Below are 57671 nucleotides of genomic sequence, written 5' to 3'. Positions count from 1 at the left end.
TATCGCGCCGTAAATGTCGTAGCGGCCGTTGAGATCGGGGATGCTGGCAAGCGAGAATTCATGGCTCATGGTGGTTTTCCTCTCGTTGGCCGGCGCCTCTTCCTGTGCGCCGGGCTGATGACCGGGAGATAACCGAGGCCTTTGCGAGGTGCTTCCTAAAACCATCCTAAGCAATTGGAACGATTGCTAAGAATATCCTAACTAATTATCATCGCCTGATCTCGGGGAGAAAAAGCATTGCTGGGGCCGGAACTCGTGGACTTCATAGAAAGTCCCGTCATGACACTGTTTGCGACGCGCGACGAAGCCGGCCGGCCGATGATTGGCCGCGGCTCCGGCGTGCGCGTCGACCGGCAGAGCGGGCATCTGCACTTTCTCGCCTCCCGTTGCCAATGGCCGAAGGCCGTGGGCGAGGCGCTGCCCGGCCGGCCGATTGCCACGACCTACGTGCGGGCCTCCGACTATAAAGCCTGCCAGATCAAGGGCCGGGTCTTGGCGGTGGGGCCGGCGGATGCCGCCGGCCGGGCGCTGGGTCAGGCCTATGTCGCAGAACAGTTGGCGCGGATGCTGGCGCTCGGGGTCACCCGCATGCAGCTCTCCGGCACGCTGTCGGACGAGGACCTCATCTGCCTGACGATCGAGCCGCAAGCGATCTTCGAGCAGACGCCGGGGCCGGGCGCCGGACGCAGGCTGACGCCGGAAGTCGCCGCATGATCCCGCTCGAAAGCCTGCGGGACAGCTTCGAGGGCGTCATTCCTTCCGTCATCGCCACCACCGATGCGGACGGAATGCCCAATATTTCCTATCTCTCGCACGTGCATTACGTCGACGAGACGCATGTGGCGCTCTCCAACCAGTTTTTCTCCAAGACCGCCACCAATGTGGCGCGCAACGGGCTTGCGACCGTGATGGTGGTCGACGGCTATAGCGGCCAGCAACACGTGCTCGACCTGGCGTTCGAGCGCTCCGAAACGGAGGGCGAGACATTCGAGCGGGTGGCGATCCATCTGGCGATCCTGGAAAGCCGGATGAGCGGGATCATGAAGTTGCGCGCCGTCGACATCTACCGGGTGGAGGACTGTCGGGCCGTGCCAGCCGCCAATCCGCTGGTCGAGCCCGAGCCGCTCTTTCTGCCCGACCTGATGGGCAAGGTGGCGCGGCTGACGGCACGGATGTCGGATTGCAGCGATCCGGAAACACTGCTCGACGTGACGCTCGAGGGCCTCGGCGAGCTCTTCGGCTACCACCATTCCATGGTGCTGGTGCCGGACGGCGAGCGCGGCGGGCTGACGACGATCGCCAGCCGCGGCTACGACCAGTTCGGCTTCGGTGCCGAGGTTCCGGCCGGACGCGGTATTATCGGGCTTGCGGCCGAGCGACGGCGTAATGTGCGGATCACGGACCTCAGTCGCGGCCAGCGCTACATCCAGGCGGTGCGGGCCATGGCAGGCGTCGAGGATGCGACGCCGATCGCGCTTCCGGCGCTCGACAAGCCGCTCAGCCAGATCGCGCTGCCGCTTGTCGCGCGGGGCAGGCTCGTTGGCGTGCTGTTTTCGGAATCGACCGAGCGGTTTACCTTCCGCCATCGCGACGAAGAGGTGCTGATCGTGATCGCAGCGCATCTGGCAACCGCGCTCTTCTTCCTTTCCGAGGAACGCGAGCGGGCGGAGCCGAACGGGCGCGAGAAGGCGGAGGCCCCGGCCGACCAGACCGGTAGCGTGCCCGCCGGCCGGCGCATCGCCGTGCGCTTCTATCCGCGCGACGGCTCGCTGTTCGTCGACGACGACTATCTCATCCGCGGCGTGCCGGGGCGGCTGCTCCTCCACTTCCTCGAAGACTATGCGCGCACCGGCAAGCGGGACTTTCTGAACCGTGAGATACGCCGCGACCGGCGCCTGCAACTGCCTGACTTCAAGGACAATCTGGAGACCCGGCTGATCTTGCTGCGCCGGCGACTGGAGGAAAAGGCGGGCCCGATCATGCTCGAGCGCGCCGACCGCGGCCGCTTGCGGCTCACCCTTGCCGGCCGTCCCGAGATTGAGTTGGTGGAAGACTGACCGCGGCGGGTTTCCCTTCCTGACTACAGGGCCGACGGAGAATCACATAATTCCTGATTATGAAGCCAGGCTCCAAATAAAATTTCACCACGGCGCCCTAGGTTGCGACAAGCTCACTGCGCCCTGCGTCTTCGACGGTCCCATCCGCATGACCACGACGACCCGACGTTTACCGTTCTGGTTCTTCGCAAGGCGCCTGTCCCGGCGATTTTTGGAATAGTTCGCAGGCTTTATGTAGCCTCCGAAATACCTGCCATCGACTTCCACGGCCCCCGAGGCCTCCCTGTCGACGGCGTCGAGTCCGATCGCCTCCCGGATTTTGTGGCAGAGCACGAAGGCGGTCTTGTACTGGCGGTCGAGGTCTCGAGACATCTGTAGTGCCGAGTAGCCCTTGGCACCGTTTACCCACAACGCGACGGCAATCAGATACATCCGGATCGGCAGCTTATGGCTGCGAGGATGGTCTTGCTTGTCACGCTGAACTGCTTCAGACACGCCTTGCGGGAGAAGATGCGGCCGGTTTTGTACTTGTAGACCGCGCGCCGCACTGGCAATGGGGACAGACGGGGTCACCCCCCGTCTCGCTCCATCTGATCGACTGGAACTGGTCGTGGGCCTCGTCGCCGCTCAGCCTGGCGACCTTGAGAACTGAAAGTGTTCTTGCCTCAGCGGATAGTAGAAAGTGCTGCCCGTGCGTATTGCCCATTGATGCGCCCCTGTTTTGGAGCGCTGAGACTCTGGGCTGCGAAATTTGGCAGGCACTTTCCCAACGACATCCGGAGGCGCTCAGCCGGAAAGCTCGGCGACAAATGGTACGTCGATGAGGTCGTCATCACCGTTCAAGGAAAGAAACACTGGCTTTGGCGGGCCGTGGATCAGGAGGGCTTTGTTCTCGACGTTCTGGTGCAAAGCCGCCGCAATGCCAAGGCCGCACAAGGGCCTCAACACTCGGGCGGAGAATTCCCATCAGCCGGTCCGACGACGCGAGAAGATCATGACGCGCTTCAAGTCAGCGCGGCACCTCCAGCGTTTCGTGTCCATCCACGAACCGGTCGCCAACTTGTTCCACATTCCCCGACACGACATTTCATCTGTCCATCATCGCGAACTGCGAGCAATTGCCATGCAAATGTGGAGTGCAATCGCGCGCATCGAAGCCGCCTGAGCCAATGCCATCCTCCATGATTCTGGCCGGGTAACTTTACAGTGCCGCGACTAGTGCCGCGGAACATCTTGTACAACGTGGCGACAGAACAGCACGACACAGATTCCCGGACGCGGCGATCGGCCCGCCGGCACCGTCAGCGCCAACCGAGCGCGGGTGCCACATGCTTCAGGATCGCCTCGATCACATGGACGTTATAATCGACGCCGAGCTGGTTGGGGACGGTGAGCAACAGCGTATCGGCTTCGGCAATGGCTTCGTCCTCGGCCAGTTGCTTGATCAATGCATTGGGCTCGGCCGCGTAGGAACGGCCGAAGATCGCTTTCGTACTGGCGTCGATGTAGCCGATCGTGTCCTCCTCCTTGCCACCCCGGCCAAAATAGGCACGGTCGCGATCGTCCACGAGGGCAAAGATACTGCGGCTGACTGACACGCGTGGTGTGCGGCTGTGGCCGGCGTCCTTCCAGGCGTTCCGGTACGCGCGGATCTGCGCCGCCTGTTGCACATGGAACGGCTCGCCTGTCTCGTCGTTCTTCAATGTCGAGCTCTGCAGATTCATGCCGAGCTTGGCCGCCCAAATGGCGGTTGCGTTCGAGCCTGCGCCCCACCAAATGCGCTCGCGCAACCCTTCTGAGTAGGGCTCAAGCCGGAGCAAACCAGGAGGATTGGGAAACATCGGGTGCGGGTTTGGCTGGGCGAAGCCGTCACCTTTTAGCATTTCCAAGAATACCTCGGCATGGCGGCGGCCCATGTCGGCATCAGTCGTGCCCTCCTCAGGCTGGTAGCCGAAATAGCGCCAACCGTCGATGACCTGTTCGGGAGAGCCACGGCTAATGCCGAGTTGCAGGCGGCCGCCGGCGAGGAGATCGGCGGCGCCGGCATCTTCTGCCATGTAGAGAGGATTCTCGTAACGCATGTCGATAACCGCCGTACCGATCTCCATCTTCTTGGTCTTCGCGCCGACAGCGGCCAGCAGGGGGAAGGGGGAAGCAAGCTGCCGCGCAAAGTGGTGGACGCGGAAATAGGCCCCATCGGCGCCGAGTTCCTCGGCCGCGACGGCGAGATCAATAGATTGGAGCAACGCATCGCCCGCGGCGCGCGTTTGCGACTGGGGTGAGGGAGTCCAATGGCCGAAGGACAGGAAGCCAATTTTCTTCATAGTTTTGCGCCTTGAGCCGTTCTCGTTTGTTGCTTTGATTGCATAAGATGACGTGCGACAATAGTCATCAAAGGCCGTTGAACGTATTTTCTGATAAACCAATTGCAGCAAACCGACAAACGCGTCCAATTCAGCGATCACTATCGGTGCTTGGCGGGAAGAGCGGAAGTAATGTCGTGCCGCTTCAGTTGGTGCATCGGTTATCACTCAAATGCATTATGATCTGGCGAATTTGCCCATAGCCAGCCTGCTGCGGCCATTGAGGACTCGGCAAAGCGCGCGCTCGCTTGGGCGGATCCACGGTCACCGAAGGCATAGATCGAACAATCCCACTTCTCCGCCCAACAGCGCCTCTCTGTTGGGCGTGAGGCGCCAAGGACTGATATCTGACAACGCGTGCTGCTATGCACTGAGATTGCAACGGGGATAACAGCCGCTGGAGGACAAACTCAGGGTTGAGAGATCCTTCTCTTCCGGGCGGCCCGGCGAATCAAACATTTACGGGAGTCGACTGCCACGATGAAAGAACCCATCCCTTCCGTCATTCTTGTCCAAGTCATGATGAAGAGATTGTCGAGAACACGTCGCTGACCATATTGAACGATTTCCATCACGGCGCTTCCGCTGAGCAGCGTGGCGTCGCGGCCGAGCCGCCATACTCTGAAGACTTCCATATCGATCATATTTGATAGCCTGCGAGCCTACAATAATCACGTGATTGCTGCATGCCAGAATCGGGCTGACCCCGTTTCTCGTGAGGTCCGCACGGAGCAATTTCGGCGATTTCACTCTGCCAACCCATGGTCGGCCGTTTTTACAGCTCCCGGCTTTGTTTTGCGGGCGATCGGATAATGCAACATTGCTACAACAGCGATATGATTGTTCTAATGAAAGTGATTGTGTTATGGAGTATTCAATAGAAAATCGTTTGACATTGTTATAGATAGAAATATTGTCATTTCAGCTTGCCTCGTGTTGAGATGTATTAGCGTCGAAATATTACTTGGCGTGATGAAAAATGTTAAGAACATGGCTTATAACCGAAAATTACTTCAGTAGAGAGCTGAAGAAGGTACGTGAAATTCCAGTAGAGGAACGCATTGGAGCGCTCCGGCGAATTGCCAACCGCAACATCGACTTTCCAAGCGTTGTAAAGCTTGATGGGTTAATTCAACGAACGATTGAGCATATCCCTGAACCCAGGGGCCTCACCTCCGCGCGGCTGGCCATTTTAAGCACGTCGACGACCGTCCACTTGCCGCCTGCCATCCGCGTCGCCTGCTTGGGTAGGGGACTGCTTGTCCAGGTTTACGAGCCAGCCTATGGACAGTTCCTGCAGGAACTGAGCGACCCGCAATCTGGCCTTCGCGCATTTGCACCCTCGGCTGTGATATTTGCTCACGATCCTTATACTTTGTTCGGCAATGACGGAGCAGGGCTTTCAGTGGAGGCACGTGTCGAGCGCAAGCTCGATGACATCGTATCGCAATGGCGTCAGGTGCGCGAAACATCGGACGCTATCATTCTGCAACAGGTTCCGTTCAATCCTCTGCCGCGTTTGGTTGGAGAGAACGAACGCCGATTTGGCGAATCGTTATCCGCATTGATCCGGCATTTTCAAGAGCGCATCATCGCCGCTGCCGCTGCCGCCGGTGTGGATGTCATAGATCTCGACCATTGGTCGGCCAAGAACGGTCTGACTACGTGGCACTCCCCTGCACTGTGGCACCGGAGCAAGCACGAGGTGCATCCTGTTGTCACGCCGCTCTACGGCGACATCGTCGCGCGCGTGCTTGCCGCCCGGTTCGGGAAGTCGGCGAAATGCTTGGTTCTCGATCTCGACAATACGCTCTGGTCGGGCGTCATCGGCGATGACGGGCTGGAAGGCATCGTTATAGGTCAAGGATCAGCTCTGGGCGAGGCGCATCTGAGCCTGCAGCGTTACGCGAAGCAACTTGCGATGCGGGGTGTCATTCTGGCGGTCTGCTCAAAGAATGACGATGCCGTAGCGCGTTTGCCATTCGAGCGGCATCCGGACATGCTCTTGAAGCTCGATGATATCTCCGTATTCTGCGCGAACTGGTCTAATAAGGCCGACAATATTCGCCAGATAGCGGCAGAGCTGAATATTGGAACCGACGCTGTTGTCTTTGTCGACGATAATCCATTTGAGCGTGAACTGGTGCGCCGCGAATTGCCCGAAGTCAGCGTTCCTGAACTGCCGGAAGACGCGGCTGACTACGCAAGCACCATCTCGGATGGCGGGTATTTCGAAGCCGTGGCCATCACGGCAGAGGACGTAGCAAAAACCGAACAGTATCGTTCAAATGCACAGCGTAAGGAGCTAGAAAGCTCCACAACCGATCTCGGCGCCTATTTGTCAGCTCTGGACATGACGCTCAAAGCGGCTTCTTTCGACGAAATTGGGCTGGCCCGCATCGTTCAGTTGATCAACAAAACCAATCAATTCAACTTGACCACTCGCCGTTACACGGATGAGGAAGTGCGCAAGCTGATTGGCCGGCCGGACGTCGTGACGCGGCAGCTGCGGTTGATCGACCGATTTGGAGATAACGGGGTCATCGGCATCGTCATCGGGCGGCTGCTGGATGACGGCGCATCCCTCAACATTGAAACATGGCTGATGAGTTGCCGGGTCCTTGGTCGCCAGGTGGAGCAGGCGACGCTCGATATTGTCGTTCAAGCAGCGGCGGAGCTACAGGCCACTTCGATCATTGGCACATTTATCCCCAGCGGGCGGAACAACATCGTCCGCGATCATTTTGCAAATCTCGGTTTCTCGCGAGTGTCAGAGAGCGGCGATCATTCGCGGTGGTCACTGGATCTTTCGCACTACATCGCCAAGCCCACGCACATAACCACAGAGATCCATGTATGACGAACGATCAAATTCTGGCATCCCTCACGGAGATATTCCGCGATATTCTCGACGACGAAGATCTGCAGCTCACGCTGCAGTCTACGGCTGCCGACATACAGGATTGGGATTCGGCCAATCATATTAACATCATCGTTTCGGCGGAGATGCGTTTCAAGATCAAGTTTAACAGTGCGGAGATCGAACGACTGAAGAATGTCGGCGATCTTGTTGAACTCACGCAAAAAAAATTGGTGAGCAAGGCGTGATCAACGAACGGGGACGCATGTTTTCCAGAGCGCTCAGCCCGAAGACATTTTCATCAATCGTCATTCTGGTAGGCGTGACGATTTTCGCCGCCCCCCTCATCGACATTCCACAGCTGCGGCTGATTGCTCTAGCACGCACGGCGTCGGCGAGGATTGTGATCGTGGGTCCGTCAACGATCGACACCGTTTCCAAATGCGATAACGATTCGCGCACGATTGCCGAAATGTTGCAGGATGTTACCCACGAGCCTGTGGTCGATCTTTCCGTCGGCGGGCAAACACTGAGCCAGTCCATCAATTTGGCCGCTATAAGCAGCAAGAATCCCGCGGTCACGGACGTCGTTCTTCCGATAACCCATCAGGCGACCGAAGATTGGACGACCCCATCCTATCGGGAGTTTCTCGCCTTCAAGCTCGTAATGCCGGGGTTCCGAACCTTCGCAGCGGCGGATCTTTCAGATTTCTGGAACGGCATCGCCAATAAGCAGCGCCGCGTCGAGAAGGCTTATTCCTTCGAAGGTAACCAATTTCCCGACTACCACACGATCTCGACGACAGTGTTTTCCAAAGAAAAGAGATTGAGCGGCTGCCCGGAAGTTCTCACGCATGATTCTACCTTCACCAGGAGCTATTTTTGGTGGACGAACGTGCAAACACAAGAAAACGAAAGTCTCTACGATCTTGTGGTCGATCTCCAGAAGGTTGTGACGCAAAATGGAAAGCGGTTCCACGTCGTTGCACTTCCGACAAATCTCGAACTTCTCACCAAGCTGGACAGCAGCTGGCGAGACGTCGTGCAGGCGCAGCAGGTCCGCTTTGTGACCACTCTGAGAGGGCGCGGGGTCGATGTCATAGACCTGTCGGACCGATTTCGCGGTGCTGAATTCATAACGCAATGGTGTGCCTGCATCCACCTTACCGATGCTGGACGGATGCATGTCGTGCGGGCCATCGTTGAGAAAATGCCTGTCCACGTCAGCACGGCGAGCGATCCGACACATGAGCCGCCGACAAGGTAACAAGACATGGTGTTTAGTTCTCTCACGTTCGTTTTCGGCTTTCTGCCCGTTACGCTGATCGGCTTTTTGATCTGCTCAAAGATTAATCTCGGACTCGCAAAGCTCTTCTTGTGTATCGCCTCCATAGCATTTTACGGATGGTGGGAGCCACGCTGGGTCCCGGTCCTCTTGATTTCCATTATTTTCAACTACGCCATGGCTGTCGCGATTATCGATTGCTCAAAGAGGGGGCGCTCGCCAGCTGTCTTGTTATGGGCGGCAATCGGACTGAACCTGCTCGCACTGGTTTACTACAAGTACCTAGCCGCAATGTTGGGTTTCTTCTCGATCGACAGCGGTTGGGCATCGACCGGGCTGCCCCTGGGGATTTCGTTCTTCACCTTTACCCAAATCGCCTTCCTGGTCGATGTCAGCCAGCGGTTTAATGGGCGGCGTTACAGCCCGACGAATTATTTTCTCTTCGTGACCTTCTTTCCGCATCTGATCGCGGGCCCGATCGTTCATCACCGCGATTTGATGCCGCAGTTCGAAGAAAAACGGAACTATCTATTCCAGCCACGCGAATTCGCGATCGGCCTTGCGCTTTTCAGCATCGGGCTGGCAAAGAAAACGCTTCTCGCCGACAGCCTCGCGTCGCTTTCCGCAAAGATGCTCGCGCATGATCATGTCCATGCCCAAGCCGCGTGGGTGGGCGTCATTGCCTATTCGCTGCAACTTTATTTCGATTTTTCCGGCTATTCCGACATGGCAATCGGCCTTGCGCGGATGTTCGGCATCAAGTTTCCGATCAACTTCGATTCGCCTTATAAAGCGACCAGCATCATAGATTTCTGGCAACGCTGGCATATCACGCTAACGCGCTTCCTGACTGCCTATATTTATAATCCGATCGCGCTCGTGCTTGTCAGGCGCAGGGCGTCGGCCGGATTGTCGACCTCGAAAAAAGCCTCGAAGACGGTCGGGGGCTTTCTTGAGATGATTGCGATGCCGACCTTCATCACCATGCTTCTGGCAGGCGTCTGGCATGGAGCAGGGCTGCACTTCGTGGTCTTCGGAGCGCTTCACGGATTCTATATTTCCGTCAACCACGCTTGGCGGACATTTGCGCCTAGAAGTGACGCGCTTACCGGGCGTGCAGCTGGATCCTTGCGGAAAATGGCATACTGGGCACTGGTCTATCTTTGTGTTTTAGTCGCTCAGCTGTTTTTTCGGGCCACTTCGGTTGGCGAGGCGCTGAGGGTCCTTCACGATATGCTCGGTCTTTACAAGGGGGCGACATTTCTCGAACTGCCGGCGCGGCGTGAAATTGCGATCTTCGTCGGTGCTGCGCTGCTTGCTCTCTTTGCGCCTAACACACAGCAAATCATGGCCAGCTTCGAGCCCGCTTTGCCATCCGGACAGGTATTTCGGCAGTCGTTCCTGCAGGCCCGCCTGGACTTGAAATGGGCGGTTAGCCTCGGAGTCATCCTGTCTTTAGGACTGTTCAGCATCAGAGATGGGCAACCCTTTATCTATTTTCAGTTCTAGCACCTGTTAGATTGAGGCCAGAAGATGAGGGTTGTCTGATAGACCTCCGATGTTGAAGCGCTGCCGGATCAGTGTTCTCCTGACCAATCCGGGGGTCGCGTGCCTGCCATTACGTTAAAGTAAAACTCATTCTGGCAATTGTCTTTCGCAAGCCAGTGACAAGCTCCGCCGTAAAACGTGGGCGTACGAGGAGCAATCTGCGCGAAGCCGCTGATGGCCAAGGGTTTCCGCGGCGACAACGACACGATAAGGGTAGCCTCGAAGGCTGACCGTGAAGGAGCCGGAATGCTGTAGCCGTTGCGCTCCAGATGGACGAGGCAGGTCGAGGTGACCCGGCTGATAATGGGCGTAACGCCGGCATGAGAGCCGACGCCTTCTCGGCCAGATATCGGCCATGGTGCCACGCATTATGCGGCGAGAGGCATTGAAGCGTCGCACGGCCTCCGAGACCTGGCTTAGGATACGAGCTGCAAGTGCCGCCTTGTCCTGCGGCAGGAAGCGACCGTAGTGCTGTTGGAACATGTCAGGCGTATCTTGGATCGCGTGGCTCGCCGTTCATACGAACCGCTCTGCTTCAGAACATGGCAACGATTCGCCGAGATTTAGTGGCGGCCGGTGGCGCATGCGCTCACATTGAGAGGTTCTGTTGCAAAGTTTGAGGTAGCCGCGATATGAAATTGATTTAGCGGTGCTCAAGAAAGGGCAACCAGGGTTTCAAATTGTCCGGCGATTGACAGGCTGGAGGTGTGGGCGTCCTGCAACTGACGCTTGCGCAGCATGTGGATCATCTCGATGCCGGACAGGGTCGCCGCTGCTGTCGATGGCACGGTAGAGTTACATCCACCGGCCGCGCACCTTGATATAGGTCTCGTCTGCGTGCCATTTGCCGGTGACGGCGCGCTTGCGCTGATTGAAGCGATCCGCCGGCAGCAGTGCAACGTGGACGACCCAGCGGTGGATTGTCGAGCGATCGACGCGGATACCGCGTTCGGCCATCATTTCCTTCAGATCGCGCAGGCTCAGGCCATAGCTCAGATACCAGCGCACGCACAGCAAGATCACCGATTACTCGAAATGCCGGCCTTTGAACATTGCCAATCTCCGCGACTATCGGAGAGCAATGCCATGTCACCAGTAACCAGAAAGTTTGCAACAGAACCTCGGCGCGGGCAAGTGCCATGTGCAAGTTGGCACTGACGAAGCCTGCGGGCGAGCCGCAATCGAAGGTGCGGCCGTGGAACTCGAACGGCCTGATCATCTGCTTGCCCATAAGAGCGATCATGGCGTCGGTAAGCTGAATCTCGCGGCTGGCGCCGGGGACTGGTTCTCCAGCAGATCGAAGATCTCGGCCTGAAGGATGTAACGTCCGGAAATGAACAGCTTGCTCGGCGTGGTGTCCGGCGCCGGCTTTTCCACGAGACCCGTCACCAGCGGACTGCCATCACCCGTCGGCGTCAGGGACACGATGCTGAATTTGTGGGCCTCCTCGGGGGGCGCGTCTCTCCACGGCGATAATGTTGCCTCCGTGACGGGCATAGAGGTCCATCATCGACTTGAGGCACGGTTCCTCGTCGATCATCAGCATGTCTGGGAGCAAGACGGCAAAGGGCTCGTCACCGACAACCTGGCGCGCCGTCACACCGCGTGGCCAGGCCACGCGCCTGTTGCTGGCGCACGAAGGAAATGCTTCCGGCACCCGGCGCGTGCTGCGCCATCCAGTCGGCCAGGCTATGCTTGCCAGCGTTGCGCAAGCAGGCTTCGATCTCGAAGGCGTGGTCGAAATAGCCTTCGATCGCACCCTTCATCCGCCCGGTGACGATGACGACATGCTCTATCCAGCCTGGAAGGCCTCGGCACCGATGTAGTCAAGGATGGGCCGATCGACGATGGGCAGCAATTCTCTGGGAACGCTCTTGGTTGCCGGCATCATCCCTGTTCCAGAACCGGCGGCGGGGATGATCGTCTTGCGGACTTTCGTTCGCATGTAAGTAGGCTCCAGTCAATGTGACCTTAGATGTTTTCTCAAGGGCATCGGTCGTCTCTTGGTCGAAGCAGTTTTTCAGGGTTGCTCAAGACGAGCGCCGTCAAAGCGCGTGCGGGAGAAGCACAGGGTTCTCGGCCACGGCGGCATCGAGTTTCCGCCGTAGCAGCGCGCCGTAGAGCTTGACGTGGTCGCGCGCGCAACTGAGGTGGTCGGCGGGTTGTCGCATGGAAGTGCGTAGCCGATCCCAGGTTTGGTTATCACCCAATACCTCGACGATGCGGTCCGCGAGATCCTGGCTGCTTCCTGCACGGAAGTGCAGGCCGTCCTGTCCGTCACGCACCTTCTCGGCCATCCCGCCGATATCGGAGCAGATCATCGGCCTGCCATGGAGCAGGGCCTCCTGGATCACGACGGGCGAATTTTCCCACCAGACAGACGGCAGAACCACCCAGTCGACCGAACGCATCAGGCGTGGCACGTCCACGTTCTGGTAAGCGCCATAGAATCGTACGCGCTGGCCGGCGTCTGCGATAAGCGTCTTCATCCGTTCCTGGAATTCGATCGGCTGTCGCTCGAGGTTGCCGCCGAAGATCATCAAGCAGGAGTCTTCGCCCCATATCTCCTTCGGGATGCGCAAAACAGCGTCAATCAGGACGTCGACCCCCTTGAAGGGGGTCATCTGACCGAAATAGGCAAAGCGGTTGCGACGTGGCTTGAGACCTTGCATCGCGCGCGCGGGCACAGCCGCTTCCACGGCGATCCCGTTTTCGATCACACGGAGCTTGTCCTCTTCGATGCCCCATTTGACATAGCGCTCCGCCAGAAACCGGCTGGGCGAGACGAAGGCGTCGGCAAGGCCAAGCATCCCGCGCGCAAACAACTCCCGCTTCAAGAAGTGCGAGACGGGGATGTCGGGAAAGCAACCGTGGCAGGCGATGGGCGAGGCCGCTTCGCAGAGCTGGCCGGACGGCCGTTTCACCATCTGCCCGTGATTGTGGCAGATCGACAGGTATTCGTGGAACGTGACCAGTATGGCCGCGTGGGGAAATGCTTCTCTAAGGGCGTAGAGCGCTTCGAGACCGATGCCGAGGACATGGTGGAAATGCACGACATGGGGCCTAAGATCGCGCGCCAAGCGCAACAGGTCCCGGCTGATCGCCTGCGTATCGCCATTGGACAACAAGAAGTGGTCGTAGTCGTCCGTGTGAAACAGCAACTCATCTTCCGCAAGGCGAAAGCTCATTAGCGCGGACGCGGCATGCCGGGGTACCGGATGGCCGACCCGGGCCAGGTAAACCGATTTCACGTCCGGCAATGCGTTTAGGCCACGATGCAGGTTGTGCGATGCGATTTCTGCCCCGCCGAGCGAGACTGTCGGGTGCGCATGCGAGACCACAAGGACACGAAGCTGCTCGTTCATGCGGGCCTCCTTTCCGGGTGCTTTTCAACTGCGAGGATAGGCCACCATTGGCTCTTGAAGATCTTTCGATCGATCTCTTCCACCAGAGCCGGCATTGCCGGACTGTCCCCGTCGCGTGCGTCGTCGCAGCCCCACATCTGCACCGATGGCAGCAAATAGGAGTCGATGCCGGACCGGCTGAGACGGAGGCCGAGATCCAGGCCTTTTTCTTGCGCGCCCAGATAGCCGCCGGAAAAGCCGCCCGCGCGCGGCAAGGCGTCGCGGGGCATGACGCAGCACTCGAGCGAGGCCGCCGCGATGCGAGTCAGCTTCATTTCGGTAACTGCTTTGAGCGGATATCCGGCATAGCGACCCACAAGTGGCTGGTAGCCGTCGTCGTCCTCGATCCAGTTTCCCGCCCAGCGAACGGAATGGTCCTCGTAAGCCAGGACGGGCGAGACGATACTTCCTTTCAGGGTCGCGGTCGTGGCCAAGAGCTTGCCGTACCAGCCTGTCCCGCGCGGGACCAGTGAGGCGGAGAGCGACACGACCGTTTCACAGGAGAGTGCCTGCGTGCCTGCTTCAAGCATGTCGTAGAAGTCGCCTGCTCCCTTCACCGATACCAACCTGGCCGAAAGGCGATAGAACCGTACGAGTTCTTTGAGGCGGGCGGCCAGCCTGCGAAAGCGCTCGGCAGGCATGGCGATCACGATCGGCGCGCGTCGGGTCTCCGGATCGAGCGCGAGCAGGGCCAGCAGGGGGGAAATGTTCTCCTCTCCCTCCCCAACGCCGATGACGATCGGGGGGCTCCTTTCCTGATCGAAGGATCCATCGTCTAGGATTGCGTCGGTGAACGGTGTCGACCGTCCGCAGTCTCTGAGAAACGGCACAATTTGTGTGTCGACGATCGCCGGCAACGCACAGTTCGCTGGATCGATGGAACCGATCTGGCGCAATGCCGCCAAGCGCGCCGAAACCCGGGTTGGTTTGACTGGCAAAAACGCACGGCGCGAATCGCGAAGCGTCAGTTCGAAGTAGAGAGGCGCACCGGGATCTTCACTCGGCAATTGGGCGTGGGCGATGAACCCATGGGCACGCTGTTCACCTCGAATGCTCTGCGCGAAGTGCTGCAGGTCATTGAAACTGTCCGTGACATCGGGGCGATCGAGGCGCGTCCAGCATTCGTCGAGGCGAGCCGCGCTGTCGCATCTACGAAGTCTTACCGCCGCGACGTGAGCGTCGGGATCATAAAGCCAGCCGGAGGCGAGGAGTTTTCCTTCATCGGCTTCAAATATATTGTCTATTCCCATCCGGACGGGATACGGCAGGTTGGAGACGGTTTCTTTGCCATCAAAGCTGTTAGCAGCCGCTCTCAGGGATAGGAGCACGTCCGGCGCGCCATGTGCGCGCGGCAGGATCGACCGGACGTGTTCGGGCGTTTCCAGCGGGCCGGCGATGCGCTTTCGGGGGTGGACCGCGGCATACCTCCAACCGGCGCGCCCCCGAAAGACCAAGCCTTCGATGTCGCGCGCGCCGGCAGCCTGGTTGGCCTCGAGAAGACCAACAAAACCCGGGGCGCCATCGGGCGCGTCCGGGCGGGAAAAGACGGCGATGCCGCACTCCGAGGCCACCGGTGTCGCGTTGCCGACCACGGACACCCGGCAAGGCCCGGGCACTATGCCGCGGCTCCAGCCCTGCAGGAACGTCGCGCCCTCATGGCTTTCACCAATCAACTCGATGAAACCATCGCTTGCGTGAGCTGTCTGCAAAAGGGCGGTGATGGTCAGAAGTCTACGGCGGTTAAGGTTGCCGGCCATCAGAACCTCCACGAGCCGGTCAATGACGGCGGCTGACTGAGATCCCGCGGATTCGGCCACAATCGAGGCCGCTTCCTCCGCGGAGGCAAGTCGGGGCGCAAAGATGTAGCGTGCGCCCGTTTCCTCCTCGCCGAACAGTATCGTGGCCATGGCGCGGTCCGTGCCCTCTGTCGGCAGGAGCGCTGCGAAGCCGTGCTTAGCCCTTGATGAGGGAGCGGCCAGTCGCCATTCCGAGACAAACGCGCTTCGCGTGCCCGCTTGATCCCCGTCGATGCCGACCGTCACGTCGCCGGCCATCACTTCGCCTGCCATGAGACGACCGAGGCCGATGGTCAGCAAGGTTGTGTCGTCTACGCGGCAGCCGATAACCCTTCCAGGGTGTATTGCCCTGCTCGCCCCATGCTTAACCGCCGTGGGGTTCGTAACCGCGGGGGACTGTTCTGTAACTAGCACTCCTTAACCCCCCACGTCAGATCCTGACAATCAGCGCAAGGCCAGCGCCCGCGGCAAATCCCACCAGAGCGAACAGCAGCAACAGCAGGGGTTTTAACTCGCCGTTCTTACGCTTCTGCAACGCATTCAGGTTCTTCTCCATTCCCGACACCACCCCATCCAGCCGCATCAGATGGACATCGAGATCATTCAGCCGTTGGCCGATATCGACCCTGAGACTTTCGACGGCGTTGCTGAGATCGCTCAGGCCGACTGTCTCGCTCTTGTCGGCATCGATTTCCGTTGTGCGCTGCAGCGAGCGCTGTGAGACCTGCAGTTGCCGCTGCGATGCCATCAGTACGTCGAGCTTGTCGAGCACTTTCGCCAGCGGCGCGGCGATCAGAGCTTCGGCCGCCTGCTCGTCTGGCTGGGGAACGCGCAAGGTCTGCTCCGAACCGCTTCCATTTCGCGCCACGACGACGAGATCGTTCGCGCGCGACTGCACGGGATCGGGCAGTGCGATTTCAAATGCGTGCTTGCCGTCGCCGATACCGTTGCGCCGCAGGTCGGGACGATTGCGATCGGCAACCGTTTCGGCAATCACCTTGCCGTCGAGCAGGACACGGATGGTCAGTCGTTGGTCTGGTGCCATCGGGTCGAATGCCCAGCCGAATACCCGACCCATGTCGATGGCATCCACCCGGCCGTTCATCGGCTTGGCGTTGTCCTGTTCGGATGCGGCGTCCGGTCGTTCAGCGGGATTGGCCATGAGTTCTCCTATGCCTGAAGCTGTGCCGGCTCGAACCGCTCGAGGTAGCGGCGGGCGGTCGTATCGATGTCGTCGGGCTTGCGAGCGTTTTCGGCGAACTGGCGCAGCAGGTCAGGCTCTTCCAATATGTTACGCATCGCGGCGGCGAGCGCTCGCGCATCGTTGGGTGGCACAGTCAGGCCGTTGACGCCGTGCTCGATCATTTCAGCCATGCCCCCGATGTTGCTGGCGATGACCGGGCGGCCCTGAGCCTGGGCCTCCTGAATGACCAACGGCGCGTTCTCCCACCAGACGGAAGGAACAATGGTGCAATCGACCGCAGCCACCAGATCGCCAATATCTTCGCGTCGATAAGGCCCCCGGGGCTGTACGCATTCCGCCGTTTCGGCGAAGCGGCGATCGACCTCGTCGACGAAGGTCTTGCTCTGGAAGGGCGCGCCGCCATGGACGCGAAGCTCGAATTCGAGGCAATCGGCCTGAAGCTGGCGCGCGGCGTCGAGCAATACGGTCACCCCTTTCCAGGGATTGAGATTTCCGAAATAGCCGAAGACCGGCCGCCCGCCTTCGAGTAACTCTCGTCGGGTCCCGGCGTTTCGGATGGGGATGCCATTGGGAATGACGCTAATCGCATCTTCGCCCAACCCCCACTGCACGAAGCGATCCCTTAAAAAAGCGCTTGGCGAGACGAACTGGTCAACCGTGCTCAGCAGGGCCTTCAGGTGCCGTTCGCGCAGGACAAAGCGATCGAGTGGAATGTCCTTGAAGCAGCCATGACAGCGGTCCGGGCTGGCTTGATAGCAAAGCTCCTTGCTGCCGGTGCGCACCATCAGGCCGTCATGATGGCAAATGGGGTAATAGTCATGGAGCGTCATGACGATCTGGCAGTGGGGCAAAGTGCGGCGGACGATGTGAGGGAACTCAGCGCCAAGCAGCAACAGGTGGTGGATGTGGACCACATCCGGCCGGAACTCGCGCAACAACTCCGTTATATCCGGCACCACGCCATAGAGGTCGATCTGGCTCATGAAGAAGCTGTCGAAGTGTCCGGACCACAGCAGGACTTCGTCTCCCGCCGGGCCGATGCCCTGAAAGCTCGTGCCCGGCCTCGCCTCGCGATGGATTTGGTTCGTGGCACCGAGAAACAGCGCCTCGTGCCCCGCGCGCTGGTAGGCGCGAAACAAGTCGTGGGCGAATATCTCCGTTCCACCCGGATGGAGGGACGGGTGGTTGTGGGCGGCCACCAGAATGCGCTTGTTCATCGAGTACTTCCCCGGCGCTTCGCCACGATGAAGTCCTGGTGGTGGCCAGCGTTCGTGCCGCGCCAATGGCCAAGCGATTTCAGCGCGACGGAGAGGCCGGCCCGTTTGAGCGCCTTGTCCAGAAAGCCTTCTTCAAAGCCGATTGCGGCAAGCGGTGGCTGGTTGGGTACGAACCAGAATGGGCTTTGGCCATAGCGACGGAAAGCGAGACGCGGATCGCGCCGCCCGTTTTCATTTGCCGCGGCGATGCCGTCGACCACGAACGCGGTCATGAACATGCGGCCGCTGGGTGACAGGACTCTGCGGATCTCGGAGAGGTAGACAAGCACCTCCGCGGGCGGCAAATGAGTGACCACGGACGTCATGATGACGAAGTCGAAATGATGATCCGGAAAGGGCAAGGCCAAGGCCTTTCCGCTGATCTTGCCGCTCGGGTTGTAGAGCTCGTGCGCGATATCCAATCGCTGAAAGGCGAAATTGGGGTAGGCGGGCGTGATCGTACGCTGGCACCAGCCGATGCCGCCCTCGACCGGGTCGATACCATCGTAGCGGCTCGTTTGCGGATCGAGATACTGGGTGAGCGGCACGGCCATCCGGCCTATACCGCAACCAATGTCGAGCACACGGCTGTCTTCGCGCAGGCCGCCGATGCGAATAAAGTAACCGAGAAACTCCGCCCCTATCGCGCGAAAATCACCGTCTCCCACGAAGACGTTGGTCGAATACGGTCGCGGCAGAAAACGATTGCATCGAACGGATTCGATGAGCCAGCGAACACGGTCTTCATCGATTAGCCGGGCCGGCGCGGGGGGATGCATGAGTGCCGCGTGCGTCACGCCGCGTTCCTTTCCCGGATTCTCCCACCCGCGGCGGCGGGTCGATCCGGGTCTTTACCGAATTGATTCGCCATCAGTTCGGTGATGTCGTCCTCCCAGCGCTGCGTGTGCAGCCATGAGTTGTATTGACTTGCAACGCCGCGCATGTAGTCCTGGCTGCGGCGGATCGAGCGACGCTCGAAATGATACAGGCACGCTGCCGGTTCATAGACTATCTGGAGCCCAAGGCGACGGATCTTGAGGCAGAGGTCGCTGTCCTCGTAGTCGCCGATCACGTAGTCCTCGGTGTAGCCGCCAACGCTCTCGTAAGTGTCCCTGCGGGTCACGAGGCAAGCGCCGGTGACGCCGGGAACCTCGCGGGCATGTTGCGCCGGCGCGTAGTCGCCCGGCATGCCCTTGTGGAAATGGTGGTTCAGCCAGATCCCGCGCTGGTCGCGGCCGAAGTAAAGCCCTGCATGCTGCAGCGATCCGTCTTCGAAAGTCAGCTTCGGGCCGATGGCGCCCAGTTTTGGCCTTTCCAGCAGCGGACGCGACAACACTTGGAGCCAGCCTGGCGCACAAGGCACGACATCCGAATTGAGCATCACCAGGATGGCGCCGCGTGCAAAACGTGCGCCGGCATTGCAAGCGCGCGCGTAGCCTCCGTTGCGATTCATCACCACGAACTTCATCGCCAGCCCGTGCAGAAGGTGCAGGCCGCCCAGCAGGTGCTCCGTCTCGTCCTGAATTTCCGGGGAATCGAGGACATAGATGATCTCCGCGTTGTCGGCGAGCCATGGATCCGTCGCCATCCCGGACAACTGGAAACGCAGGAAGTCGAGAACCCGGTAAAGTGGGACTACGATGGAAACGAGGGGCGCACCTTTGGGAAGGCCGTAGTCCTTGGTGCGGTTGACCTCTATGGTCCTCCCCAATCGTCGCTCGACGTCCTGCAAGGCGGGGGCGAGAATTGTACGGAAGGCGCGGTCGACCGCATGCTGCGGGGGCACGGCGCGAAGGACATGGTTTCGTTGCATTGCGGCCTCGAAAGCCTGTGGCTCCGGGACAAGAGGCATTACCACTCCAGAGGCGAGGCGCATCTGAAATCGTGGCTGCAGGAGCGGTCCGGGGGATTCCGCCAGAGGGACCCAGGCAACGAAACCGGTCACATCGGTTTTACTCTTCTCATCCTTCCCTTGCGCCCATGCCGGAAATTCGTAGCTGTTCCCGTCGAGCGGTACGCCCGTGCCGTCCTCTTTGACGTAGTCGATGCCGGCGAACACGGTTGACGGCGCATGAAACCAGCCGCCGGCCAGCAGACCGCCGTCGAGCGCCAGAGCGAGATCGACCTCTCCGGACGGATGCATCGACGACTTGGCGATCCGGCTTGCCGCCAGTGGCGCGCGAACTTGCAGGTCGATCGCCGTCGCGGCGCCGCTTTCCGGCAATGCGGCGAGCCGACGGACAATCATTTCGCGCAGGTCCACCGCCTGGCGATTTTTATCCCACCAACTCTGAAGGCTGGAATAGCGAGGCTTGCCGTCGGCGAGCTGGCGGATGGCGACGCCATTCTTGCTCAGAAGGACGATGAGAAACGGAGGGGAGGGGGAAGGCGCCTCCGTGATGAAATGGCACGACCGCAAGCCGTGTTTCGCGTTGCGTCCGAGGACAATCCTTACGGCCATGCGTGTGATCGACGCCGCGCCGACCGCGTAGATCGCGGTGATGTCGCCCAGATCCGGATTAATAGTCGTCTCAATCAGATGGCGCCCTTGCGCAACCTGGCACACTATGCTGGCGGCCTGCGGTTCGGGTACGAGCGCGTGAAGGGCGTCTTCAAGCACCATGCTGAACAGATCATCGCTGGCAATGCGGAAGGCGCTTCGCCACACAGTCAGAAGGTTGTTGACGAACTTGATGCGAGCATCTGGCGCGAGACCGGCGAACAGGGCCTCAACATCGAGAGGAGCGAGCGTGCGCGCGGGCTCCATCACGATGGTATCAACGGTGGCGCCGTCTTCAGTGCAGATGTCCACACTCTCCGGCTGCTTTCCTGGCCTCATCGCCCAGAACATGCGTTGCCGTCCGTTGCCAAGCGGGAGCGTCATGCTGACGAGCGGTACTGGCGACTGGTCCATGGACAACAGACACCTTGTGGCGGCGGGAAGGGCTGGGGGGAGATCCAAGATAAGGACGGCCAACTCGGCGCCGAGCCGAAAAATCTCTGCATTCCTGAAATCGCCCGTGGCGTCTATCGATCTGTCGAACGTCACACGCTATCCTCTGAATTGGAATAGCGCGCCCCACGGGAGGAAGCAGGGCGCGCGGGGCTCACGCTCAGTGAACCGTGAAGTAGTGATCGGGATTGGCCTGGATGTCGTCGGCATCGACATTGACCAGGGTGAGCGTATCACCATGTCCGAGATCCACGACGACATTGCCGCCGACCTGGGTGACGCGCGAGGCCAGGTCTTCGGGCGAAGACACGTCGAGGCCATTGATCCCCTTCGAGATCTGCAGCAGATCCTCGCCCGCAGCAAAGTCGAGAATGACGTCATTGCCGCCGCCGCCGTCGAAGACGAAGACGTCATGGCCAGCACCGCCTGTCAACACGTCATTGCCGGCGCCGCCGTCGAGGAAATCGGCACCATCGCCGCCATAGAGGATGTCGTTGCCTTTACCGCCGGACAGAAGGTCGCTTCCGTGTCCGCCGAACAGGGTGTCGTTCCCCTTGTCGCCGTACAGAAGGTCATCACCCCAGCCGCCGACGAGGGTGTCGTGACCGTCTTCACCGTTCAGCAAGTCGCTGCCCTCGCCGCCGAACAGGGTATCGTTTCCCTTTCCGCCGAACAGAAGGTCGTCACCGTCATCACCGAACACGAGGTCGTGCCCGTTGCCGCCGCTCACGAAATCATCGCCCCCATGGGCGCGAATGAAGTCGCTGAAACGGGAGCCGAACAGGGCGTCGTGGTATGCACCGCCTTCCAATGTGGCCATCTGCCTCTCCTCTTCAGGTTTCTATGCACGCGTTGTTCGCACGGGGTGCGACGATTGCGCGCCTGGAATGTGCACTGCAATAAAGAACAGCGCAAGCTTCCTTGGAAGAGAAAACGTCCATTTATGAGAAATAAATTTCCGTTTTTGAGTCTTACCGGTACATAATTTCGGAAATTGCGGCTTTTATAACGTAAATTTCCTGTAGTTTATTTCGAAACAACTTCAAAAATTGAAACAATATACATGTGATATGTCCATATTTTATTCCGCGTCCTAGTCTTCTCTGAAAGCGCGATTGAAACTCTCGGCGACGGGAGAGGTAAGGTACTCGATCGCAAGGCGTGGCTTGTGGATGATCAGCACCTCCGCGGGCATGCCGGGATAGAGGCGGACATCGGGGTTTGCCTTGAAAGATGCCGCGTTGATTTTGGCGCGCGCGACGAAAAATGCGGAGTTTGACTTCTCATCTACCGACTGGTCCGCGGCCACATATATGATGGTGCCTTCCATGGGCAGGCGGGAACGCTGATTATAGGCCGTCAACCGGATTTGCGTTTTGGAGCCCACGGCGATGCTGTCGATGTCACGAGGATTGACGCGCATTTCGATCAGGAGAGGCTCATTTTCCGGAACGATCTCGAGCAGCGCTTGGCCGGGCGTGACCGCGCTGCCAGGGGTGCGCAGGAAGATGTTGCTGATGATCCCGTCCTGCGGAGAGCGGATCTCAAGACGCCGCAGCACGTCGTTCGAGGCCGTGATCTGCTCTTCGACATCCGCGAGATCGACACGTGCCGTTGTGATTTCGCCGGCAATCGTCGACTGAAAATCGGTTTCGATGCCAGTCAGCGCAAGCTGTGCCCCTGCTCCGGCTTTTTCGGCCTGGGCCTTGCCGCCGACGAGTTCGCCCCGCTCCCTCGCAAGCTCGCTTAACTTGGAGTCAATCTCGATAAGTTGCGCGCGCGCCGCGGCGCCTTTTTTCACCAACGTTTCTATCGCCGTCCGCTGCTCGTTGATGAGGCCGATCTGTCGATCGGTCGCCTGGATCTGGATGCCGAGTGACTTCGCTTGTTCGGTATACTCCTCGATGGTTTTTCCCTGGACCTCTAGGCGCCCAGCCTGGTTCTCGCGCCGCTTTTCGAAAAACATCGTCTCCGCCCTGACGGCGTCGTCGACCGCGACGTCCTGGGCATCGCCGAGTTCATGTGGAAAGCTGATCCGCGGCACGTTGGTCTGCTCGGCCTTCAATCGCGCCAGTTTCGCGATCAGGCCGATGCGTCGGATTTGGAGCGACCGCAGGCTGGAACGGGCGCGCGTATCCTCCAACTCGATCAGGGGCTGCCCGGCGGACACCTTGTCGCCCTCCTGAACGAGTAGCCGGCTCATGACGCCGCCTTCAAAATGGCTGACGGTCTTTCGCTTCGAATCGACGATAACCGTGCCGCTGGCGACTGTCGCGCTGCTGAGTTCGGTCGAAAGCGCCCAGGCAAAAAATCCACCGAAGGACACCAGGATCGTGGCCATCCCCGCGATGACAAGACGGCGGAGCGGCGAGCGGGTATCAAATTGTTCGAATTCCAGATCCGAAGGGCTGACACTCAGCGGCACCGGCTGGTGCATCTGTAGGCGCCGTTCGGAAAGGTCGGGGCGGGCCGCAAGGGGCCTCTTCTCCGTCATATCGCGGCCACCTCGCGGCGTACTTCGCCCGGCATTGTGGCCGGAATCACGTCCGTTCGCGGCCCGAACTGTGTGACGCGGCCGTTTTCAAGCACGAGCAGCTTGTCGGCGACCTGCATGATGGCTGGCCTGTGAGCGATTATGATGACGATGGCGCCGTCGTCGCGCGCGTGCTGGATCGCGCGGATGAGAGCCCGCTCGCCAATCGTGTCTAGGTTTGCGTTCGGCTCGTCGAGCACGATGAGGCGAGGCCGGTTGTAGAGGCAACGTGCCAACGCTATGCGCTGCCGCTGCCCTCCGGAAAGGGTCAGGTGGCCGTCACCGACGGGCGTGTCGTAGCCCAGTGGCAGGCGTCCGATCATGTCGTGGATGTCGGCCAATCGCGCCGCCTCCAGCACTTTGTATGGATCGCTGTCCGCCATCCGCCCGATGTTTTCTCGAATCGTGCCCTCCAAAAGAGAGACCGATTGCGGCAGATATCCGACCACTTGGCCGAACGAGCTGCGCTCCCAGAGATAGGTGTTGTTGCCATCGAGGAAGACGCCGCCGGACGTGGGTCGCAAGATTCCGACCAGCAGCCGCGCGAGGGTCGATTTACCAGCCGCGGAGGGACCGATCACACCCAGGACCTCGCCCGGAGAGAGTGAGAAGGAAATGCCCTTGATGATCGGCACATCCAGTCCCGGGGCTGCGTAGACCAGTTTGTCGACCACGATGTCGCCCGACGAATGCGGCGTGGGCATCGTTTGGCGGATAGCAAGGTCCGACTTGAGCGTGGCCTCAAGGCGACGCCAGCCCTCGATCGCCAGCACCCACTGCCGCCAATTGTCGATGACCGAATCGAAAGGAATCAGGAGGCGTCCAACAAGAATGCTCGATGCCATCATTGCGCCGGGCGTGATTGCCTGCTCAAGCACCAGAAACGCTCCGGCCGCCAGGGTGACGATCTGGATGGAATAGCGCAGGCTGCGGGTGATGGACGACATCGCCTTGCTCCTGCTCCCGCTCACTTCAAAGGCACCGAGGGCTTGCATTTGCAGGGCGCGCCAACGATGCGCCAGGGCCGGTAACATGCCCATCGCCTCGATAGCCTCGGCATGTCGCAGGGATGCGCCAATCTTTGACACAGCTTCGACATTAGTCTGGTTCGCTTCCTTGGTGAGTTGGCGTGTCAGCATGTCCGTGACAAGGCCGCCGCAAAGGAGCAGCGCCGCGGAAACCGCCCCGATGAGGCCGAAAAGCGGATGCAGAACGAAAAGGGTGCCGAGGAAGATTGGTGACCAGGCCGCGTCGAGGGGCGCGGTCACCGCTGACGAGGTCAGGAAACTTCGCAATTCCGCGATGTCCCGAAGCGACTGGGTCGCGCGCGACAGGCCCTGGTCGACCGAGGCCTGAACGGCGGCGGCCAGGACTGGCATGTTTAAACGGCGCACGAGCGCGCCACCGATGGCTTGGAAAGAGAGGGCGCGGATGAATTCCAGAACACCGAGCACCACAAGGGCGCCGATCGCCAAAATGGTGAGCATGACGAGCGTGTCCATGCTCTGACTGTTGAGCACCCTGTCATGAACTTGCAGCATAAACAGAGGCATAGTGAGTTGTAGTAAATTCAGACAGACGCTAAGCGCCGCCGCATATAGTAACCCGGACAAGAATACACGCTTTGCTTGTGCAATCAGCAACCCTGGGCTGCGTTGATCTTTGCCTCTCGAAATTTGACCCTTGCTTCTTGTCTCATTTTGAACAGTATCACGCATGGCGATTTGCCTTGAGTTAACGTTATGGCCATCTGCTGAAGGACAGAATTGGTTATAACCGGGCGGAGGTGTAGTATTGCTTTTGCCAATCTGGCATAGAAGGGGGGGGTGTGCAAGGTCAGGTTAATCGGGGTGATGAGGCGTAATTTAAGATTACTTCAATTTTTGAAGTAGTTTTCCGAAATGGGGACTATAATGGACGAAAGTAATGCGCTTAATCTTTCCGAACTGAATGACGATCTGAGAATTCAAAATAAGGGTCAGGCAGCACAAGCAGATCCCGGGCATGCTCAAGATGTCGAGTCTGGTGACCTCCGGCAGATCACGTATTTCGAGCTCGCTCGCCTCATGGAGCGGGCAAGCCGACGGTTTTCGGGCTTGATACGCGCGGAGCTCACCAAGCTTCGTGTAGATGACGTTGGGCCGGCGCAGGCAATGATACTACTCGCAATCGGCGATTCGGAGCTTTCGGTCGCCGAGCTTCTGGATCGTGGGCATTATGTTGGTTCCAATGTTTCCTACTATTTGAAGCAGCTTGCCGACGGCGACTATATTGATCGCGTTGCCTCCCAGCGCGACAAGCGGTCCGCACGCATCAAGCTGACGGAGAAGGGGCGGCAGCTGAGGGCAAATCTCCGCGACGCGGCGATGACCTATGAGCGCGCGGTGAAGCGTGGTGACCAGGATCAGCGGATGCTTGAGACGGCCTTCCAGACACTGCACGAGCTTGAACTGGCCTGGGCCAACGCTTCACGGTTCGGCGTCTAAGCGGTGGGTGGTGCCGTGGGCCCGGCGAGGGCGGACTAGACGCGATGCACGTGGCGTTTGTTCATCGTAGGGGCTTCGGCCAGTTCGCTGCCTTGGCCGCTCAGCTCGCGCAGGCGGGCAATGAGGTCAGCCTTATTACCGAGACCATAGACCAGAAGATCCCATCCGTTCGCGTCGTTCGACATCGAACGGAATCGGGCCCGCGCGCAAATCCGCACATGGCCCGGCACATGGGTATTCCCGATCATCACGCGCGAATCGGCCATCGCGTTGCCGAAACGCTCGACGCCATGGCGCGGCAGGGCCTGGCGCCCGACGTTGTCGTCGGCCATATCGGCTGGGGCAGCATGATGTTCTTGAAGGACGTGCTGCCACAGGTGCCCGCATTGGGGTATTGCGAGTTCTTCTACCGGTCGGAAGGCGCGGACATCGGGTTCTCCCCCGACGATCAGCCTGATCTGGAGACGCGCAAGAGGCTGCGCCTGCGCAACACCGCGCAGCTCTTGTCCCTCGAGGCCATTGAGGCCGGTATCAGCCCCACCCATTGGCAGAGAAGCCTGTATCCCGCCGACGCCCAAAGGCGCATTTCGGTGTGCCACGAGGGTATCGATACGGTGCGGTTTCGGCCGGACCCGACAGCTTCGGTCACGCTTCCGGATGGACGTATGCTCACTGCTGGCGGGCCTCCCATTGTCACCTTTGTCGCGCGCGACCTCGAGCCGTACCGCGGATTTCCACAGGTTTTGGAGGCTGCCGCCAAGGTTGCGCGGCAGTGTCGCGATGCGCTGTTCGTTTTCGTCGGCGGAGATGGCGTCAGCTATGGTGTGCCGCCGCCCGGCGGCGGGGCGTGGAAGGACCATCTCCTGGAGACTCTGGATATGCCGCGGGAGAATATCCTCTTCCCCGGCGTGGTGCCGCATTCCGTTTTGCGGCGGCTTTACCAGATCTCGTCCGCGCACCTCTACCTGACCTATCCGTTCGTTTTGTCCTGGTCGGTGCTGGAGGCAATGGCGTGCGGCGCCCTGGTCATTGGATCGGATACGGCGCCTGTCCGGGAGGTCATCCGTTCCGGCCAGAATGGCCTGCTGGTGCCATTCTTCGACACGGACGCGCTGGCCGAGGCTGTGCTCGACGCTCTGGACAATCCCGAAGGTCACACCGGGCTGCGAGCTGCGGCGCGCCGGACTATCGAGCGGCGCTTCAAGCTGACGGATTGCGTCGATCGCCAACGAGAACTTCTTGAAAAATTGATCGGGAAATCGCCGGTTCGTCATGCTGGCACGCAAGCTAATCAGGTATTACTTTGATTTTTGAAGTATATCAGAACTTTTTTACTTTACATAAGCTGTAATTTCTTATTGTGCGCTGCAAGAATCGTTGCTACGTTCCTGCCGCTGACGCCAGATAAGTTGAGTAATCAATTGTTTATCCGACGTCTTCGAGTTCAAGGGCGGCATATTTCTACAGAGGCGATGCGTGCAAGAGTTGATGTCTTCTGGTATAGCGCAACGAATGGCAGCGAAAAAGCTGGTGGCGGCATCCGACCGGGACAGGTCATGCTTCGAGGGAAGCGATATCGAACATCTGGTCGTTTACCTCGATGCGAGCGGACGTCCTCAAGCGACATTGCAAAATGCTTTTCCATTGATCGCCGTCGCCTTTTCCGACGAGGGTGAGGCGGATCTGCAAGAACAGCTGGCGCTGCTTGGATCGCTGGGGACGGTCCCCACGGTTCCCGTCCAACGGCTTGATCCCGCCAAAAAGTCGGAAAGTTTCACGCTTCTGCGGGCGCTAACCGAAGGTGGCGTTGGCAGGCTCGCCCGGTACAGCGCTTCGATCACCTCGGAGCTTGCGATCCTGCGCCGGGAGCGCGAAACGCTGCTAGAAAACTACCGGGCTCTCGAAGATGCGTTCCAGGCGCGAAACTGGGAGCCGGTTTCGGAGATTTTCTCCCACGATCCCTATGCCGATCCAAAGGACGAAGGGATCGAGCAACTGCTTGCCACCGCCTTTGTCGAGCAACTGCTGCCGGTCTCCAGCCTCGGTGTGGCGGGGCTAGCGCTTCATCTTCACACGGTGCCCAAGGTCAGCGGAGAGCTTGTTGTCGCATTGAGCTATCTCGAGAGCGGCGAAGGGGTGGCCGAGTGGACCGTACCCTATGCGCAGCTCGTTCCGAACTGGAATTTCTTCTCGCTGCCCCGGGCCTGCGGAGGGGCGGCGCGAACGCTTCGGCTACGGGTCTCCGCGACGGGACCTGAGACCGTCGGCCTTTCGCTCGGCTATTCGATCGCCGGCGAGCGGTATTCGGCACGGTCGGAACTTCCGCATCCGGATCTCGATCTGCGCCCGCTGGCGTTCAAGGTGTTCACGGGGCTGCCTGGCGTAAAACCCGCAAGCGCGCCCAACATGATTGCGCCAAGCAGCCTTCTCGAGGGCCAATACATCGTCGATTATCGCCTTGCAGTCGACACACTGAGCCAGATCGTAGACGTCTCGGTCACGCCCATCGTGCCTGAGTTCCAGACGGTGCGCTTCCTTGAACATGAGCACGCCGTCGTCTGCCACCCGCTGCCGAGCGGCATCTCTGCCGGAGCGATCAGCCGTGCTGTCGAGCCCGGAACGATATCCTTCTCGGCAAGCGCCGTCATCGACCATCCGGAAGGGCAGCCTGCGGCGGTCAGCTTTTTGCTCGCCCCGGCTAATTCGAATGCGCGCTCCGAGGTGGCCGAGTTGGCGCGAAAGGGCGCCGCGAAACCATCGGCGTTCTTCAGCGGGTGGCGCGAAGTCAACTCCCAACAGGCCGTCAACATCAACATCCAGCTGGAAGAGCCGCTACGCGGGCCGATGGATCTGATGATCCTCAGCCGCGCGGTCACGGATTCGGTCGATTACTCCTGGCTCAAGGTATTCGGCTTCAGGCTGGTCAAGCAATCGACGGAGTCCGCCGATGTCCGGTAACAGGGAGTTCCTCGACCTGATCGTCGTGGCCATGCCCCTCTATGGCCACGCGGCACTTGCCCTGGAGGCGATCGAGTCGGTCCTCTCCTCGAACCATCCCAACTGCCGAGTTGTCATTGTCATCTCGGTCGACGGCGACCCGCGGCACGAGACGTTCGATCAGTTGTTGCTCTACGCCGCAGCCCATCCTACCGTCCATGTCGTTTTCGGCCAGAATGCCGGGCCAGGCGGCGCGCGCAATCGCACCATTGAGTTCGTCCTTGAGCGTTTTCCCGAGGCGAAGGCTGTCTATTTCCTGGATGCCGACAATCGCGTCCTTCCCGGCACCATCGAGACGCTTTACCGGCAGCTCCAATCCAGTGGTTGCGGGTGGGTCTACACCAATATCGACACGTTTTCGGTCAGCTGGCGCGCCCACTACGGCAACCGCTATTCGCGGCTGGTCCACTGCATCACCGACAATATCTGCGACACGGGATCAATGATCTCGATCGACGTTTTCCAGGCGGGCGTCCGCTTCAACGACGACAGGCAGAACGGCTTCGAGGATTGGGAGTTCTGGCTGTCCTGCATCGAGCATGGCTTCGTTGGCACGCCCTGCCACGACACGGTCTTCGAATACAGGCTGCGGGCGGAAAGCCGCTTCAAGGAGGCGAACCGAGAGCGCGCCACGTCGGTAAGCTTCCTGCGCAAACGCCACACGCCGTTGTTCCAGCGGCCGATGCTGGTGGATTTCGAGCATGAGGAGTGCCCGCGCTACCTGTTTGCGCGAACGGAAGATACGGCGATCTCCTTCTTTACCGATCCCACCAAGCCACCGACGATGCTTCGCCTCGACGACATCATCCCGGCGTTCTGGGCCAGCATCGGCGAACCCGACAATGAACACTTCCCGCCGTTCATGGTCGCCGGAAGCGGCGCGGCGCTCGACCTGCTCCGGCGTTCGCGCATGCTGCCGAACGTGCTTGCCCACCTTGAGCGCTTGAGCGAGAGCAGCAACGTCGTCTTCGTCCAGCTCGCCAACGATGCCGCCCAGCGCAAGATCGAGCCGATCGTTCATGGAGCGGGCGGAGAAAAAATCGGCCCCGCCGATCTCATTTTCCTTTCGACCCGGCTCGTCCAGGACGTGGTCCAGAACAACGCGGTGGACTGGTTCGCTTCGATCGGCAGCCAGCAAGTATGGCCGACATCGACTGTTCTGAAAGTGCGTTTCCCTTTTCCAAGAAGCCTCCCGCGCCGCTCTCTCATCACGCCTCAGCAGGTGATGATCAATTGCGTCAACGCGATTGCCGCGAGTCCCCTGCGCGAGACTGCGGGCAGGCGGTGGACCTGGCGTCCGGCACGGCTCGTGCCCTACGCCGATCTGCACAAGGCGCTGCGCAAGGAAGTTGGGGGATCACCGGTTCTGCCGCTCGGGCACAGCGAAGGCAAGAGGACCGTAGCACTACTCGTGCCGAACGCCTCGTTCGGCGGGGCCGAGAAAGTCGTCTACGCGGCCGCCCGGGAATTGAAGGCGGCGGGTTACGAAACCCATCTCTTCGTGCTCGGCACGTCCCGGATGGACGTGATCGATGAATTCGATTCCAGCTTCGACTACATTCACTTCTGGGACGCGGGAATTCCGGCCTGGGGAGGGTCGGGTTCCTTCCTTGGGCAGGACTTTATCGCCGAGGGGCATTCGGTCGACTGGGAGGCGCTGAAGGGACAGCTTTCCGGCTTCGACCTGGTCATCAACAACCACGTAATGGCCGTCCATCCCCTGATCGCGCGACTGCGCTCCGAAGGCACGCGCACCGCCTGCTATCTTCACGTCGTCGACAACACGGCCTTCAAGAGGCCCGCCGGCCAGCCGTTCGCAGCGATTGCCCACGAGCATTGCTACGATGCCTTCCTGACCTGCTCCGAACAGCTCAAGATCTATCTGCACAGCTACGGCGTCCCGCACGAGAAAGTTTTCGCCGTTGCCAATGGTGCCAGTTTCACGGTGCCGCCCAAGGCCCTGGCGGAGGTTCTGGCGGTCAGGCGGATCGAGCGCAAGGACGACCGGTTGCGGCTTCTCTACATGGGGCGGCTCGATCAGCAGAAGGGCATCGATCGACTGGCGGCGACGCTAGCGCAACTACGGGCCTCCAACGTCTCCTTCGACGCCCGGGCCATCGGAGGGGAAATCCTCGGCGATTCCAGCTTATCTTGGAGCGAACGATTGAAGGACCTGGGCGTCGACGTGCGCCCGCCCGTCTTCGCCAGCAAGGATCTGATCAAGGCGCTGGGCTGGGCCGACGTTCTCGTCATGCCGTCACGCTGGGAGGGCGCGCCGCTGATGATCGCCGAGGCGCAGCAGCTCGGCTGCGTGCCTATCGCGACTGCGGTCGGCGCCGTAGACGAGCTCATTGCCGACGGCGAGGACGGCATCCTCATTAACGCTTCCGATCCTCAGGTCGTGAGGGAGATGGCACGGATCATCGGAGAGGTTGCGCACAATCGCGAGAGGCTCGCTCCGCTCATGGAGGGCTGCATCAGGACCGCCGCGCGCCGGTCATGGGCCTCCTCCTTCTCGGATTTCATCGCGTGGAGCGATCGCTCCGTGAAAAATTCATCACTGTCCCGCGCCGCAGTCTTTCGCGAGCAGCCGGCGGCAAATTCCGTGGTCGCGGCGATCGGCTGATTGCCGCGCCGCTTCCCTGAAACAGAAAGGTTTAGTCGAATGCGTCCACGAATTCTCGTGACGGGTATTCCTGGTCACTACACGCGCCTTGCCAATGGCGCCGACGGCTTGTCCGTCTCCTATGCCGAGCGGCAGAAGCAGCCGGAATCGAAAGAGGATTTCCTGCAGGAGCTGCGCAACATCAGCAACACCGGCAACTACCTCATCGGTGAGGGCGCCCTGCGCGCGCTTGCGCCGCATGCGAAGCAGGTTCCCTTCTGGCATCTCTATAATTTGAGCAAGAACGGCGACGGGTTCGACGAGTTCAACGCCAACTTCGACATCTGCGTCTTCACCTGCGCGAACCTGTTGCGCAAGGGGCTCTCCGCGGACGCCGAGGCTGAGGTCCTCAGCCGGCTCAACATGCCGATCGTCATGCTGGGCATCGGCCTGCAAAACCGCAAGGACCTGGAGAACAATCTTCCGGAGGGGACGAAGCGGCTCCTGGCCATCTTGAAGGAGCGTGAGCACTACTTCCTGACCCGCGGCCACGAGTCGGCCGGCTTCCTGAAGGACCAAGGCTTCTCCTTCGTGCGCCCGACTGGCTGCCCTTCCGTCTATTTCATGCCGGACAACATGCGCCGGTCCATGACCAAGCTGTCGAGCGTAAAAATCGGCAAGGCGCGGACGATCTTTTCAGGTTACCTCGGCGGCAATCAGGATGCGATCCTCGACGCCAATGCGCTAGCCCCACAGGACACCGTTCCGCAATACGTCGTGCAGGACGAGTTTCTCCACTTCGACATGAAGGTGGAGCCCAACGACGAGGGGCGTGTCTATGATTCCGCATCGGGCCTGATGATCGGCGATCTGGCCTACCCTGGCACCGAGCGGGAGAAGCAGCGGTTCGAGGTTCGCACTTTCTACGACACCAACCAGTGGCGCGCCTGGGCCTCGTCGATGGACTTCAATCTCGGCCGTCGTTTCCACGGATCGATCATCGCCATGCAGGCGGCGGTGCCGAGCCTGATGGTGGCGGTGGACGACCGCATGCGCGAGATGCTCGGCTTCACCGGCCTGCCCGCTGTCGACATCACCGAGATCGACAAGGCGGAGAACCGCGCCGAGTTCGTGGCCGATCATCTGGCAAAGCTCAACACGAGCGAACTTGTCGACCGATATTCCGACCGCGAGCGCGCCTTCCGCACCACGCTTCGTGAAATCGGCATCGGACACTAGCGGCCCCCGGGCCATCTCTTTTCGGTTCAGAGGACAGTTATGCGTATCTTGCTTACGGGAATTCCATCCTATCTGCAGCGGACGATTGCGGACGTGTCCGGCACGACCGTCATCCACCGGCCCTATTTCGACGATGCTAGGACCAGGAAAGGCCTGATCTCGCAGGTCAGGAGGATCGCCAACACCGGCAACTACCTGATCGGCGAAGGGGCGGCCGAAAGCCTGCGCGGCCATGACGTCACCTATCTGCCGTTCTGGCATCTCGTCAACAATCGGGATTCGAACGAGCTCTACGAACGCGTGAACCGCGAATTCGACTTGTGCGTCTTCGCCTCCGCCAATCTCCTGCGGCCCGGCTATTCCGCCGATCTCGAAGCGGAGATCTTCGCCAAGCTCAAGATGCCGGTCGTGGTGATGGGCATCGGCATCCAGCGCAAGGAGGGCCTCAAGGAGCAGCTACCGGCCGGTACGCTAAAGTTCCTGGAGGTCTTGAGAAACAAGGAAAGCTTCTTCCTCACGCGCGGCTATTTCACCGCCGAGTTCCTCCGGGAGCAGGGGATCAAGTTCGTCAAGCCGACCGGCTGCCCGTCGCTCTACTTCTCGCCGGACGACATGAAGCGCTCGCTTTCGGCGCTTGCCAATCCCGGACTGGCGGAAGCCCAGAAAATCACCTTCGGCGGCTATCTCGGCAGCGTTGCCGATACGATCGTCGATGCCCACGCGCTGCTCAAACCCGACAGCGTTGCAAGCTATGTTGTCCAGGACGAAGTGGTTGCCTACAATCTCTCCCTGATCGGCGACGACAACGACATCGTCTATGACCGGGCGAGCGGACGTATCACCGGGGGGACCGAATACAAGCACTCGGAGAAATGGCAGCTGAAATACGAGCTGCTGGTCTATTTCGATACGAACCAGTGGCGCACCGCGATGTCCGCCCGCGATCTCTGCTTCGGCCGTCGCTTCCACGGCTGCATTATCGGCATGCAGGCCGGCACGCCCGCGCTCATGATCGCGGTCGACGACCGCATGCGTGAAATGCTTGAATTCATCGGCTTCCCGTATATCGAGGCGGCCACTTGGAACAGGGAGGTGGACAAGCGCGCCTATCTCGCCAATTTCCTCGGCAAGATCGACACGCAGGCCGTGATCGACCGCTATTCCGCCTGCGAGGCGAATTTCCGAAACGCTTTAGGGCAGATCGGACTTTGAGCGGATGACGGCGAGGCCGCGAATGCGCGCGCTACTCGCTTGCGCGCTGGCAGCGCTCTGGGCCTTAGCCCCGGCGCCGCTGGCGGACGCGGACGATGTGTTCCCCGATCGCATCGGCATTAACCGGGTAAACCTCGCCTGGCTTTCCCGCGCCGACCAGAAGCGCGTGCTGAAGGAGATAGCGGCAAGCGGCATCACCCATGTCCGGCTTTCGCTGTCAAGGCCGGTAGACAAGAGCATCGAAGCGCTCGAAATGGCGGACCGGCTCGGGCTGAAGATACTCCTCGAGATCCAGCTCGGGAACAAGGACTACTATCCGCCGGAGACGCGTCCTCGCACCGGTTGGGGCCGCGTTTGGGATGTTCAACGGCTTTCGGATCTCGACCTCGATCTTTACCGTGAGTACCTGCGCGCGGCGCTTCGCCGTATCGACGGCATGGGCATCCGCATCGACGCCGTCGAACCCGGAAACGAGATAAATTACAGCGCCTACAATGGCGACCTCGTCGTCTACGAAAACCCTGGGCGGCGGACGCCGCGCAGGGTTTCGGAAGTTGCAAATCGCTCGGCGTTCGAGCGCGGCCTCGACGCCTATGTCGGCACCGTCCGCGTCACTCGGGAAGAATTGCGGGCGACGGTGCACAGCGGCGACGCGCTTCTGATTTCAGCTGGGCTTTCCGATGTCGGCACTGGCGAGGCCGATCGCCGTGGCATGGAACGGCTCGACCCCGGGGCGGTTATTTCGCTCCTGCGCGAGCGGGGCATTGATGCGCTGGTCGATGGCTACGGCATCCATGTCTACCCAGGGCGCAAAGGTGACGCGGCGCTTGCGCGCTACGTGACGACGCTCCTTGATTTTTGCCAGCCCGAAGGGCAGGGCAAGCCGTGCTGGGTGACCGAATGGGGCATTGCCAACACCGCGCTTTCCTGCCCACTCGACGACCGTGAGCGGGAAGAGGCGGTCCGCGCCGTGCGCCGCGGCTTCTCGGAGATGATGGAGGAAGGGAGGCTGGAAGCGGCGTTCTACTACGACTGGGATACGCAACCGGTCTACAGCGTCTGGCGCTGCGGCGTCTTAAGCCCGGCTGGCGTCGCGGCCACCGAAACGAATACCGGCGGTGGGGTGCCGAAATGACGGGTCTAATCTGTCCGCTCCCGTATCCGAGGCCGGCGCGACCGCGATGTGCGAAGCGCGAAAGGGTAACAGGAGACAGCGCATGAAAGAGATCATTCTTGCAGGCGGCAGCGGAACGCGGCTCGACCCCGTACTATATCGGTTTCGAAGCAGATGCTGCCCGTGCACGACAAACCGATGATCTACTATCCGCTCGGCACGCTGATGCTGGCGGGAATCCGCGAGATATTTGTGATCACGCTGCCGCGAGACGGACCGCTTTTCGAGGGCCTTCTAGGAGACGGAAGCGCGCTCGGGCTTTCCAGTTCCTATGCCGAGCAGGCGCAACAGAACGGGCTCGTCGAGGCCTTCGTCATCGGGCGCGAATTTGTCGGAGACAGTCCGGTCGCTCTCATTCTGGGAGACAACATCTTCTACGGAGCCGGGCTCCAGGAAATCTGCCGGGACGCGGTCGCCCAACAGCGACCATTTTCGCCTACCACGTGGACGATCCGGCGCGCTATGGCGTGGTCAGCTTCAACACACTAACCGGCAAGGCCGACGCGATCGAGGAAAAGCCTGCGAGTTCCAAGTCGAACTGGGCGGTCACAGGTCTCTACTTCTACGACAACGACGTGCTTGACATCGCAGCCTCCATCCGCCCTTCCGGCCGAGGCGCGCCGCGCAGATACGAAGACGAGCGCGGCTTCTTCACCGAGGAAGCTGATCCCGCTCACGATCATCAACACCATTGAGGAGAAGCCGCTGCCGGTCTACGGTACTGGGTTGAACGTGCGGGACTGGGTGCATGTGGAGGACCATGCGCGCGCGCTGGAACTGGTGGTGAGGCATGGAAGGCCCGGTGAAAGCGATAACATCGGTGCACGCGCCGAGCGCAGTAACGTCGCCGTTGTCGAGCGGATCTGCGATCTCCTCGACGGTCGGCGGCCGGGCGTGCTGGGCGGAAGCTCCAGGGATCTCATGACGTTCGTCCCCGACCGCCCGGGTCATGACCGCCGCTATGCCATCGATCCCTCCAAGATCGAGCGAGAGCTTGGGTGGAAGCCGCGGCTGGGGTTCGATGACGGGCTGAGCATGACGTTGGATTGGTATCTGACCAACCGGTGGTGGTGGGAGCCGATCCGGCACCAGCGCTATTCAGGCACGCGTCTCGGCGAACGTCAGCGACGTCTGGCATGAGGATCGCCGTAACCGGGACCAAGGGCCAAGTCGCCTTGGCTTTGATGGAGCGGGCACGAGCGTTGCCCCACGTCGAGCTATTTACCTTGGGGCGCCCCGAACTTGATCTGGCCCGGCCCGAGACCATCTAGCCGGCACTGGCGTCCTTGCGCCCCCAGCTTGTCGTTTCCGCCGCCGCCTCTACGGCCGTCGATCGGGCTGAGCGTGAGCCGGAACTGGTCTATGGGATCAACACGGTTGGCGCCGGGGCTGTCGCCGAGGCGGCGAACCGTCTCGGAGTGCCGATCGTCCATCTTTCGACCGACTACGTCTTTGATGGAAAAAAGCGGGGCAGCTACCGCGAGACGGATGCGCTGGCGCCCCTGAAGGTCTACGGCGCGGCGCCCCGCCATCTCATCTCGCGGACGAGCTGGATGTACAGCCCGTTCGGGGCGAACTTCGTAAAGACGACGCTGCGGCTGGCGAGCGCGCGTAAGGAAATCGCGGTCGTCGCAGACCAGCGCGGCAATCCCTCGTCAGCGCTCGACATTGCCGATGCCATTCTGCGTGCCGCCGTTACGATGGGTGAGGTTGCGGCATACGGCACCTATCACGTCGCGGGAAGCGGCACGACCTCATGGGCCGATTTCGCGCGTCACGTGTTCTCCTCAAGCCGCGCTCGCGGCGGGCGTGGGCAGAGGTTCGTGACATACCAACCGCCGAATTTGCCGCTCGGGTGCCCCGCCCATTGAACACGCAACTGTCCACCGCCAAGTTCGCCTCGGCATTCGGCTGGACCATGCCGCAGTGGCAGCGGTCTCTTGACGAGGCCGTCGGACGGATTTTCCTGGGCGTTGCGGGGCGTTGTCAACAGGCTGTAAGGCCGAATTCCTGGCAGGCCCGAAAGCCCCTCTCATGAAAACAACTCTCGGAAAAGGAGGGAGCCAGCCTGTTCCTCCGCGAGGGCGGCGCTGTTGGCAGCCTCGCGGAGTGCCTGAAAGGCGGACTGGTCCCCGACCCTGGTACCGCCAAAGCGCACCGTCACGGATATCTGCCGCTCTTGCCCGGCTGTGAAGGTGGTTTCGTATACCCGCGCGCGAATGCGCTCGCAGATGTCGCTGACATTTTCCGTTGTTGCGCTTGGCAGATAGATCCCGAGTTCGTCGGGGGCAAGCCGGGCGACGAGATCACCATAGCGCACGGAAGAATGCACGATCCGAGCAATCGATTGAAGCAGTGTATCTGCCCATTGCGGTCCATAGCGACGACCGATCTCATCAAAATTGCCGACCCTGAGAACGAGTATGACGCCATCCGGGCTTTCCGCGGTGCTCACGCGCCTGCGGTCTATCGCATGCTCGACCGAGGTCGCAAATGCCTCGGCGCACAGTGTACCTGTGACGGGATCGCGATGGAGGGCGTGTTGAAGTTCTTTTTGGAGATCACGAAGCGCTTTTTTGCGTCGGTGACGCGCAAATTGCAGAGGAAATGTAACAGCCGCTGATATCAACGCCACAGCGCTCAATTCTACCCAAAACGGATGTTCGGGAACAAGCAGGCTTAACAAGCAAACAACCGCGGTCGCCCCAACCGCCGAGGCAAGGGCACCGCGCATTGCGCTCTTGATATGCGCGACGATTGCGGCTTGGCGAAAGCGAAATTGCAGAGTCATCGGTTAAACGGAGCTTGTGCAGTTGTCGCTATCTTTGACAGATTCGGCGAAAATAGCAGGTGAATAAATCTGATGGCATTTTAGCAGTAGGCCACGCAGAATTTTATCGTCACGCCAACCAGATCGCGAGCCTGCAAGACCAAGGCCTATGCGCTTGTGTAAGAAACCCATTCGCACCCTCCGCGTTGGCGTCGCCAGTATTTGCTTCTAACACAGAATACGGTGGAGACCTGCAGTTCGATTGCCACTTCGCCGACAGCCATTATCTTGGTGCGGACGTGGGATGATTTTGCGTGTTCTACGCTAATTCGGCCGTAGATTCCGATTTTTCGCGTTTCGTTCCCAACAATCCGGTTTTCGTTCCGATTTTTCGGATGGCAGTCAATAAGAAGCGGTTCCATAATTAATGAAGTGCTACCCGATGTTGGGCCAGCCAGAGCTGGAATTTTCCGCGGTTAAGGCCCAGGTCGGCGCTGGGGCCGATGAGCCGTTCATCAGCGAAATCGGCACCTTGTTGCCGATCGCGCTGTGTGGCCGGAACTCGTTATAGTCTCTACGCCAATCCTCCATTTTCGCCCGCGCGTCGTCAAGGCTCAGGAACCAGCGAGTGTTCAGGCACTCGGCCCAGAACTTACCGTTGAAGCTTTCGATGTAGCCGTTGTCCGTCGGCTTGCCAGGCCGGGAGAAATCGAGGACGACTCTCTTCTGGTAGGCCCACAGATCGAGGTCACGTGAGATGAATTCGCTGCCTTGGTCGACCCGGATCGTCTTCGATAGCCGACAATCTGGCAAGTCCGTTCCAGGGGCAGCACGACGTCCTCGCCGCGGTAGCTGAAGCGTGGATCGACGACGGGAGAGAAACGCGAAAAGGTATCGACCACCGTCAGAACACGGAGCTTGCGGCCGGTTGCCAACTGGTCGTGGACGAAATCCATCGCCCAGACCTGGTTGGACTGCGTCACCGCGCAGCGATCCTCCCGGAGCTTCGCCCGCACACGGCGTTTGGGGACCTTGTTGCGGAGCTGCAGATCCATCTCCTTTTAAAGGCGGTAGATTCGCTTCGGATTGACCGACCAGCCCTCTCGTTTGAGCAGCACATGCACGCGCCGATAGCCGTAGCGCACCCGCGTCTGGCAGATGTCTTTGATCCTCAGCTTCAACTCGGCCTGCTCGCCGCGCCTGGACTTGTAGACATAGAGCGACCGATCGATCTTCAGCACCGAACAGGCGCGGCGGGTCGAGACCCTCCAATCGGCTCTCACCCCGTCGACAAGCACACGCTTGCGGGCGGGCCTCGAATTTTTTTGCCAGCACGTCCTGCAGCATCGCCTTGTTGAGCGACAGGTCAGCGACGATCCGCTTCAGCTTAGCATTCTCTTCCTCGAGCTGCTGCAGCCGCTTCATTTCCGACGGCATCAGGCCGGCATAGCGCTTGCGCCAGTTGTAGCACGTCGCGTCCGAGATCCCCGCCTTGCGGCAAACATCGGCGATCGGTGTGCCGTCTTCTGCCTGCTTCAGCACGAAGGCGATCTGCGCCTCCGAAAACTTCGACGCCTTCATGGAATTCTCCCCAATGTCCCCGCAGGGATCATAAGTGGACAATTCCAGTTCCAAATGGCTCAATTTGCCGGGAGCACGTCAAAAAGAACTCAAAACTGGATAAAACTTGGGGGCAAGGTCATCAAGACCACGGCGCCCGAACTATATGGAGCTGAACTCCGGCCCGCACGCCAACGCTAAATTTCATAAACCGCCGCCTCGCCCTGCTCCTCTCGAAGCCCCTTATATGACGCATGCCGCAGCTTCTGGTCATGCGTCCAGGCGCGCAGGACAAAGCGGTGATCTACTTAGAGCTTTGATCTCCTGCCACAGTATGTAGTTGGGGGCGGCAGAGCCTCGTGTGCCTGTGCCAGTGTTTCCAACCAGGCAGCCAGGCCTGCAGGAATTTCCTCGTTCCCGGCTTCGAGCGCTTCGATCCACGACAGTTCGCATTGAAGCGCGGACGCGATGTTGATCGGCGTCCATCGGATATGCAGGAGGCATTCAGAAAATCGTTCTGGGGTCATGATTACAACTAGCAGATGATTCCGATCGAGCCCACAACGGCAAACAGGTCTGGAGAGCCAATTGTCATCTCGCTCCCCAGTCCTTTTTGCCATCGCCGTCGACAATGCGTTTGCAAACAGAGAACGGACCGGGCATTCTGCGCCTGGTCCGTCTGGGGAAATGATCCCAGAGTTATGCCTGGGCCAGCATCTGGACAACTTCTTCCGTCGTCCAAAGACCGTTAGGCATGTAGCGGAAATTGATCAGCGCCGAGAGATAGCCGTCCCCTTCCGGAAGCTTCGGCGCGGCAACCGCGTCGCGAACCACGCCGACCTCGACGCCAAGTTCGAGGAAATCGCGGCAATGCGACTCGACGCACATGTTGGCGAGCATTCCTGCGAGGACGATCTGGTCAACGCGCTGCTTTCGCAATTGCAATGGCAGGTCGTTGGCTGCCGGACTGTACAGCTTGTGCGGCGAGCAAATGATCGTCTTACCGTCCTCGATGTATTTTTTAAGGTCCGGAAGGAAATCCGCGCCGGAGTCACGGAATCCGTCCAGCGTGTATGGGCCTTTTCGATCGAAGATGCCGGCCTCATGCTGGAAGACTTCGAGGGGGGCTGGATTTTCCACGAATGGTCCCAAGGGTAATAGTGGTGCGGCGAAATTGCCACGACGATGCCGGCTGACTTGGCGGCCTCGAAAAGGTGGCCGAGGTTTGCGACCACGTTGTGCTCGGTCACGCTCTCTCCCACGACCGGCCAGGCATGGCCCTTTGGGCTCAGGAAATCGATTTGCGGGTCGATTACTACCAGGGCCGCACGCGACCGATCCACCTTCATGTTGCCCTTTTCAAGGCCCGGATTTGCTGGATCGGCATAGGGGTCAGTGGTGGCCGTCTGCGCGCTTGCGGTACCAGCCGCCGTGAGCGCGCTCGCCGCCGTGATCCCGGCGACGCCACGTAAGAAGGATCGGCGAGGTGTGTTGCAACAATCATAATCGTGCATGTCGAGACTCTTTCTGTTTTGGATTGGAATGACCGAAAATTATGCTCCCGGTCTCATACGCCCGAAAGGACATAGTTCCGAGAATTAATCACATTTACACCTAGGACTGCATTGTCTGGACCTCTGCGGTACTTGCCGCCAGATTTCGCGATCTTGCTCATATTTTGGAGGACAGCACCCTGCTCAAATCCCGTTTAACACAGGGAGGCTAAATCGATGAAAAGGACCAGCCTTATACCCTTTACGCTCATATTTGCGGCGGAGCCTTCATTTGCAGTCGAGCGGCTAAATGTTGGTTCAACGACCTGCGCCGCCGCTCAGCAAGCTATTGCTCGCGATGGAGCCGCCATCCTGCGTTATCCATCGGACAGAGTACCTGGTATGATGCTTTACAAACGATATGTCCGTAACAACGCCCAATGCGATAGCGATGATCAAGCTGTGCTGACATCAGTCAAGACCGCTGACGAGCCAAGATGCCGACTGGCGCTTTGCCGATCATCTTCACACAATCAATCGCGGACGTCAGGTTCCCGATGACAAGTGTCGTCCCTGCCTAGTGATTGCTTGGGGACGGTGCTGTTCCTTCCGGGTACACCGGAGCGCCGTCTGAGAGACTAACGGCGCGCCGGCCAGAATGTTACGCCTTCACGAAGGCTAGTAGGTCGGGGTCCACTACATCGGCATGGGTCGTGCACATGCCGTGCGGCAAGTTCTTGTAGATCTTGAGCGTGCTGTTCTTAAGCGGAGTTGTCACATTATCGAGAGGAGAACGAACGACCGCTCTGCTGCCTGAGATCAGGCAATGGCACTCGTCACTATTTTCCAATGGGCCATGGCGCGGACACGATGAATGTGAGTGGCGAGCAGAGCGGCTGGACCTTGGTGCGCGGATCGTTAACTCCGTTGGCCAACACTTCCAAAGTGAAACCCCATCAGGCGCTTACAACTGGCCTCGGACACCTCGTCACAATGTGCTGGAGATACTTTCGTTGGTTTGAACCGGTCATTCGATTGGCAGGTGATTTGACCGCTTGACCTGCGTTAACGCAAAGCTTGTTTCAATCGACGCCACCTCCTCGAGCCGTGTCAACTTTTCTTTGAGAAAAGCCTCATACCCCGCAAGATCTCGAACCAGGACACGCAGCAAATAATCTCGCTGTCCGGTCATCAGGTAGCAATCCACGACTTCCGGCCAACGGCTGACTGCCTTGGCGAAACGGTCAAGGTCGTCCTCATGTTGTCGGGTGAGCTTGACTGAAGCAAAAGCACTGACTGACAACCCGAACTCGGTCTCGTCTATCACCGCAGCATAGCCTTTTATAACGCCAGTTTCCTCGAGAATTCTTACGCGGCGTGCGCATGGAGACGGTGATAGGCCGACCTGCTCAGCCAGCTGTTGTGCAGTCATGCGTCCATCGTTCTGCAGCAGGGAAATTATTTTTAGATCGATTCTGTCTAATTTTGCTTTTGGCATTTTTCACCAAGCGATGAGCATCAAGTAGCGTATCAAGCTACAGGGCACGCTCCATACATGCAAGATTGATTACTTCAGGCGCGGAAGACGGGATACAGTTTAAAGCATGTATTGCGGAGGCCCCGATGTCTGACACTATGTCGAGTTCCAAGATCGCGAATGTCGTCAAACGGCTCGACCTCACCACATTGCAGCTTTTCATTGCCATACACGAGGAGGGAAACCTTCGTCGGGCTTCAGAACGCGAAGCTATTGCGCCATCGGCGGTCAGCAAACGGCTGCACAGTCTGGAAGAGACACTGCAAGTCTCCTTGTTCGAGCGGACTCCGCAAGGCATGAAGCTAACGCCGGCGGGAGAAGCACTTCTACATCACGCGCGTCGGACACTGCTGAATATCGAGAAGATCGCAGTCGAGCTAAATGAGTACGCTGCCGGCGTACGCGGTCATGTCAGGATGCTGGCCAACCTTTCCGCCATTGTTGAATTTCTGCCGGACGATCTCCCAAAATTCTTCAACGAATATGCATCGCTTCGGCTCGATCTTCATGAGCGCCCGAGCGCCGATGTGGTTCGCGGTGTCGAGGATGGTGTCGCAGATATCGGCATCTGCTCCGACGATGTCGATATTCGGGGCCTTGAGCGTTTCGACTATCGGGAGGACCAGCTTGTCATCGTGGTACCCTCCAATCATCCGCTATCGGCTGCCAAGGATATCTTTTTTGCCGATACGCTAGACTTTGATCATGTCGCGTTGTTCGCAACGAGCTCAATCTATCTGAGATCACAGTATAGCGCCCAGCAAGTTGGCAAGTCGCTCAAACTCAGGATTCATGTTCCGGGCTTCGATGCGGTATGTCGTATGGTCCAAGCGGGCATGGGAGTGGGACTGATGCCGAACCGCGCCTTCGATGTCTTGAGCACGGGTATGGACATTAAAGCGTTGCCCCTCAGGGACATCTGGGCGGAGCGGCAGTTATCGGTGGTTGTCAAAAGCGTACATGATTTGCCCGTCGCCAGCCTCATGATGTTCAACCACCTCACCGGCAATCGAGAACAACACAGCTACCAATAGTTATTCCAGTCTCGACAGCCATTCGCAGCGATCCCACGCCAATTGGGAGCGCGTGCGGTCATATCCGCGATGCATCCGGTCGAGGCAGTGGGCGAAAGCCTTGGCAACCGTTCTCCAAACGAGAACAAGCGTTGAAAAATGACCATTGGACCTCGCGATCGGAATAGAGAACCATCCTCCAAATTGAAACGGAGGAGACTTCGCAATGAATGGACCCCTGATCGGGATCAAGGTTGTCGAATTCGGCACGCTTATCGCAGCACCATTTGCAGCGCGGTTGATGGCTGAATTTGGAGCGGATGTGATCAAAATCGAGCAACCGGGGAGCGGTGATCCGTTACGCAAATGGCGCAAGCTACATCAAGGCACATCGCTGTGGTGGTATCTCCAATCCCGTAACAAGCGCAGCATCGCGGTTGACCTCAAAACGCCTGAGGGTGTCGAAATTGCTCGCGAACTTGCCACGAGTGCAGATGTCATAATTGAAAATTTTCGCCCCGGTGGACTTGAGAAGCTCGGGCTCGGCTGGGAGACGCTGTCCGCCCTTAACCCCAACCTGACGATGGTTCGCATCTCTGGTTATGGCCAAACCGGCCCCTATCGTGATCAACCGGGTTTCGGCGCCATAGGCGAGGCAATGGGCGGGCTCCGCTATACGACAGGGGACGTTGATAGTCCTCCTGCTCGCGCGGGGATCAGTATTGGAGACAGCCTTGCATCGCTCCACGGAGTCATCGGAGCGCTGATGTCGCTTCTGCGTGTCAAGACTGGCCAAGGCAGGGGGCAGGTCGTCGATGTCTCGCTTTATGAAAGCGTCTTCAATCTCATGGAAAGTCTTGTTCCTGAGTATGATTTGATGGGGCACGTTCGAACGAGGACTGGTGGAGCGCTTCCCGGCATCGCGCCTTCGAACACCTATCCAACGGCAGATGGCGGCTATGTCGTCATTGCCGGCAATAGCGATGCGATCTTCAAGCGGTTGATGCGAGTGATCGATCGTATCGACCTCGCGGATGATCCGGCACTCGCGCAAAACGATGGACGTGTCGCGCAAGTCGAGATGCTCGACGCTGCCATTAGCACATGGACCCAAAGCCATCCCATCGCGGAAGTGCTGGAAAAACTGGCAGCTGCCGATGTTCCATCCAGTAAGATTTATTCCGTCGCCGATATAGTGACCGACCCGCATTACCTTGCGCGGGATATGATCCTCGAGACAAGCTTGCCCGGAGATATAAAGGTCAAGATGCCGGGCATCACGCCGAAGCTGTCAGAAACCCCCGGAGGTGTTCGATGGCCTGGCCCGATGCTCGGCGAACATACTGAAAGTGTTCTTGCTGACATGGGTTATGACGGGAAGGACGTTCAACATCTTCGCCGATCCGGAGTGATCCAATGATCCCGTTAGATGGCGTGACGATTCAAGAAGTTGGTCCGCGGGACGGCCTTCAGATCGAGCAACGATGGGTTCCGACAGGCGAGAAGATTGCCCTCGTAAACGCGATTGCGGATTCAGGTATCAAGCGGATCGAAGTCAGTTCGTTTGTCTCACCAAAGGCAATCCCTTCGCTGAAGGATGCATCCGAGGTCTTCGCCGGCATAAAGCGGCGGCCGAATACTATTTACTCTGCGCTCGTGCCGAACACCAAGGGTGCCGAGCGGGCCATCGACGCCAAAGCGGATGAATTGAATTTCGTTATGTCCGCGAGCGAAACACACAATTTCGCGAATATGGGTATGACACGAGAGCAGTCTTTCTTGGAACTGGGCTCGGTGGTTGCCATCGCAAACGGAGCCTCGATCAATGTCAATGCTACGATAGCTACCGCATTTGGATGCCCCTTCGAGGGGCCGCAACTGACTTCGAAAATCACCGACACAATCAAACGATATTTCGATCTTGGAGCCACCTCGATCACTTTGGCAGATACCACTGGCATGGCAAATCCCGTCCAGGTGACGACTTTGGTGGAGTTGTCGTTGGCTCTTGTCTCGCCTAACGACCTTACTTTGCATTTTCACAATACGCGCGGCCTTGGCCTTATCAATGTTGACGCAGCATTTCGTTCTGGCGCACGTCGTTTCGACAGTTCGTTGGGAGGGCTCGGAGGCTGCCCGTTTGCGCCCGGAGCTTCCGGCAATGTATGTACGGAGGACCTTGTGAATTTCTTTCACGAGATCGATGTCCCGACAGGGATTAATCTTCGCGAACTTTTGCGCCTTTCGGCAGAGCTGCCGAAACTGGTTGGTCACGAAACGCCGGGCCAGTTGGCGAAAGCGGGTCTCGCGAGTGATTTGCATCCGCAGCCAAACATCAAACGGTCTGCGTAAAATATCGGCGCTGCATCAGCGTCGCTCTTGGAGGAGTCGGAGGAAAAATGACCCTAACAATAATAGACTCGTCCGATCGCGCGGAAAGTGCATCGGCGGAAGACGGCGTTATACGGAAGATTGCCTGGCGGCTGATGCCGCTTATCATTGTCTGCTATTTTTTTGCCTTCTTCGATCGCATCAACATTAGCTTTGCAAAGACGGCATTACAGACTGATCTCGGCCTCAGCAATGCCGCATACGGGTTTGGCGCGAGCCTTTTCGTCCTTGGATATGTCCTGTTCGAGGTACCTAGCAATCTGCTTCTATACCGCTTCGGACCACGCCGTTGGATCGCAAGGATCATGATCTCGTGGGGCATAGCGACCGCGGCCATGATCTTCGTCCACACTGAATGGCAGTTCTATGCACTGCGATTCATCATCGGTGCAATGGAAGCTGGTTTCGCTCCAGGTATCATTTATTACCTTACCCTATGGTTTCCGAAGAAATACCGTGGGCGGATGACATCGACCTTCTTTTTGGCAACCGCCTTTTCGGGGATTATCGGCGCACCCGTCTCCGGCCTGGTGCTCAAGTACCTAGATGGCTCCCTCGGATTGGAGGGCTGGCGATGGCTCTTTCTCGTCGGCGGGCTCCCGTGTCTCCTCTTAGGCGCTATCGTGTTAATGCGGTTTGACGATCGAGTCGAAGACGCTAACTGGCTGAAACCAAGCGAACGAGCCCTCATTTCTGGCCAGTTGCGAAAGCAGTCAGAAGCGATTGGAAGGAGTTCATTCTGGCGTTCGCTAGCGGCGCCGGGGGTGCTCTTGCTCGGCTTTATCTATTTCCTCATTCAGATCGCTTCCTATGGCCTGAATTTTTGGGCTCCTGATCTCATCAAAACTGCTGGCAGCAACAATCCCGCCTTCACCGGCTTTTTGACCGCAGTTCCTTATATTTGCGGTGCAATCAGCATGATCGTCGTCGGCCGTCTTTCCGACAGTTCAGGTGAGCGGGCGAAGTTCGTGGCCGCGCTGATCTTCGCTGCCGCGTTGGGTTTTTTTGCTGCAGGCTATTTCGACAAGAACATCGTCATGCTCATATGCGCCTTGGCGCTCCTGGGAGCGGGTGTCGTAGCTGCCATTCCGACCTTCTGGACACTGCCTCCGAAGATGATGACTGGCGTTGAGGCCGCAGGTGGCATCGCGCTCATTAACACGCTCGGTCAATTGGGAGGTATCGTCAGTCCCAATCTGGTGGGGATTGTGAAAGATTACTCGGGCAGTACAACCCCAGCTCTTTATGTTATCGGAGCGCTTTGCTTGCTGTGTGGCGTAATCCTGCTCTTTGCAATGCCGGCTGCTCTTCGGTCTAACGATCGCGTAAGCTCAGGCTGAGTGTGCAGAGCGGGCGCTTGTGCGCCCGCTCCAAACATTGCGGTTGTTCGAAGTTTGGAATAACTGACAAACTCCGATCTTGGATGACCACCTTCCGTAGGCTCTCAAGACGACCGACCTTGGTGCGCGGATCGTTAATCGCGTTGGCATAGGTGATCGGCAAGTGCAATAACTGGTTTTTTGCAACGATGCCTTTCAAACACAATGCCGCTCGCCGCCATCGTATTGGCAAGATGGAGTTCAAGGTGACGAACTGGGCAGAGTACGAGGCAGGCCTTCGCCGGCGTGGCAGCCTGACGCTGTGGATAACCGCGGAAGCTTTGTCGTCGTGGGGGGCGCCGAAGCGGACGACGCGCGGCGGTCAACCGCGCTATTCCGATCTTGCGATCGAGACCGCTCTGACGCTGGGCCTGGTGTTCGGCTGGCGGCTGCGCCAGACGGAGGGTTTGCTGGCATCGGTGCTGAAGCTGATGGGATTGGATCTCGCCGTCCCCGATCACACGACGCTGAGCCGACGGGCACGGAGGGGTCGATCATTTGACAGACGGCGAGGCCGCTCCGTTTCAGCAGAAGGGCCTGTGCACGTCCTCATCGACAGCACCGGGCTTGAAGTCTACGGCGCGGGCCAGTGGTTGGAGGAGAAGCACGGTGCCAGATCTCGTCGCAGTTGGCGGAAGTTGCATCTGGCGCTGGATGCCGACAGCGGCGAGATCATCGCCCATGTCATGACCGACCAAGACGCTGGTGACGCCTCGCAGGTGGAGCCGCTACTCGACCAGATCGACGCTCAGATCGGTCAGTTCACGGCCGATGGAGCCTATGACGGTAACCCGACTTACGACACCGTCGTCAAGCACAGCGCCGATGCTGCCGTTGTCATTCCGCCCCGCGCCAACGCGGTGGAAAGGCCGGACACCGAGCTGTCCTACTCAACGAGACCAACATATCGCGGCGATCAACACGGACGGACGAATGAAGTGGCAGACTGCGACTGGCTGCGGCAAGCGTTCGCTGGTCGAGGCTGCGATCGGTCGCTACAAGTCGATCATCGGTGGCCGATTGCGCGCACGAACCTTCGGAGCGCAACAGACCGCGGTTGCCATCGGCTGCGCCGTTCTCAATCGGATGCTCGCGTGCGCACACCCGAAATCCATCCGTCGCATTGCAACCACCTCGTAAACGACGGCATCAAAGATCAGAGTCCGAAAACTCTCCGATCCCCGCGCCAACGCTGTGGTCATGCACAAAAGTTCGGTTCAAGTTGCGTTTTACATTGTGGGTTTGGTCGTAGCGATGACCGCACTGGCGTTCGCCTTGCGAATGGGACACACCCCGCCGTCGATCCACATTTAGAAATCTGAGCCACGCCTCGGCAGCCCGCGATAATTCAGCGGCGGCGCCTGGCGCAGTGGGAGAGGCGGAACCGTGTCCACTACACCGGTAGCGCCGAATAGCCTAACTGTTAAATGACGAGGAGACAGTCTGGTCATCATGGCATCGGCCCTCGTATGCTCCTCCGGGGCAAGAACGCCACCGTTGAATTCAACGTCCCGTTTGTGGCTTCCTTCAATCGTCAGATCCAATACCGACGTCTGCCGTTCTCCGGACGAGGTCGCGGCGGGCTCAGCCGCGACCTCGTCCGTATCAATCCTTCGTGACAAACCGTCTTACGTTCCAGACGCCTCGGCGCGCTGCTTCCGGTACTGCACGGTCGGCAGCCCACCCCAGCCCCAGTTGTCTAGGTCAACCTCCTCGATCACGACATAGGTCGATTCCAAAGGCTTGTTGAGGACGTCGAGCAGAACCTCGCTGACGCCTGCGATGATGGCGGCTTTTTCTTCCGCTGTGACTGAATTTCGGTCTGAGGTCGATCCCTCGCGGGTGACCTGTACGGTGACGATCGGCATGGCTTCCTCCTTTCGAAAGCTTTGGTTTGATAGTGTGATGCGCTGGCGCAAGCGGCCTTGCGCCGCACGTGGTGGTGGTCCGGACAGAGGCTGGGCCACCACCTTGTTCAGCCTACCAGCGGCCGGCGTTCGAGCCGCCGTCGATATGAAGGATCTCGCCCGTGATGAAGTTCGCGTTCTCGAGGTAGAGGACTGCATCGACGATGTCGCGAATTTCGCCCATACGGCCGACCGGATTCAGCGCAGAGAGGAATTCGTGCTTTTCAGGCGCGTGCATCGGCGTCTTGATGATGCCGGGCGAAACAGCGTTGACACGTACGCCCGTCTTCGCGAACTCGATTGCAAGCCCCTGCGTCACCGCATTCAGGCCGCCCTTGGTAATCGAGGCAAGCGCGGCCGGAACGCCGGCGATCGGCTGGTTGACGAGGCTCGTCGTGATGTTCACGATATGGCCGGAGCCCTGTTTCAACATCTCCCTGGCGGCACGCTGCGTGATATGGAAGAAGCCGGCGACATTGACGCCGATGTTGTGGTCGAAATCCTCCTGCGTGAACTCGACAAAGGGTTTCGCGAGGAAGACGCCGGCGTTGTTGACAAGCGTATCGACGCGTCCGAAGCGCTCCAGCGCTTCCCTAACGACGCGCTCCGCCGTTTCCGGGTTCACGATATCCCCGGCGACCGTGTGAACGCCTTCGTCGGAACTCTGCTTGATCGACCGCGCCGTCGCGACGACGCGATAGGCACGCTCGCGGTATGCCCGCACCAGTCCTTCCCCAATGCCCTGGGAAGCACCGGTGATGATGGCGACCTTCTGTTGACTGCTCATGATGTGCATCCTTTCAAGTACAGCGGCTTAGATTTCGGAGCCGCCCTACGCCCTCGGCGTCGGTGCTACTGATTTAGATGCATACGATGTTCGGGAGAATTGCTGGCGATTGGCAGACAATCGTCCGGTTTTCGGCATAATCACAGCATTGAACCTGCTTCGGCCGCTATGCGGGCGAGTTCAACGCGGAGGCGGGGAACCGCAAAATCTATGAAGGCTCGCACCTTCGGCACGGACGTGCGGCCCTGGGGCGTCAGCAGATGGACAGGAAGCGCAGGAAACTCGTCGTCCGCAAGCACGATCTTCAACTGGCCGTCCCGAACGTACTTCGCGACGTGATAGGAATATAGCCTCGTCAGGCCAACGCCCGCCGCGGCCGACGCCGCGGCGGCGCGCACGCTGTTCACCACATAGCGCGGCGTGAAATGGACCGTTCTCGGAATCGAAGATCCTTTCGCCGGATTGAAGCTCCAGGACTCCAGCCCGAAGTTGCTGAACGCGATGATCTGGTGCTTGGTAAGGTCGGCCGGCTCTACGATGCTCGGATTGCTGGCGAGGTAGCGCGGCGACGCCACGATCACACGCCTGACGTCACCGCCGATCCGGGTCGAAATATGAGACGAGTCGGTTAGGTTGCCGATGCGAAGCGCGAGGTCCACACCCTCGTCGACGAGGTTTACGAACCGATCCAGCATCAGAAAGCGAACGGAGACGCTGGGATGGAGTTCGAGAAAGTCGTCCAGAATGGGCCGCAGGACCTCCTCGCCCAGAATCGGAGGCGCGGAGATGGTCAACGTACCCCGAGGCGACGCGCGCTCCCCGCCGGCAACCATGTCGGCGTCCTCGAGGTCGACGAGCACGCGCCGGCAGGCAGCTGCATAGCGCTGCCCGGCCTCGCTGAGCTTGAGACTTCGGGTGGTACGATGCAGCAGCTCGACGCCGACATGCGCCTCCAGCGAGCTCAATGCCCGGCTGATCGCCGTCGGAGACCGCCTCAGCTTGCGAGCGGCGCCTGCAAGGCTACCCTCGTCCACCGCGGTGATAAACACTTTCATTGCATCGATACGATCCATTTCCGAGCTCCGCAGACGCTGACTTGCGAACTACTCATCCCCGGATTTTCCTCCGACGTAAATATCCCTGCACTTCGCTGAGCCTAGGCTGCAGGGGTCGGAGCAGTTGGCGTAACGTAGAATCCGCGTTCTTTGCAGTGAAACGAAACTGTATTACAACCAGATCCATCGTCTTGGTGGCCGTCATGGATAGACTTGATGCGATGCGGGTGCTGCTTGCCGTCGTGGACGCCGGGAGCATCTCCGCCGGAAGCAGGAGGCTCAATGCTCCGTTGCCCAGCGTCAGCCGCAAGGTGGCCGACTTGGAGCGGTTCCTCGGCGCAAACCTCATCGTTCGTACAAGCCGGAACCTGCAGCTTACCGACGCCGGGCGCGAATATGTCGAGGCTGCACGAAAGATCATGGCTGACCTCGAGGAGGCGGAAAGACGCGCGTCAGGGGAATATCAGACGCCGCGTGGAACCTTGACGATCACCATGCCGGTCGAGTTCGGAAACCGATACGTCCTCCCGATCGTCCTGAGCTACATGGAGAGGCACGCGGAGGTGTCATTGAACCTGTTGTCTCTCGACCGCTCGGTTCATCTGGTCAACGAGCAGGTCGACATCGCCATTCGTCTCGGCGACCTTGAGGACAGTTCCTTGTATGCTGTCAAGGCGGGCGAGTTCCATCTGCTCACCTGCGCCAGCCCCGGATACCTGGCGAAGCGTGGAATTCCCGCACATCCTGGCGATCTGTCAGGACACGACGGGATCATTTTCAACAACCGCACGTTCTTTTGGACGTTCCAGGTTGACGGGGCTCCTGTCGAGGCCCTGCCGCGGACTCGTCTCGAGGTCAATACGGCGGCCAACTGTGTCGCCGCAGCGCTAGGTGGGGCGGGCATAGCGCGCCTCTTCGACTACCAGATTCCGGAACACTTACGATCTGGTGACCTTGTACCGATCCTGACGGAGTATGACGGGCCGCCCCGACCAATCCACATCGTCTACTCCCGACAGGGCCCGCTCACCTTGAAGGTGCGGTCCTTCATCGACTGGGCATTGCCGCGGCTTCGTGAAACCAGCGGCAGCTACGGGAACGCCGGCCAATCGGACGCAATGCGCTCATCTGGCTGATGCGCGCACCTCGTCGACAGTCCGCGCCGGCTTCTGAAGATGCGGGTAATGTCCCGTGCCGGGAAGAACATCGAGCCTTGCTTCGATTCTCTTGGCGAGCTCGACGCCCATGTCCTTGTTGATGTACAGATCCTTCTCGCCCCAGACTACCTTGATCGGAGTCTTCAGCTTGTCGAGGTTGGCTTCGAGGAAGTCCTGATCGCGTGTGAACTTGGCGTAGTAGTGGTAGAAGGCGTCGGCCGAAGTCAGATCGCCATGGGACCACCCACGGTTCATATCTTCCTGGACGTCTGTCGGAAGATCAAACTGCTCCTCCTTCGAGAGGCCCCGCCTGTAGACGTTCGTCAATATCTCCGCGCTGGTCTTGTTCATGTAGGCACGGGTCTGTGAGGCGGACGGCTCCGTCTTCAGGTTCTGCAGGCTCTCGTACATGTATTCGGGCCGGTTGAATGGCGCGAAGTCGCCGACGACGATGTTCTTGGCGATATCCGGCTCTTCGATCGCAAGAAGCAGCGCGGGCAGGGCACCGATATCCGTTGCGTAGATCGTCAGCTTCGACCGATCGATGCCGGCCCTCTCGATGTAGGCCTTCAGAACGTCCGCGTAGTCCGTGGGCGCATAGGAGAACTTTTCGACCGCAGGTCTTGTGGACTGTCCAAATCCCGGCCAGTCGAAGGCGTGGACTTCAAATTCGTCGCCCAGCGCCATGGAGATATCCTTCCAGACGAACAAGGTTTCGGGAAAGCCGTGAAGAAAGAGCACTGTTCCTTTTGGGTTCACCGAGTGGACGACCATCCTTCTCAGCGTGATGTCCTTAGTGACCTCCACGAAGCCAATTTCGGCCTTTTGGCCGGAAGACGCGGCATGTCCCAGCGATGTCGAGGTGCCGAACACCACGGCGGCCGTCAGCAAGTTCGTGATCAATTCCGTCGGCATTTGAGCATTCCTTCGATTTCGACGAGCGGCATGTTGCTTACCGCTAAAATCGAACATCACCGACCCGTCCGGTAGAGCGAGAATGCGAGAGGAAGCCTCTTGAATTCGGCAAGGCCCGCACTGGGCGAGGTCGAGCTAAAAGGATTGCGAAAGGAACAATGCCATGTGAACCAAGGAACGGATGGTCTGCGTCGGTGATGCTGGAGCGGATGCCGAAAAGCGCGCGCATTCTTGGGCGACGTCCCGCTCTAGCATTTACCGACAGGCAGGTTCTCCTCGACGATCTGAACAAAGGTGTTCCGCGGGAGGAGACCGGGGACGATCCTTCCGCCGACCAGCCATGCCGGAGTGCCGTGAACACCCGCCCGCCTACCGAGCATCTCCGTTTCGTTCACCAACAGATAGGCGGTCTGGTCGTCCAATGCTTGGCTCATGTCATCGACACTGACGCCGGCTCTACGCGCGCGCTCGCTCACGACGTCCTGACTGCCGATATCTTTTCTTTCGGCGAAATGGGCAGCAAAGAGCGATTTTGAAAATTCGCGGAACGCGTTCGGCTGGTTGCGCCTGACCCATTCCGCAGCCGCCAGGGCAAGGCGGCTATTGGGCAAGCGCTCGGGCCAATTTAGCCGCAGGCCCGCCTCGTCGGCTTCTTTCTGGAGTCTTTCGTACATCTCTCCGCTCCGCGGCCCCACGAGTTTTCCGCCAATCGGGATCTCCGGGTGGATTTCAAATGCGAGATCAACGACCGCAAATCCGTGATCCTCGAAAATCGCGTCGCGCGTCTGCCCAATGTAACAGAAAGGACAGATGAAATCGTACCAATGAAGAACCGTCTGAGGGTCTACTGGCTGGCCGATGATTGCGGCGATCCCGCCGGATGTCTGTGAAGGTCCTTGGTCGTTCATCGTGATCCTCTACGCGTAGCCGAGTACAGCGAAAAGCCTTTTCATCCGTGACGGGGTAGTTCATTCTCGCCAACGATGAAATGCACTGTCACCAAAATAGATTTACCTTACCGCTCGGCAATCCTGCGTAGGCTCGCCTCTGGGGAGCTTTCACCAGAGGATGTGAGTAGATGGCAGAGACTTGGCGGCTCGCCGATCAGACGCCCGGCACAGGCGTGCAGATCACGGATTGGCCTGCGTGGGAAGCCGTCAAGCTACTTGCGGGGCCAAACTTTCCAAGACTGGCTGGAAAGCCTCAAGGCCGCGCCGCTTCCGCCTGAAGGGCCGACAACTCGTTAATGAGTTGACGTCCTAAAGGGCACACCAGCAGCGGAGACTTTTTGGACAGTATGGGCGCAGACGCGACTTCGCCCGATGACCGCTTCCGGCCCGAAACGCTCATCACCGATGGAGGCAAGAGCCGTTGTTGCATACGGGGAGGCGCATCTGAAAATTGCTAAATACAACCTCAGGCCTTCAGCGCATGGGCACTAGCCGACGCATATCCTTGTCCAGCCCGCGAATGGGTGGACAAGCCCGGCGTCTGTGAGGCCGATAATGAAAGTTCCCCAAACTAGGTCGCCAGCGAGAGGCGCGCGAGCGTCAGGCGGGATAGACCCCGCGAAAAGGGCCGACGATTGGGTCGAGGGTCGCTACCTCGATCGCTATAAACCAGCCCGCTGGCGGGAACAGGACGGCGGCGGCGTCGAGACCGACAAGCCGGAGTTAGCTGATACCGCCGAGCGCGTTGCGTGTGCTCTATTTCCACGGTAGTTTAAGGGATGCTAATCCGGCCCGCGAGCAATGATGATCGAAGCGCCATCTGGCGGATCATTGGTCCGGCAATTCGCGCCGGCGAGACTTATGCACTCGACCCCAATCTTAGCAAAAGCGATGCACTGGCTTACTGGATGGGTTCGGACCGTGAAACGTTCGTCGCGGAAGAGAATGGCCTGATCCTCGGAACATACTACATACGCGCGAACCAGGCGGGCGGCGGACGACATGTTTGCAACTGCGGTTATATGACAGACACAGCGGCAAGTGGCCGAGGTGTGGCCAGGCAAATGCACGAGCACTCACTTGCGCATGCTCGCGCGAAGGGCTTTCGGGCAATGCAGTTCAACTTCGTCATCAGTAGCAACGAACGCGCGGTGCGGCTATGGCAGTCTCTTGGGTTTGAGATTGTCGGGCGGCTTCCTGAAGTCTTCCTTCATCCTTCGCGCGGTTACGTCGACGCCTTCGTTATGTTTCGCACGCTCTAAGGGGAGCGACCCGAAGGCTACGTGCCCGCTGAGTAAGCAGCCAATCCCACCCGCCCCTAACCCGGCGCGGGCTTGCTATCGGTCGAGTGTCTTAGCAACCGACAGAATCATGTCTTTGAGATGTAGAGGAAGCGCTTGGGCTCGTTCCGAGGACTCTTGAGCAATCGTAATCGCCGCCATCTCCGCGGCCCTTAAATGACCGGCCCGAGCGGGGCTGCGACCGCTTTCGATATCTTGGTAGCTGCGAAATGGCATGCCCATGTAGTTGGCGAAATCTCGCTGCGTTAGATTAAAATCGGCGCGAAGCTATCGCTGCCGACTAAGTCTCTGCATGTCGACAACGCGGCCGTCGCGTTGACGAATTGCGATCTCGAAGCGTGTATTGCCGCGCCAGGCGCGATAGACGAAGAACCTGCTTCGGCAATCGATGCGACGAATATCCCGGAAGCCGCGATTACGGAGCAGGCGCTCCCCCTGACTGCAGGTTATCCCGCGACCTCTATTGAGATCGGTGCCGACCCCGATGTTGATGTTGATATTGGTTTGAGCGTTTGCCTCACGTGGAACTGTCACCGGCGATACCGCCATCATCACGGCAACCACCGATGAGACGAGCGAAGACCTGAGTAACATTTTAACGAGCTTCATAGTCATCCCCGAGGTTGACCCATGTCAGTTCCAAAGAACGCCCAGCATGAGAGCATGGCCCAGCGACTCTCGCAAGGAGATGCGACCGCCTACTGCAACCGGCTGATCACACAGCAATTTTTAATCGCGGCTTCCGCCTTGGGCGGCATGTTCGTCTGGCGACTGTTCGGTGCGCGTCGCCAGACATTTCTGTTTCGGTACAGACGACTATTTGCCGGTCGTTATGACCATCCGGAACCGCGCCGCGCCACTCATCATCCGCTCATAGGCTTCTGCAGCCCGCTCGAGCGGCATTGTTTCGATCATTGGCCGAATGTTGGCGAGGGCGCTGAAAGCCAGAGTGTCCTCCGAGTCAATCGAGGTCCCAGACGGCCATCCCTGAATGCCGCGGCGGCCGCCAATTAACAGAAACGGGGAGACCTCGATCGGATCGGGTGAAGCGCCAACCACGATCATCTTGCCATCAACGGCCAGCCCGCCAAGCACCGCGCTCATCGCCTGCGAATTGGTAACGGTGGACAGGATCACGCGGGCTCCACCCAGCTTGCTTAGCTCGGCGGCCACATCCTGGGCCGTGCTGTCGAGGTAGTGATGGGCACCAAGCTTGCGCGCCAACGGCTCCTTGTCGGCGCCGCGTGCGATGGCGACCGTGCGACAGCCCATCTTCGCGGCGAATTGCACCCCAAGGTGACCGAGACCGCCAATACCAAGCACTGCAACCGTATCGCCCGCACGAACGCCGCTGTTGCGCAATGCGTTGTAGGTCGTGATCCCAGCGCATAGAAGGGGTGCGGCCTCGGCTGCCTCGAGCTCATCCGGGATTGCAGCCAGCGCTTCGAAAGGCGCAACCATGTAGTCAGCATAGCCGCCGTCATAGCTGATCCCCGGAATTTGCGCGTTCTCACAGGTTATGAAATCGCCGCGTCGGCAGGAGCGACAATGCCCGCAATGGCCGCCATGCCAGCCGACCCCGATGCGCTGGCCAGGCTGCCAATTGGGCACCCGTTCGCCGACTTTCTTGATAACTCCGACCACTTCGTGGCCTGGTACGCGCGGGTAGGCAATGCCGGGAAATGCCCCCATCACCGTAAAGGCGTCGCTATGACATATTCCGCACGCCTGGACCTTGATCAAAACCTGGCCGGCAGCGGGGTTCGGAACCTCGCGTTCGACAAGTTCTAACGGTCCGTTGGCGTTTTTTACTTCAACAGCGCGCATGCTTGGCATGGAACCCTCCTCAGATTTCGTTACCTCATGTTCAGCAGGCATTGTCATCGCCCTTACCACAGCAGGCTTTGGCATGCGTGGCGGCATCTAGTGCGCTGGAGGCTCTTCTTCAATCCGCTGACTGCCGCCGAGCACACGGGCTGGGCAGGCGGCAAGGGGGACGATCTTTGAAATCAATCCACGGCAAATGGACGAATATTTCCCCGGCGTACGCTTCGATCGGTTGGAGATCGAAATCACCGATGCGCCCCGTGACATCAGTTCTTAGATCGCGTTTGCCTTGGTTGAACAGCCCGGCGGGCAAAACTACCTTCGACCGGGATCCACCAGTCATCAACGAAAAGCAAGTGAACTTCCGTTGAGTTACCTCATTACCGAAGCGCGTTTCTTTGGTAGCGGTAGCCCCTAGTGCAAGGCGACCTTTGGCGACTAAGGTCCGAACGCTTGAGGTTCGGACTCACGCATTGCCAATTGCAAAGACCATCGCATGTGCCTTGAGTGGAAGCCGCAACGTCCGCTTCTGATGCTGTGGACGGCTCCTCCGCCGGCATCGCGATGTGCCAAGATTGCGGTGTTGCTAGGAACCGCATGGGAGGAGCCATCCATGGAAGAGATTACCACGATTGGACTCGACATTGCTAAGTCGGT

At 59.3% G+C, this 57671-nt stretch carries 44 protein-coding genes and 12 pseudogenes (1 of these 56 running past the window's edge); 25 read left to right on the top strand and 31 right to left on the bottom strand.

What is annotated here, in order from left to right:
• Positions 1 to 69, bottom strand: partial view of a hypothetical protein gene (locus HGP14_RS21775; RefSeq protein WP_168831973.1) — the beginning only. The gene continues 639 nt to the left of window position 1, outside the view; the window shows 69 of its 708 coding nt (coding positions 1–69); it begins with the start codon at positions 67 to 69; its stop codon lies beyond the left edge, outside the window.
• A gap of 168 nt (positions 70 to 237) precedes the next feature.
• Between HGP14_RS21775 and HGP14_RS21770 the strand changes: the two genes are divergently transcribed.
• Positions 238 to 714, top strand: coding sequence for a hypothetical protein (locus HGP14_RS21770; protein WP_168831972.1), 477 nt, complete (start codon positions 238 to 240; stop codon positions 712 to 714).
• The gene (locus HGP14_RS21765) at positions 711 to 2057 is read left to right on the top strand and encodes a GAF domain-containing protein (protein WP_168831971.1); all 1347 of its coding nucleotides are present in this window, start codon (positions 711 to 713) and stop codon (positions 2055 to 2057) included. The genes HGP14_RS21770 and HGP14_RS21765 overlap by 4 nt, the downstream gene beginning before the upstream one ends.
• 126 nt (positions 2058 to 2183) lie before the next feature.
• Here the strand turns inward: HGP14_RS21765 and HGP14_RS35590 are convergent.
• Positions 2184 to 2763 (bottom strand): annotated as a pseudogene (locus HGP14_RS35590) (transposase); the annotation flags it as partial.
• Between the two features lie 23 nt (positions 2764 to 2786).
• Between HGP14_RS35590 and HGP14_RS21755 the strand changes: the two are divergent.
• Positions 2787 to 3222, top strand: a pseudogene (locus HGP14_RS21755) (DDE-type integrase/transposase/recombinase); the annotation flags it as partial.
• Positions 3223 to 3358: 136 nt separating this feature from the next.
• Here HGP14_RS21755 and HGP14_RS21750 read toward each other — a convergent pair.
• A complete protein-coding gene (locus HGP14_RS21750) occupies positions 3359 to 4381 on the bottom strand; it encodes an LLM class flavin-dependent oxidoreductase (RefSeq protein WP_168832184.1) in 1023 nt (340 codons plus the stop codon).
• 449 nt (positions 4382 to 4830) lie between these two features.
• Complete coding sequence (locus HGP14_RS21745) at positions 4831 to 5064, bottom strand: hypothetical protein (protein ID WP_168831969.1); 234 nt, start codon at positions 5062 to 5064, stop codon at positions 4831 to 4833.
• Between the two features lie 335 nt (positions 5065 to 5399).
• Between HGP14_RS21745 and HGP14_RS21740 the strand changes: the two genes are divergently transcribed.
• The 4 genes from HGP14_RS21740 to HGP14_RS21725 are packed head-to-tail and all read left to right on the top strand — an operon-like array spanning position 5400 to position 10074.
• Complete coding sequence (locus HGP14_RS21740; RefSeq protein ID WP_168831968.1) at positions 5400 to 7280, top strand: HAD-IIIC family phosphatase; 1881 nt, start codon at positions 5400 to 5402, stop codon at positions 7278 to 7280.
• The gene (locus HGP14_RS21735; protein WP_168831967.1) at positions 7277 to 7528 is read left to right on the top strand and encodes an acyl carrier protein; all 252 of its coding nucleotides are present in this window, start codon (positions 7277 to 7279) and stop codon (positions 7526 to 7528) included. The genes HGP14_RS21740 and HGP14_RS21735 overlap by 4 nt, the downstream gene beginning before the upstream one ends.
• Complete coding sequence (locus HGP14_RS21730) at positions 7525 to 8547, top strand: hypothetical protein (RefSeq protein WP_168831966.1); 1023 nt, start codon at positions 7525 to 7527, stop codon at positions 8545 to 8547. The genes HGP14_RS21735 and HGP14_RS21730 overlap by 4 nt, the downstream gene beginning before the upstream one ends.
• A 6-nt stretch (positions 8548 to 8553) precedes the next feature.
• Positions 8554 to 10074: an MBOAT family protein gene (locus HGP14_RS21725; RefSeq protein WP_168831965.1), complete on the top strand. Its 1521-nt coding sequence runs from the start codon at positions 8554 to 8556 to the stop codon at positions 10072 to 10074.
• 692 nt (positions 10075 to 10766) lie between these two features.
• Here HGP14_RS21725 and HGP14_RS36260 read toward each other — a convergent pair.
• The 12 genes and pseudogenes from HGP14_RS36260 to HGP14_RS21670 form a co-directional block, all read right to left on the bottom strand.
• The gene (locus HGP14_RS36260) at positions 10767 to 10901 is read right to left on the bottom strand and encodes a hypothetical protein (RefSeq protein ID WP_281408110.1); all 135 of its coding nucleotides are present in this window, start codon (positions 10899 to 10901) and stop codon (positions 10767 to 10769) included.
• Positions 10902 to 10911: 10 nt separating this feature from the next.
• Positions 10912 to 11136 (bottom strand): annotated as a pseudogene (locus tag HGP14_RS21720) (transposase); the annotation flags it as partial.
• A 94-nt stretch (positions 11137 to 11230) separates the two neighbouring features.
• Positions 11231 to 12058 (bottom strand): annotated as a pseudogene (locus HGP14_RS21715) (UTP--glucose-1-phosphate uridylyltransferase); the annotation flags it as partial.
• Positions 12059 to 12158: 100 nt separating this feature from the next.
• The gene (locus tag HGP14_RS21710) at positions 12159 to 13478 is read right to left on the bottom strand and encodes a glycosyltransferase family 4 protein (protein ID WP_168831964.1); all 1320 of its coding nucleotides are present in this window, start codon (positions 13476 to 13478) and stop codon (positions 12159 to 12161) included.
• On the bottom strand, positions 13475 to 15727 hold the full coding sequence (locus HGP14_RS21705) for a glycosyltransferase family 2 protein (protein WP_168831963.1): 2253 nt from the start codon (positions 15725 to 15727) through the stop codon (positions 13475 to 13477). Before HGP14_RS21705 ends, HGP14_RS21710 begins: the two co-directional genes overlap by 4 nt.
• Before the next feature lie 16 nt (positions 15728 to 15743).
• On the bottom strand, positions 15744 to 16475 hold the full coding sequence (locus HGP14_RS21700) for a hypothetical protein (RefSeq protein WP_168831962.1): 732 nt from the start codon (positions 16473 to 16475) through the stop codon (positions 15744 to 15746).
• Between the two features lie 8 nt (positions 16476 to 16483).
• Entirely contained in the window at positions 16484 to 17734 is a 1251-nt protein-coding gene (locus HGP14_RS21695; protein ID WP_168832183.1) for a glycosyltransferase family 4 protein, read from the bottom strand.
• Complete coding sequence (locus HGP14_RS21690) at positions 17731 to 18570, bottom strand: class I SAM-dependent methyltransferase (protein ID WP_168831961.1); 840 nt, start codon at positions 18568 to 18570, stop codon at positions 17731 to 17733. Before HGP14_RS21690 ends, HGP14_RS21695 begins: the two co-directional genes overlap by 4 nt.
• Positions 18567 to 20822 (bottom strand): glycosyltransferase, encoded by a 2256-nt coding sequence (locus HGP14_RS21685; protein WP_168831960.1) that lies wholly within the window; start codon positions 20820 to 20822, stop codon positions 18567 to 18569. Before HGP14_RS21685 ends, HGP14_RS21690 begins: the two co-directional genes overlap by 4 nt.
• 64 nt (positions 20823 to 20886) lie before the next feature.
• The gene (locus HGP14_RS21680) at positions 20887 to 21546 is read right to left on the bottom strand and encodes a calcium-binding protein (protein WP_168831959.1); all 660 of its coding nucleotides are present in this window, start codon (positions 21544 to 21546) and stop codon (positions 20887 to 20889) included.
• 273 nt (positions 21547 to 21819) lie between these two features.
• Positions 21820 to 23220: an HlyD family type I secretion periplasmic adaptor subunit gene (locus HGP14_RS21675; protein WP_168831958.1), complete on the bottom strand. Its 1401-nt coding sequence runs from the start codon at positions 23218 to 23220 to the stop codon at positions 21820 to 21822.
• Positions 23217 to 24977, bottom strand: coding sequence for a type I secretion system permease/ATPase (locus HGP14_RS21670; RefSeq protein WP_168831957.1), 1761 nt, complete (start codon positions 24975 to 24977; stop codon positions 23217 to 23219). Before HGP14_RS21670 ends, HGP14_RS21675 begins: the two co-directional genes overlap by 4 nt.
• A gap of 195 nt (positions 24978 to 25172) precedes the next feature.
• Between HGP14_RS21670 and HGP14_RS21665 the strand changes: the two genes are divergently transcribed.
• The 10 genes and pseudogenes from HGP14_RS21665 to rfbD all read left to right on the top strand — a co-directional run bounded on the left by HGP14_RS21665 (position 25173) and on the right by rfbD (position 37010).
• Positions 25173 to 25745, top strand: coding sequence for a MarR family transcriptional regulator (locus HGP14_RS21665; RefSeq protein WP_168831956.1), 573 nt, complete (start codon positions 25173 to 25175; stop codon positions 25743 to 25745).
• Between the two features lie 44 nt (positions 25746 to 25789).
• Positions 25790 to 27052, top strand: coding sequence for a glycosyltransferase family 4 protein (locus HGP14_RS21660; protein WP_168831955.1), 1263 nt, complete (start codon positions 25790 to 25792; stop codon positions 27050 to 27052).
• Positions 27053 to 27233: 181 nt separating this feature from the next.
• Positions 27234 to 28703, top strand: a complete 1470-nt coding sequence (locus HGP14_RS21655; protein ID WP_205927272.1) for a DUF6212 domain-containing protein — start codon at positions 27234 to 27236, stop codon at positions 28701 to 28703.
• Positions 28693 to 31368, top strand: a complete 2676-nt coding sequence (locus tag HGP14_RS21650) for a glycosyltransferase (RefSeq protein WP_168831953.1) — start codon at positions 28693 to 28695, stop codon at positions 31366 to 31368. The genes HGP14_RS21655 and HGP14_RS21650 overlap by 11 nt, the downstream gene beginning before the upstream one ends.
• A 39-nt stretch (positions 31369 to 31407) precedes the next feature.
• Entirely contained in the window at positions 31408 to 32586 is a 1179-nt protein-coding gene (locus HGP14_RS21645; RefSeq protein WP_168831952.1) for a polysaccharide pyruvyl transferase family protein, read from the top strand.
• Positions 32587 to 32625: 39 nt separating this feature from the next.
• Complete coding sequence (locus HGP14_RS21640; protein WP_168831951.1) at positions 32626 to 33798, top strand: polysaccharide pyruvyl transferase family protein; 1173 nt, start codon at positions 32626 to 32628, stop codon at positions 33796 to 33798.
• 22 nt (positions 33799 to 33820) lie between these two features.
• Positions 33821 to 34933: a glycoside hydrolase gene (locus tag HGP14_RS21635; RefSeq protein ID WP_246704529.1), complete on the top strand. Its 1113-nt coding sequence runs from the start codon at positions 33821 to 33823 to the stop codon at positions 34931 to 34933.
• A gap of 82 nt (positions 34934 to 35015) precedes the next feature.
• Positions 35016 to 35589 (top strand): annotated as a pseudogene (locus HGP14_RS21630) (sugar nucleotidyltransferase); the annotation flags it as partial.
• 37 nt (positions 35590 to 35626) lie between these two features.
• Positions 35627 to 36112: pseudogene (locus HGP14_RS21625) on the top strand (GDP-mannose 4,6-dehydratase); the annotation flags it as partial.
• A pseudogene (gene rfbD, locus HGP14_RS21620) lies at positions 36109 to 37010 on the top strand (dTDP-4-dehydrorhamnose reductase). The pseudogenes HGP14_RS21625 and rfbD, both read left to right, overlap by 4 nt.
• Here rfbD and HGP14_RS21615 read toward each other — a convergent pair.
• The 7 genes and pseudogenes from HGP14_RS21615 to HGP14_RS21590 all read right to left on the bottom strand — a co-directional run bounded on the left by HGP14_RS21615 (position 37005) and on the right by HGP14_RS21590 (position 42293).
• Complete coding sequence (locus tag HGP14_RS21615; protein WP_168831949.1) at positions 37005 to 37763, bottom strand: GGDEF domain-containing protein; 759 nt, start codon at positions 37761 to 37763, stop codon at positions 37005 to 37007. The pseudogene rfbD and the gene HGP14_RS21615 overlap by 6 nt on opposite strands.
• Positions 37764 to 38177: 414 nt before the next feature.
• Positions 38178 to 39323: pseudogene (locus tag HGP14_RS21610) on the bottom strand (IS3 family transposase).
• Between the two features lie 176 nt (positions 39324 to 39499).
• Positions 39500 to 39589 (bottom strand): annotated as a pseudogene (locus HGP14_RS35585) (ATP-dependent DNA ligase); the annotation flags it as partial.
• A gap of 21 nt (positions 39590 to 39610) precedes the next feature.
• A complete protein-coding gene (locus HGP14_RS35580) occupies positions 39611 to 39829 on the bottom strand; it encodes a hypothetical protein (protein WP_168831948.1) in 219 nt (72 codons plus the stop codon).
• A gap of 172 nt (positions 39830 to 40001) precedes the next feature.
• Positions 40002 to 40442 carry an isochorismatase family protein gene (locus tag HGP14_RS21600; RefSeq protein WP_312862163.1) on the bottom strand — a complete coding sequence of 147 codons (441 nt, stop codon included), beginning with the start codon at positions 40440 to 40442 and terminating at the stop codon, positions 40002 to 40004.
• Positions 40443 to 41456: 1014 nt separating this feature from the next.
• Positions 41457 to 41561: pseudogene (locus tag HGP14_RS35575) on the bottom strand (alpha/beta hydrolase); the annotation flags it as partial.
• A gap of 261 nt (positions 41562 to 41822) precedes the next feature.
• Positions 41823 to 42293: an Lrp/AsnC family transcriptional regulator gene (locus HGP14_RS21590; protein WP_168831947.1), complete on the bottom strand. Its 471-nt coding sequence runs from the start codon at positions 42291 to 42293 to the stop codon at positions 41823 to 41825.
• Positions 42294 to 42418: 125 nt separating this feature from the next.
• Here HGP14_RS21590 and HGP14_RS21585 point away from each other — a divergent pair, with 125 nt between their 5' ends.
• From HGP14_RS21585 to HGP14_RS21565, 5 genes and pseudogenes are all read left to right on the top strand, one after another.
• Positions 42419 to 43366 carry a LysR family transcriptional regulator gene (locus HGP14_RS21585; protein WP_246704528.1) on the top strand — a complete coding sequence of 316 codons (948 nt, stop codon included), beginning with the start codon at positions 42419 to 42421 and terminating at the stop codon, positions 43364 to 43366.
• Between the two features lie 205 nt (positions 43367 to 43571).
• The gene (locus HGP14_RS21580; protein ID WP_168831946.1) at positions 43572 to 44765 is read left to right on the top strand and encodes a CaiB/BaiF CoA transferase family protein; all 1194 of its coding nucleotides are present in this window, start codon (positions 43572 to 43574) and stop codon (positions 44763 to 44765) included.
• Positions 44762 to 45697 carry a hydroxymethylglutaryl-CoA lyase gene (locus HGP14_RS21575; RefSeq protein WP_205927271.1) on the top strand — a complete coding sequence of 312 codons (936 nt, stop codon included), beginning with the start codon at positions 44762 to 44764 and terminating at the stop codon, positions 45695 to 45697. The genes HGP14_RS21580 and HGP14_RS21575 overlap by 4 nt, the downstream gene beginning before the upstream one ends.
• 47 nt (positions 45698 to 45744) lie before the next feature.
• Complete coding sequence (locus HGP14_RS21570; RefSeq protein ID WP_168831945.1) at positions 45745 to 47076, top strand: MFS transporter; 1332 nt, start codon at positions 45745 to 45747, stop codon at positions 47074 to 47076.
• A gap of 188 nt (positions 47077 to 47264) precedes the next feature.
• Positions 47265 to 48255 (top strand): annotated as a pseudogene (locus tag HGP14_RS21565) (IS5 family transposase).
• 488 nt (positions 48256 to 48743) lie between these two features.
• Here HGP14_RS21565 and HGP14_RS21560 read toward each other — a convergent pair.
• From HGP14_RS21560 to HGP14_RS21550, 3 genes are all read right to left on the bottom strand, one after another.
• Positions 48744 to 48983: a 4-oxalocrotonate tautomerase family protein gene (locus HGP14_RS21560; protein ID WP_168831944.1), complete on the bottom strand. Its 240-nt coding sequence runs from the start codon at positions 48981 to 48983 to the stop codon at positions 48744 to 48746.
• Between the two features lie 112 nt (positions 48984 to 49095).
• Complete coding sequence (locus HGP14_RS21555) at positions 49096 to 49809, bottom strand: SDR family NAD(P)-dependent oxidoreductase (protein WP_168831943.1); 714 nt, start codon at positions 49807 to 49809, stop codon at positions 49096 to 49098.
• A gap of 140 nt (positions 49810 to 49949) precedes the next feature.
• Positions 49950 to 50882: a LysR family transcriptional regulator gene (locus HGP14_RS21550; protein WP_168831942.1), complete on the bottom strand. Its 933-nt coding sequence runs from the start codon at positions 50880 to 50882 to the stop codon at positions 49950 to 49952.
• 185 nt (positions 50883 to 51067) lie between these two features.
• Here HGP14_RS21550 and HGP14_RS21545 point away from each other — a divergent pair, with 185 nt between their 5' ends.
• Positions 51068 to 52000 carry a LysR family transcriptional regulator gene (locus tag HGP14_RS21545; protein WP_168831941.1) on the top strand — a complete coding sequence of 311 codons (933 nt, stop codon included), beginning with the start codon at positions 51068 to 51070 and terminating at the stop codon, positions 51998 to 52000.
• Here HGP14_RS21545 and HGP14_RS21540 read toward each other — a convergent pair.
• Both HGP14_RS21540 and HGP14_RS21535 read right to left on the bottom strand, forming a co-directional pair.
• The gene (locus HGP14_RS21540) at positions 51989 to 52936 is read right to left on the bottom strand and encodes an alpha/beta fold hydrolase (RefSeq protein WP_168831940.1); all 948 of its coding nucleotides are present in this window, start codon (positions 52934 to 52936) and stop codon (positions 51989 to 51991) included. The genes HGP14_RS21545 and HGP14_RS21540 overlap by 12 nt on opposite strands.
• Before the next feature lie 248 nt (positions 52937 to 53184).
• A complete protein-coding gene (locus HGP14_RS21535; protein WP_168831939.1) occupies positions 53185 to 53844 on the bottom strand; it encodes a DsbA family protein in 660 nt (219 codons plus the stop codon).
• A 170-nt stretch (positions 53845 to 54014) separates the two neighbouring features.
• Here HGP14_RS21535 and HGP14_RS21530 point away from each other — a divergent pair, with 170 nt between their 5' ends.
• The gene (locus tag HGP14_RS21530; RefSeq protein ID WP_168831938.1) at positions 54015 to 54164 is read left to right on the top strand and encodes a hypothetical protein; all 150 of its coding nucleotides are present in this window, start codon (positions 54015 to 54017) and stop codon (positions 54162 to 54164) included.
• Between the two features lie 501 nt (positions 54165 to 54665).
• The gene (locus HGP14_RS21525; RefSeq protein ID WP_168831937.1) at positions 54666 to 55148 is read left to right on the top strand and encodes a GNAT family N-acetyltransferase; all 483 of its coding nucleotides are present in this window, start codon (positions 54666 to 54668) and stop codon (positions 55146 to 55148) included.
• 75 nt (positions 55149 to 55223) lie between these two features.
• On the opposite strand, the pseudogene HGP14_RS36680 reads toward HGP14_RS21525, so the two are convergent.
• The 3 genes and pseudogenes from HGP14_RS36680 to HGP14_RS21515 form a co-directional block, all read right to left on the bottom strand.
• Positions 55224 to 55442, bottom strand: a pseudogene (locus tag HGP14_RS36680) (XRE family transcriptional regulator); the annotation flags it as partial.
• A 12-nt stretch (positions 55443 to 55454) separates the two neighbouring features.
• A complete protein-coding gene (locus HGP14_RS21520; protein WP_168831936.1) occupies positions 55455 to 55796 on the bottom strand; it encodes a hypothetical protein in 342 nt (113 codons plus the stop codon).
• A gap of 207 nt (positions 55797 to 56003) precedes the next feature.
• Positions 56004 to 57023 (bottom strand): alcohol dehydrogenase, encoded by a 1020-nt coding sequence (locus HGP14_RS21515; RefSeq protein WP_168831935.1) that lies wholly within the window; start codon positions 57021 to 57023, stop codon positions 56004 to 56006.
• Positions 57024 to 57671: the final 648 nt, after the last annotated feature.

It is taken from the genome of Rhizobium sp. P32RR-XVIII (genome assembly GCF_012641395.1).
GTDB lineage: Bacteria > Pseudomonadota > Alphaproteobacteria > Rhizobiales > Rhizobiaceae > Rhizobium.
This window is presented reverse-complemented; position numbering and strand designations above follow the sequence as displayed.

Coding starts and splice junctions, on each gene's coding strand:
- HGP14_RS21640 (WP_168831951.1), top strand. CDS start 32,626: ATGCGTATCTTGCTTACGGGAATTCCATCCTATCTGCAGCGGACGATT.
- HGP14_RS21575 (WP_205927271.1), top strand. CDS start 44,762: ATGATCCCGTTAGATGGCGTGACGATTCAAGAAGTTGGTCCGCGGGAC.
- HGP14_RS21745 (WP_168831969.1), bottom strand. CDS start 5,064: ATGATCGATATGGAAGTCTTCAGAGTATGGCGGCTCGGCCGCGACGCC.
- HGP14_RS21655 (WP_205927272.1), top strand. CDS start 27,234: ATGTCTTCTGGTATAGCGCAACGAATGGCAGCGAAAAAGCTGGTGGCG.
- HGP14_RS21765 (WP_168831971.1), top strand. CDS start 711: ATGATCCCGCTCGAAAGCCTGCGGGACAGCTTCGAGGGCGTCATTCCT.
- HGP14_RS21540 (WP_168831940.1), bottom strand. CDS start 52,936: ATGCCGACGGAATTGATCACGAACTTGCTGACGGCCGCCGTGGTGTTC.
- HGP14_RS21665 (WP_168831956.1), top strand. CDS start 25,173: ATGGACGAAAGTAATGCGCTTAATCTTTCCGAACTGAATGACGATCTG.
- HGP14_RS21680 (WP_168831959.1), bottom strand. CDS start 21,546: ATGGCCACATTGGAAGGCGGTGCATACCACGACGCCCTGTTCGGCTCC.
- HGP14_RS21525 (WP_168831937.1), top strand. CDS start 54,666: ATGCTAATCCGGCCCGCGAGCAATGATGATCGAAGCGCCATCTGGCGG.
- HGP14_RS21545 (WP_168831941.1), top strand. CDS start 51,068: ATGGATAGACTTGATGCGATGCGGGTGCTGCTTGCCGTCGTGGACGCC.
- HGP14_RS21695 (WP_168832183.1), bottom strand. CDS start 17,734: ATGAACAAGCGCATTCTGGTGGCCGCCCACAACCACCCGTCCCTCCAT.
- HGP14_RS21590 (WP_168831947.1), bottom strand. CDS start 42,293: ATGCCAAAAGCAAAATTAGACAGAATCGATCTAAAAATAATTTCCCTG.
- HGP14_RS21725 (WP_168831965.1), top strand. CDS start 8,554: ATGGTGTTTAGTTCTCTCACGTTCGTTTTCGGCTTTCTGCCCGTTACG.
- HGP14_RS21740 (WP_168831968.1), top strand. CDS start 5,400: ATGTTAAGAACATGGCTTATAACCGAAAATTACTTCAGTAGAGAGCTG.
- HGP14_RS21670 (WP_168831957.1), bottom strand. CDS start 24,977: ATGCGTGATACTGTTCAAAATGAGACAAGAAGCAAGGGTCAAATTTCG.
- HGP14_RS21530 (WP_168831938.1), top strand. CDS start 54,015: ATGGCAGAGACTTGGCGGCTCGCCGATCAGACGCCCGGCACAGGCGTG.
- HGP14_RS21735 (WP_168831967.1), top strand. CDS start 7,277: ATGACGAACGATCAAATTCTGGCATCCCTCACGGAGATATTCCGCGAT.
- HGP14_RS21710 (WP_168831964.1), bottom strand. CDS start 13,478: ATGAACGAGCAGCTTCGTGTCCTTGTGGTCTCGCATGCGCACCCGACA.
- HGP14_RS21520 (WP_168831936.1), bottom strand. CDS start 55,796: ATGAAGCTCGTTAAAATGTTACTCAGGTCTTCGCTCGTCTCATCGGTG.
- HGP14_RS21660 (WP_168831955.1), top strand. CDS start 25,790: ATGCACGTGGCGTTTGTTCATCGTAGGGGCTTCGGCCAGTTCGCTGCC.
- HGP14_RS21635 (WP_246704529.1), top strand. CDS start 33,821: ATGCGCGCGCTACTCGCTTGCGCGCTGGCAGCGCTCTGGGCCTTAGCC.
- HGP14_RS21555 (WP_168831943.1), bottom strand. CDS start 49,809: ATGAGCAGTCAACAGAAGGTCGCCATCATCACCGGTGCTTCCCAGGGC.
- HGP14_RS21570 (WP_168831945.1), top strand. CDS start 45,745: ATGACCCTAACAATAATAGACTCGTCCGATCGCGCGGAAAGTGCATCG.
- HGP14_RS21580 (WP_168831946.1), top strand. CDS start 43,572: ATGAATGGACCCCTGATCGGGATCAAGGTTGTCGAATTCGGCACGCTT.
- HGP14_RS21535 (WP_168831939.1), bottom strand. CDS start 53,844: ATGAACGACCAAGGACCTTCACAGACATCCGGCGGGATCGCCGCAATC.
- HGP14_RS21550 (WP_168831942.1), bottom strand. CDS start 50,882: ATGGATCGTATCGATGCAATGAAAGTGTTTATCACCGCGGTGGACGAG.
- HGP14_RS21700 (WP_168831962.1), bottom strand. CDS start 16,475: ATGGCCAATCCCGCTGAACGACCGGACGCCGCATCCGAACAGGACAAC.
- HGP14_RS21615 (WP_168831949.1), bottom strand. CDS start 37,763: ATGACTCTGCAATTTCGCTTTCGCCAAGCCGCAATCGTCGCGCATATC.
- HGP14_RS21645 (WP_168831952.1), top strand. CDS start 31,408: ATGCGTCCACGAATTCTCGTGACGGGTATTCCTGGTCACTACACGCGC.
- HGP14_RS21750 (WP_168832184.1), bottom strand. CDS start 4,381: ATGAAGAAAATTGGCTTCCTGTCCTTCGGCCATTGGACTCCCTCACCC.
- HGP14_RS21560 (WP_168831944.1), bottom strand. CDS start 48,983: ATGCCGATCGTCACCGTACAGGTCACCCGCGAGGGATCGACCTCAGAC.
- HGP14_RS21675 (WP_168831958.1), bottom strand. CDS start 23,220: ATGACGGAGAAGAGGCCCCTTGCGGCCCGCCCCGACCTTTCCGAACGG.
- HGP14_RS21515 (WP_168831935.1), bottom strand. CDS start 57,023: ATGCCAAGCATGCGCGCTGTTGAAGTAAAAAACGCCAACGGACCGTTA.
- HGP14_RS21585 (WP_246704528.1), top strand. CDS start 42,419: ATGTCTGACACTATGTCGAGTTCCAAGATCGCGAATGTCGTCAAACGG.
- HGP14_RS35580 (WP_168831948.1), bottom strand. CDS start 39,829: ATGACCCCAGAACGATTTTCTGAATGCCTCCTGCATATCCGATGGACG.
- HGP14_RS21650 (WP_168831953.1), top strand. CDS start 28,693: ATGTCCGGTAACAGGGAGTTCCTCGACCTGATCGTCGTGGCCATGCCC.